Genomic DNA, 57,671 nt, shown 5'->3' with positions numbered 1-57,671 from the left:
GTAGCCCGCACTCGGCACCGTCTCGATGGGCGGCGGATCGCCGAGCTTGCGCCGCAACGTGCCGACGGTGATCCGGACCGCGTTGGTGAACGGGTCGGCGTGCTCGTCCCACACCTTGTCCAGCAACGTTTCCGCGCTCAGCACCGCGCCGCCGGCGGCGAGCAGGTGCTCGAGCACGCCAAACTCCTTGGGCGTCAGGTGCAGGAGCCGGCCCGCGCGCTCCGCGGTGCGCCGCGCGGGATCGAGCACGACGTCGCCGGCCCGCAGGACCGGCGGCATCGCGGGCGCGCTGCGGCGGGACAGGGCCCGCACCCGGGCGACGAGCTCGGAGAAGGCGAACGGCTTGCCGAGGTAGTCGTCGGCGCCCAGCGTGAGCCCTTCGACCCGGTCCTCGACCGTGCCGGACGCGGTGAGCATGAGGATCCGCGCCGCGCCGTGCCCGGCGAGCTCGCGGCACACCGTGTCCCCGTGCACCACGGGCAGGTCCCGGTCCAGGACGACGACGTCGTAGGGCGTGACCGCGCACTTGTCGAGCGCGGTGCGCCCGTCGAAGGCCACGTCGACGGCGAACCCCTGCTTGCGCAGGCCGGCCGCGACGTACTTGGCCAATGGTTGCTCGTCCTCGACCAGCAGCACCCGCACCCGGCCAGTGTCCCGCGCGCGGCATATGGCTCACGTATGGACCGGCCATCGGTCCCCGATCGGCCGGGCCCGGTAGACCTTCGGCCATGACCACGACACGACGATCCGTCCTGGGCGCGCTCGGCGCCTCCGGGGCGATGCTCGCCACCGGTGCTTTCGCCGGGGCAGCCTCCGGCACCGCCCTCGGCCCCACCTCCGTCGACGTGCGCGCGTTCGACCGGTTCGCCGGGGAACAGGCGGCCATGGACGCCTTCTCCGGCAGCCTGCTGCTGGTCCACCGGGGACGGCCCGTGCTGGCCAGGTCCTACGGCCGGGCCAACGACGCCGCGCCCAACGGCCCGGACACCCTGTTCGCCATGGCCTCGGTGACGAAGCTCTTCACGGCGGTGGCCATCGCCCAGCTCGTCCAGGCCGGCAAGATCGCGTACACCAGCACGCTGGGCACGTTCCTCAGCGGGTTCCCGGCCGAGATCGCCGACACGGTGCAAGTCCACCACCTCCTCACCCACACCTCCGGCTTCGGCGACACCTTCACGATGCCCGGGTACCTGGAGGAAGCGCTCACCTGGACCGACGCCGACCGGGTGATGAACGGAACCACGGAGTACATCCGGCGCACCGCGCTGGAGTTCGCGCCCGGAGCGGGGTCCCGCTACAGCAACGCGGCCTACCACCTGCTCGGCGCGATCGTGGCCCAGGTGTCCGGGAGTTCCTACTACGAGTACGTGCGTGCGCACGTGTTCCGCCCGGCCGGCATGACCACCACGGACTTCTACACCAGGCCGCAGTGGCACACGGACCCCCGCATCGCGCACCCCTATGCGAAACAACCGTCCGGCGGCCGCGCCGACACGATCGACCAGCGGCTGTACATCGGCACTCCCGCCGGCGACGCCTTCACGACGTGCGCCGACCTGGCGCGCTTCGCAGCCGCGTTGCAGGGTTCGAAGCTGCTCGACCGCGCCTTCACCGGCATCACGCTGAGCGGCAAGGTGCCGCCTCCGCCGCAGCCCGGCCCGCCGCCGCCCGGCGGGACGCCCGGGGCCCCGCACGTCGCCTTCCAGTGTTATGGCCCGGTGACGCTGCTGATCGGCGGCCAGTGGGTGACCGGCCACGGGGGCGGCGCCCCCGGCACGTCGACCGACTTCCAGATGTACCCGGACACCGACTGGGTGACGGTGATCCTCAGCAACTACGACTACGACGGCGGCCCCCCACCGGTCGTGAAGAAGGCGCGCGACCTCATCACCGCGTGACCCGGCGCCGTCAGGCGGTGAGGATCTTCAGCGCGGCGGCGTGCACCCCGGGCGCGGCGGCCAGGTACGCCCGGCTCGTCAGGTCCCACGGCCCGCCGTCGAGGTCGGTGACGACGCCACCGGCTTCCTGGACCAGCAGCACGCCGGCGGCGTGGGAGCGGACGTTGTCGAACTGCCAGTGCAGGTCCATCCGGCCGGCGGCGACCTGGGCGAGCTGGTGGGTCACCGGGACGGAGATCCGCACGTACAGGGCCGCTTCCGACATCGCGGTGAACGAGGCGCCCATCCGGGCGAGGAGCTCGGCGTCCTGGCCGGCCTGGGCCTGGCCGGTGCCCGTCAGCGCGCCGTCCAGCGACGTCTTGGCGGAGACCCGCAGCGGCTCGCCGTTGAGGTGTGCCCCGCCGCCTTCGCGGGCGGTGAACAGTTCGTCGAGCACCGGGAAGAAGAGCACGGCCAGCACGGGACGCCCGTCGCGGACGAGGCTCACGCCGATGTTCCAGTCGGGCATGCCCTGCACGGCGTTCATGTTGCCGCCCATGGGGTCGATGAGCCACCACTCGCCCGCGGGCATCGGCCCGGAGCCGTGTTCGTCGTCGAGCCACCGCGCCTCCGGCCGGATCGCGGTCAACGCCGGCCGCAGCACGTCGGTGACGGCGGTGTCGTTGGCGTGCAGGCTCGCCAGCAGCTCGGTCAGCCCGGACGGGCGGGACGTGGGGGAGTAGCGCTCCAGCATCCGGGCCCCCGCCTCGCGGACGGCGGCGGCGGTGGCGGTGGCGGTGAGCAGGTCCTGGCTCATGGTTCGTCCCATCTCCTGTGGTTGTCTTGGGTTCGTGCAACTCGACTTGAACTTGCTCACGGTGCTCGACGCGCTGCTCGAAGAGAGCAGCGTGATGGGCGCGGCCGAGCGGCTGCACCTGTCCTCGCCCGCGGTCAGCCGCACCCTCGGCCGGCTGCGGGCGGTGACCGGTGACGACATCCTGGTCCGCGCCGGCCACACGATGGTGCCCACGCCGTACGCGATGGCGATCCGCGAGGACGTGCACCAGCTGGTCCGGCGGGCCCGCGAGGTGCTCCTGCCGGCCCGCGAGCTGAACCTGTCCGAACTGGACCGCACGTTCACGATCCAGTGCCACGACGCGCTCGCGATGTCGGTGATCCCGGTGCTGGCCGGGCAACTCCAGGAGCAGGCGCCCGGCGTGCAGCTGCGGGTGCTGGCCGAGCACTCCGCGGACACGGACGACCTCCGGCACGGCCGCGTCGACCTGGAGATCGGCGGGGGCCGGCCGCACCTGCCCGAGTTCCGGTCCGAGGTGGTCGGCCACGACCACCTGGTCGTGGCGATGCGCCCGGGCCACCCGGCGGCCGGAGGTCTCGACCTGCGCGAGTTCGCGGCCCACCCGCACGTCCTGGTCTCCCGCCGCGGCCGGCTCACCGCCCCGATCGACGACGTGCTGGCCGCGGAAGGCCTCCGCCGCCGGGTGATCGCTTCGGTGGCCACCCTCGCCACGGCGTTGCAGCTGGCGGTGCACAGCGACGCACTGGTCAGCTGCACGGATCTGCTCGGCCGCTCGCTGATCGACGCGTTCGGGCTGATCACCCGCCCGTTGCCGGCCGAATCCCCGGCCGCGGAGATCTGCTGCACGTGGCACCAGCGCTACGACTCGGACCCGGCCCACCTCTGGCTCCGCACCGAGGTGCGGGCGGTCCTCGGACACCTCACCGGCGACGGCTGAGCCCCGCCGTCCCCGAGGTGTCCCTGCGTTCACCGCACCCGAAGCCGCCTCGGGGCGCTTGCTACTCGGGCAGCGGCAGCGCGATCGTGCCCGCGAAACGCGGGGTTTCGGCCTCGTCGAGCATCGCCGCGGCGACGGTCGCCCGGCTGATCACCGCGGCGAAGTCGAGGGGCGGCCCGGCGTCCAGCCCGACCGTCCGCCGCCCGGGGCTTTCCGGCCCGTCGGTGAGCAACCCGGCGTGGAACACCGTGCCGCCCGCGGCGAGGATCGTCCCGTCGGCGTCGACCTTGTCGCCGAGCCGGTCGCCCAGCATCGTCCCGAGCTGACCGGCGGCTTCGCCGGCCACCTCGGCCGACTTCCCCGTGCCGTACGCGCCGAGCCAGATGATCCGCTGCGGCCCGGCGGCGACCACCGCCTTCGCCCCCGCCAGCAGGACGCCCGCCCGGTCCGTGCCGAGTCCGGAAAGGACGGTCGAACCGGCGGCGACGGCGAGGCTCGCCGGGTCGTCGACGTCGCCCGCCACCTTGTGCAGGTGCGGCGAGTCGGGAACGGCGATCCGATCGGGATCCCGGGCGACGGCGGTGACGGTGTGGCCACGCCGGAGGGCTTCCCGGGTGAGCGCGAGGCCGGTCCGGCCGGACGCCGCGAGGACGGTGAGGTTCATGCCGACCACGCTAGGGACTCAGTGACTTAACATCAAATGCAAGTTAGGAAAGCAATCATTTACCGTAACGCAAGGGGCGGCCGCGAGGACGGCCGCCCCCTGCCTCAGCGGCGGTCGAAGCTGCCGGTGAGCGGCGCCGGCGTGTAGCGGAGGTAGCGGCCGGGGTCCCCGAGTGCGGCCGCGGCCGCGTTGAGGCGTTCCGGGCGGAGGTCGGGCCAGTGCCCGGTTCCGATGCGGGATTCCAGGGCGTGCAGGGCCGCCAGGGTCTCCGACGGCCGGAACGCGCAGTGCCCGGCCGCGCCGACGTAGGCCTGGCGCAGCAGCGGTTCCCGCCCGGCCGCGCGGACCCGGTGGGCGTACCAGTTCTCCTGCTCGACCGGGACCAGGTGGTCCGCGGTGGTGTGGATGGTGAGCTCCGGAACGCGCAGCCGCCCGGTCGCCGTGGACGTGCGGGCCAGGGTGCCGACGGCTTGCCGGTCGGGTGTGACGTCCGCGTGGCGGGTCAGCTCGGCCAGGTCGGCGTCGAGGTCGAGGCCCGCGGTGCGGTACAGCGCCCGGACCTGCCGCGCCAGCGGGCTGCCGGACAGCAGCGCGCGGTAGTCGACGCCGGCGTTGGACGCGCTGTTCCCGCCGGCCGCCAGTTCGATCTGGTACCGCCCGGGCACCACGAACCCGAGCACGAACTGCGCCAGGGCCTGCTGCTGTTGCTGCTCCTGACCCGCGTAGTCGGCGGGCCCGGGCGGCGCGTCACCGGTCAGCCACGGCGGCGTGTTCATCAGGGCGGCCCCGAGGGCGATCCGCGCCCGGCCGGCCGCGGTGCCCTGGCCGTCGGTGACGATCTTCGTCAGCGCCGCGCCCGCCGCGCTCGCTTCCTCGGCGCTCGCGTAGCGGACGAGCTTCACCGGCTGCGCCGGCGCGAGCAGGCGGGACAGCGCGTATTCGCCGTCGAGCTGGTAGTCGTTCAGGTTCAGCGCGCCGGCGACCAGGCCGCACGTGGTCAGCGCGCCGTCGAGCCGCCGGTCGCCGGACTCGGCTTCCAGCGCGCTGACCAGCCCGCCCATCGACGTGCCCCACGCGATGGTGCGCCGGGGTTCGCCGATCTTCCGCACGAGCGCGTCGAGCGAGGCGAACTGGTCGCGCGGCGCGGAGGCGAGCGCCCAGAGCGACGGCCCGCTGTAGGACGAGCCGACGAGCGCGTAGCCGGCGGCGAGCAGGGCCTGCCCGGTCGGCTCGTCCGGGGCGTCGCGCGCTTGCAGGGGGCCGAAGCCGTGGCTGTAGAGGATGACGGTCCCGTTCCAGGCACCCGGCACGTCCGCCACCCAGCTCGCGCCGTCCGGCAGCACGCCGGTGTAGTGCGCGGGCGTGGCGGCCTGCGCCGTGCTTCCCGTGGTGAGGCCGAACGCGGTCAGCGTCGTCACGGCGAGGGCGCCGATCCGGCGGAGCCAGTTGCTCATCGTCGGTTTCCTTCCCGCTGGACGGCCGCGGGGACGGCCGGCTCCGGCGTGAGGTCGCGGTGGCGGGTTTCCCGCAGCGCCAGCACGCAGCCGGCGGACAGGACGCAGAACGCGGCGATGGTCCACGACACCGGGCTGGTCGAACCGCCGCCGTTGGCGCGCTGGAGCTCGGCGAAGATCAGCGGGGCGAACCCGGCGCCGAGCCCGGCGAGCTGGTAGCCCAGCGACGCGCCGGTGTACCGGTTTTCGGTGGCGAAGAGCTCCGAGTAGAGCGCGGCCAGTGGGCCGTACATCATCGGGTGGATCACGCCTTGGCCGATCACCAGCGCCAGCACCAGCAGCAGGCCGCTGCCGCTGCGGACCATCGGGAACAGCAGGAACCCGAAGACCGCCATGGCGGCCACCCCCGCCAGCACGACCGGGCGGCGGCCGATCCGGTCGGACAGCGCCGACCACAGCAGGATCCCGGCCACCGCGCAGGCCGACGACAGGGTGAGCGCGTTGAGCACCTCTTGGCGCGGGTGCCCGTGCTGGACGCCGTAGGCGAGCACGAAGGTGGTGAGCGTGGCCTGGACGACGAACGCGGCGAGCCCGACGCCGACGCTCAGCAGCAGCACCCGCGGGTGGTCCCGCAGCACGGCGACGACCGGGAGCCGGCGGCGTTCTTCCTTGCGGGCGGCCAGGAACGCGGGCGTCTCGTCGACGCGGGAGCGCACGAACAGGCCGACGGCGAGCAGCACGATGCTGAGCAGGAACGGGATCCGCCAGCCCCAGGCGAGGAAGTCCGCTTCGGAGGTGAGCCCGGCGGTGGCGGACATGACGAGCGTCGAAACGACCATGCCGCTCGGCGCGCCGGCGTTGGTGAAGCCCGCCCACAGGCCGCGGCGGGACCGCGCGTGTTCGGCGGACATCAGCACGGCGCCGCCCCATTCGCCGCCGACCGCGATGCCCTGGACGACGCGGAGCAGGACCAGGCCGAGCGGGGCGATCGGGCCGATCTGGTCGTAGCCGGGCAGCAGGCCGATGAGGAAGCTCGCGACGCCCATCAGGGTCATGGTGAGCACGAGCATCCGCTTGCGGCCCAGGCGGTCGCCGAAGTGGCCGAAGATCAGGCCGCCGAGCGGGCGGGCGAGGTAGCCGGTGGTGAACGTCCCGAAGCTGGCGACCGTGGCCAGTGCCGGATCGAGGTCGGCGAAGAAGACCTTGCCGAAGACCACCGCGCTCGCCGTGGCGTAGAGGAGGAAGTCGTAGTACTCGATGAGACTGCCGAGGAAGCTGGACGCGACCGCTCTGCGGAGCTGAGTGCTCATGGGGAGGTGACCCTCGTCTTTGGGGGCTGGGCACGGCGGAGGGGCGGGTTCGTCCGGGTGCGGACGACGGGGGAGCGGGCCCCAACGTTAGTCAGAGGCATGACGGCCGTCAACAATCTGCCCAACATCAACTGGCCCGGTTACCGATCCGGCCAAAAGCAGGCCACCCCCAAGCGGCGATTAGCTGTTGCCACAGAGCTGGATGGCCGTGGCTGTGGCCGGATCGGTAACCAGAGACGCAGTAGGCTGACGTCCGTGACGCTTCCCGCCGAGACCGGCTCCGGGCCCCGCCCGAAGTCCGTCATGCTCACGTTCCTGGGCATCCACCTGCTCGGCCGGGCGAGCGCGATCTACTCGGGCAGCGTGATCGACGTGTTCGGCCGCGTCGGCGTCTCGGAGGAAGCGGTCCGCTCGACGCTGACCCGCATGGCGGGCAGCGGGTTGCTGACCCGCCACCGGCACGGGCGGAAGGTCTACTTCGGTCTCAGCGAGCGCCTCGCCGCCGTCCTCGAGGACGGCAGGCGGCGGATCTGGGAGACGGGCGCGGTCAACCGGGCCGAGGACGGCGGCTGGACCCTGGTCGGCTTCTCCCTGCCCGACACCCGCCGCGGCGACCGGCACGACCTGCGCCGGCAGCTGACCTGGGCCGGCTTCGGCCTGCTGCAGAACGGTTTGTGGGTCGCCCCCGGCGTCCGGGACGTCACGGCCATCGTCGAACAGCTCGGCCTCGACGGGCACGTCACCGTCTTCACGGCGCACCCGGCGAAGCCGACGGAAGCGGCCGAGCTCGTCCGCAAAGCCTTCGACACGGCGACGATCGCCGCGCGCTACCACGACTTCACGGAGAAGTGGGACGGCGGGAAGCCGGCGTTCCCGGACGACCTGACACGCCGGTTGATGCTGCACTCGGACTGGCTGCACGTCGTCCGCCGGGATCCGCACCTGCCGGCCGGGCACCTGCCCCGCGACTGGCCCGCCTTCCAGGCCGAGACGCTGTTCCGCAAGCTCGACGAAGACTTCCGCGAGGGCGCGGACCGGCTGGCGGACGAGACGCTCGAACTGATGCCGGCCGCGGCTCAGCCCGCCGGGTAGACGTGCAGGCCCCGCCCGGTCTCGCGGCCAGCCGACCCTCCAGGTACGCGAGCCGACCCTCCAGGTACGCGAGCCGACCTTCCGAGTACGCAAGCCGACCTTCCGGGTACGCGAGGCCCGGCAGCCGGATCGTGCACTGTTGGTGTTCGTCCCGCGTGATGGGAGGGACGACACGGTTCCTGCCGAGGCGGAGCGGGGCGATCTCGCGGGATCAGCCCGCCGGGTAGACGTGCAGGCCCCGCCCGGTTTTGCGGCCCAGCCGGCCCGTGCCGACGAGCTCGGTCAGCAGCGGGCACGGGCGGTACATCGGTTGTCCGGTGCACTCGAGCAGCACCACCAAGGTGTCCAGGATGACGTCGAGCCCGATGAGGTCGGCGGTGCGCAGCGGGCCCATGGCGTGGCCGAAGCACTTCTCGAAGACCTGGTCGACCGTGCCGGCGTCGGCGATGCCGTCCCCGACCGTCGCGATCGCCTCGTTGATCGTGGCCATCAGCACGCGGTTGGCGACGAACCCGGGGCCGTCGGCGACCACGATCGCGCGTTTGCCGAGGCCGGCCAGCAGATCCGTGGTGGCGCACAGGGTCTCCTCGCCGGTCGCCGCCGCGCGGACCACCTCGACGGTGTCCTTCAGCGGCGCCGGGTTCATGAAGTGGGTGCCGATGACGCGGTCCGCGCGGGCGGTGGCCGCGGCGAGGCGGCCGATCGGGACGGCGGACGTGCACGAGGCGAGGATCGTCGCGGCGGGACAGAGCCGGTCCAGTTCGGCGAACAGCGTTTCCTTCACGGCCAGCCGTTCCGCCGCGCATTCGACGACGAATTCGCTGCCGCTCAGCTCCGCGAGCCGGCCGGTCCAGCGGATTCGGTCCTGGACCGTGGCCGGCGGGCGGTCGCCGAGCAGCGCCGCCATCCGCAGGCCGGCTCGGATCCGCTCCGGGCCCCGGTCCAGCGCTCGCGGGTCGGCGTCGGCGACGACGACGTCGTGCCCGGCCGCGGCGAAGCACTGCGCGACCCCGGTACCCATCACCCCGGCCCCCACGATCCCGATCTTCACCGGTCCCTCCCGTCGAGGATGCGGACGTGCCCGGGCCGCGGCGGTGGCGGCCGCCGCGGGTCGAAGGCCAGCACTCCCGCGCCGGCCGGCTCGAACCCGGCGAACCGCAGCGTCACCAGCATGATCCGGTTGGCCGCCGTCGGGACGAAGCGGGCGACCGGACGCCGTCCGCGCGCTAGGACATCCCGCACGAGGTGGCCGAGCAGGACGGTGCCGATCCCGCGGTTGAGCACCCGGCACGACGTCAGGAGCAGCTCGAGGACGACGTCGGCGCCGTCGTGGCGGAGCACGGCGAGCCCGACGGTGCCGTGCGCGCCGAACCGGTCGGTCACGTCCGCGACGAGCACCTCGTGGTCGGCGGTCGCGCACAGGGCGCGCAGCTCGGCCGAGTCGAGGGTGCGGCCGGTGGTGTTGAGCTGGTGGGTCCGGAGGGTGAGCTCGTGCGCGCGGCCGAAGTCCGCTTCGGTGGCGGCGCGCACGGTCATCGTGAGGTCGAGCGAGGCGAGGAATTCGGGCGGGGACCCGGGGAACGCGCGCTCGGCCGCGGCCCGCGAGCGTTCGGCGAGGTACCGGTGGCGGCGCCGGCGCGACTCGCCGGTCACCAGCGCCGGCCGGAACTCCGTCAGGCCGGCGAGCTCGCCGACGCGCTCGGCGGGGTAGCAGCGCACCATCGGCAGCGCGGCGGCGACCTCGGCGCGTTCGGCCGGGTCGTTGTCGGCGAAGGCGATGGTGTCCAGGCCGATGTTCAGCTCCGCGGCGATGCGGCGGATCGCCGCCGACTTCTCGCCCCAGCCGACTTCGACGGCGCAGAACAGCTCCGCCAAGCCGTGTTCGGCCAGGTGCCCGGTGGCGCGGGCGAGCTCGCCGCGGCCCGCCACGGCGTGCAGGATGCCGCGCCGGTCCAGCGTGTGCAGCGCCTCGATCGCGGCGGGGAACGGCCGGGGCCGGTCGCCTTCGAGCACGACGCCGTCCCAGAGGGTGTCGTCGAGGTCCCAGACCAGGCACTTGACGGTGGTCACGGCCGCCACCGCAAGGCGTACTCGCCGAGCTGCTGTTCGGCGACTTCGTCGGAGCCTTCGATGATCCGCATGACCTTGGCGTCGCGGAAGAACCGGCCCACCAGGCTGTCTTCCGCGCAGCCGGCCGCCCCGAGCACCTGCCCGGCCCGGTCGGCGACCGCGGCGGCCGACCGGGCGGCGGCGTACTTGGCCAGCACGGTCCCGGCGACGGCTCCCGGATCGCCGTTCTCCCGCAGGGCCGCGGCGCGGGCGCACAGCTCACGCGCGGCACTCGTGTCGGCCAGGCTGCGGCCGAGCAGTGCGCGCACGGTCTGGTGCCCGGCCAGCGGGACGTCGCCCTGCACGCGGCCGGCGGCGTGTGCCGCGGCGGCGCGCAGGCAGGCTTCCGCCATGCCGACGCAGCCCCAGGCGACGGTGAACCGGCCGTGGTCCAACGCCGTCGCCGTGACGTGCGACAGGCCGAATCCCGGTGGGGCGAGCAGGTTTTCGGCGGGCACGAGCACGCCGTCGAACCCGAGGTGGGCGAGCTGCGCCGCGCGCATCCCCAGCTGGCCCCGCACCGGTTCGGCCGTGATCCCCGGCCGGTCGGCCTCGACGAGCACGGTGACGAGCCGGCCGGCACAGGTGGCGAGCACCAGGAAGACGTCGGCGAGCTGCCCGAAGGTGACCCACCGCTTGCGGCCCCGCAGGCGCACCTGCCCGCCCGCGCGCTCGGCGGACGTCGTCACCGCGGACAGCTCGGTGCCGGCGCCGGCTTCGGTGGCCGCGAACCCGGCGAGGACGTCGCCGCGCGCGAGGGCCGGCAGCCAGCGGGCGCGTTGTCCGGCGGTGCCCCAGCGCAGGACGGCCGCGGCGACCATGCCCTGCACCGTGAGCAGGGCGCGCAAGGCGCTGCACACCCCGCCGAAGTCGGCGCAGAGCGCGCCGAGCTGGGGCTGCGTGCACCCGGCGCCGCCGGCGGCGGCGGGCAGGTCGGCGGCCAGGAAACCGGCGTGCGCCACGGCTTTGACGACTTCGGCGGGCAGGGCGCCGCGGGCGTCCCACTCCGCGGCTTCCGGGCGCAGTCCGGCCGCGAACGCGGCGGAGTCCATTGTGGTCACGGAATTCCGGCCGATCTTTTCCGGAGCACGAAAGCGGTGACCCGGTTCATGGTCCGGAAATTGTCGAGGTCGAGGTCCGCCACCGCGACTTCGATGCCGAACCGGCGTTCGACGTGCGCCACGAGCTCGAGCGCCAGCAGGGAATTCACCAGCCCCAGCGCGAAGTAGTCCTCGTCGGGGCCGGGGGTGTTCCCGGCCGTCGCGGTCGCGAAGAAGCCGGTCAGATCGGCCAAGATCTCCTCGGCGGTGACGCCGGTGTGCACCGGCTGGTGGCCTGCCACGCGCCCTCCCTCGACGAATTCCCCCGTCCGAAGCTAACACGGTCCGCGGCGCACCGGCGGCGCCGAACGGCCTAATCGCCTGACCGGAATTTGGAGTGTCCATCTTGGACGATCAATTTCCCTTGTGGTCGGCCGCAATTATGGACAGTGACGGCCGATCCCTCGATCGGCGGCTTGCCGGGGGCGCGAAGCCGCTGGAAGTATCCGGAGTTCGGCACCGCCGGGATTCCGGCACCGTGCATGGGAATTCTGGGGATGACTACCACGACCGGACCATTGAACAGCGTGGGCGACCTGCTGGCCCACCGGGTGGCCCGCACCCCCGCGGACATCGCGGTGGTGTGCGGCCGCGCCCGGCTGAGCTACGCGGAACTTGCCGCCCGCAGCGACGAAGTGGCCGCGCGGCTGATCGCGCACGGGGCCGGCCCGGAGACCCGGGTCGGGCTCTTGACCGAGCGCGGCGCGGACATGGTGGTGGCGGTGTTCGGCGTGCTGAAGGCGGGGGCGGCGTACGTCCCGCTGGACCCGGCGCACCCGGCCCGGCACCGCGCCGCCCTGCTCGCCGACGCGGGGGCCGCGCTGGTGCTGACCCAGCCGGAGCTGGCCGGAAGCCTGCCACCCGGGTGCGTGCCGGTGTTCGTGGCGGGCGGCGGCCATCACCCGGGCCTCGCCGTCCCGCGGATCCGGCCCGACAACCTCGCCTACGTCCTCTACACCTCCGGCTCGACCGGGCGGCCCCGGGGCGTGCTCGGCACCCACCGCGGGCTCCTCGCCCTCTTCGCCGCCCACCACGCCGGGATCTTCGCCACCGCGGGCGGGCGGCTGCGGGTGGCCCACACCGCGGCCCTGTCCTTCGACGCCTCCTGGGTTCCGCTCCTGTGGATGCTCGCCGGGCACGAGCTGCACGTGCTGGACCGGGCCGACCCGCGGGCGACCGTCGCCGCGCTGGCCGCCGCGCGGGCCGACGTGCTCGACGTGACCCCCTCCCACCTCCGGATGCTCCTGCTCGCCGGCCTGCTGGACGGTCCGGCGCGGCCGCGCGTGGTCGTCACCGGGGGCGAGCCCGTCGGCCCGGACCTCGGTGCCGCACTGGCGGCCGCCGGGGTGGTGGTCGTGAACGCCTACGGCACCACCGAGACCACAGTGGACAGTCTGGTCTGCGACGCGGTCCCCGAAGGCCGCGCGGTGCTCGGCCGGCCCGTCGCGGGCACCCGCGCCCAGGTGCTGGACGCCGGGCTGCGGCCGGTCGCGGAGGGGGAGCTCCACCTGGCCGGGCCCGGCCTGACGCGCGGCTACCTCGGCCGGCCCGGCGCGACCGCCGCCGCCTTCGTCGCCGACCCGGCCGGGCCGCCCGGCTCGAGGATGTACCGCACCGGCGACCGCGTGCGCCGCCGGGACGACGGCCTGCTGGACTTCCTCGGCCGCGCCGACGGGCAGGTCAAGATCCGCGGCATCCGCGTCGATCCCGCCGACGCCGAAACGGCCCTGCTGGGCCACCCCGGACTGGCCGCCGCGGTCGTCGTGGCGAGGCGGGACGGCCGCGACGCCGACCACCTCGTCGCCTACGTCGTGCCGAAGACCGCGTCCGTGACCGGGCTGCGCCCCTACCTGCGCGGCCGCGTCCCGGAGCACCTGGTGCCCGCCCGGTTCGTCGAGCTGGCCGCCCTGCCGTTGACCGGCAGCGGCAAGGTCGACCGCCAAGCCCTGCCCGAGCCCGGCCGCCCCGGCGGCGACGGCGCCGCGCCCGGGAGCCCGGCGGAGGAGCTGGTCGCCGGCGTCTGGCGCGAGGCGCTCGGCCTGGACCGCGTCGGGGCGGACGACGACTTCGTCGAGCTGGGCGGGGACTCGATCCTCGCCATGCGGGTGGCCGGCACGCTCAACCGGCGCCTGGGCACCGCGCTGCCCGCCCAGGCCGTGTTCGAGCACCGGACGGTCGCCGGGCTCGCGGCCGCCCTGCCGGCCGCGCACGCCGGCCACGCGCCGGTGCCGGCGGCGCCGGGCACCGCACTGCCGCTGTCGTCGGGGCAGGAACGGCTCTGGTTCCTCGACCAGCTCGCCCCGGGCGGCGCCGAATACAACACCGCCGCGGGGTTCCGGCTGCGCGGGCCGCTCTCGGTCGACGCGCTGGCCAGGGCGCTGACCGCGCTGGCCGCACGCCACGAATCGCTGCGGACGACGTTCCCCACCGTGCGGGGGCGAGGCGTCCAGGTCGCCGGGCCGCCGCCGGAGATCCGGCCGGACGTCCGTGCCGCCGGAGACGTCGAACGGGAGCTGCTCGCCGAGGTGCAGCGGCCGTTCGACCTCGCCCGCGGCCCGCTGTTCCGGGCGATCGTGTTCGAGCTGGGCGAGGACGACCACCTGCTCCTGCTGGTGCTGCACCACATCGTCACCGACGGCTGGTCGATGGGCGTGCTCGCCGGCGAGCTCGGCCGGCTGTACTCGGACCCGGCGGCCGAGCTGCCCGCGCCGCCGTTGCGCTACGCCGACTTCGCCGCCTGGCAACGCGACCGGCTCGCCGGTCCCGAGCTGGACGACCGGATCGCCTACTGGGAACGGCAGCTGGCCGGGGTGCCGGCGCTCGAGCTGCCCACCGACCGGCCGCGGCCCGCCGTGCGGGGAACGGCGGGCGCGACGCACCGGTTCACCGTGCCCGCCGCCGTGACGGCCCGGCTGGCCGCGCTCGGCCGGGAGCGCGGCGCCACGCTCTTCATGACCCTGATCGCGGCGACGCAGGTCCTCTTCGCGCGCTACACCGGGCAGCGCGACATCGCGATCGGCACGGTGACCGCCGGCCGGTCCTGGGACGAGCTGGCCGGCCTCGTCGGCTTCTTCGTCAACACCGTCGTGCTCCGCTCCCGATGCGCCGGAGATCCGTCCTTCGCCGACTTCCTGACCGGCGTCCGCTCGACGGTGCTCGACGCGATGGGTCACGACGACGTCCCGTTCGGCCGCCTGGTCGAGCTGCTCGCCCCGGATCGCGACGCGAGCCGCTCACCGCTGATCAACACCATGGTGGTGCTGCAGAACGCGCCCTCGGCGGTCCCCGAGCTCGGCGGGCTGGCGGTCGAAGAGCTCGACCTGCCCCGGCGCTCGGCGCAGTTCGACCTCACGCTGGAGTTCGAGCCGCGGGACGGCGGCCTGCGGGCCACCGCCGAGTACAGCACCGAGCTGTTCGACGCCGGCACGATCCGGCGGCTGGCCGAAAACCTGCTCACCCTGCTCGCCGGCATCGCCGCCGATCCCGGCCGCCGGTTGTCCCGGTTGCCGTTCCCCGCGCCCGCGCAACGACGTGAGCTGCTGGCGGTGGGCCGTTCGACGGCGGACGGGCCCGGGCTGACCGTGCCCGACGTCTTCGCCGAGCGCGTCCGCGAGCGCCCGGACGCCCTCGCGGTGACCTGCGCCGGCACGGCGTCGACCTACCGGGAGCTGGACGCGCGGGCGAACCGGCTCGTGCCCGGCCTGATCGCGGCCGGCGCCGGGCCGGACGTCCGGATCGGGCTGTGCGTGCCGCGGGGGATCGACGCGGTCGTCGGCATGCTGGCCATCCTGAAGGCCGGCGGCGCCTACGTCCCGCTCGACCCGCGCTACCCGGACGAGCGGCTGGCGTTGCTGCTGGCGGATTCCGGGGCCACGACCGTCGTCACGACGCACGCGGTGCGCGACCGGGTCCCTCGCGGGGTCCGTGTGCTGATCGCGGACGCCGAGGGGACGCCCGGCGCCGCCCCGCCGCGCCGGGCCCGGCCGGAGAACCTGGCCTGCGTCCTCTACACCTCGGGTTCGTCGGGCCGGCCGAAGGGCGTGCTGATCGGGCACCGTTCGGTCACCCGGTTGTGCGCCGACCCGTACGCCCGGCTCACCCCGGACGACGTCGCGACGCAGTACGCGCCGCTCTCGTTCGACGCGTCGACGCTGGAAATCTGGGGCGCGCTGCTGTCCGGGGCGCGGCTGGCGATCGACCCCGACGACGTCCCGTCGGTCGACGCCCTCGGCGCCTTCGTCCGCACCGAGGGCGTCACCGCGCTGTGGCTGACCGCGGGGATGTTCCACGAGGTGGCGGCGGCCGACCCCGGGGTGTTCGCGGGGCTGCGGCGGCTGGTTTCCGGCGGCGACGTCCTTTCGCCGCGGCAGTGCGCGGCGGTCCTGCACCGGTGGCCGGACCTGGAGCTGGTCAACGGGTACGGGCCCACCGAGAACACCACGTTCACCGCCTGCCACCGGGTCCGGGCCGGCGACGGCGACCGGCCGGTGCCGATCGGGCGGCCGATCACCGGCACCCGCTGCCTGGTGCTCGACCGCCACCTCGACCCGGTGCCGGCCGGGGTGCCCGGCGAGCTGTACGTCGGCGGGAGCGGCCTGGCCCGCGGCTACCTGGACCGGCCCGGGCTGACCGCCGACCGGTTCGTCGCCGACCCCTTCGGCCACGGCACCCGGCTGTACCGCACCGGGGACGTCGTCCGCTGGCGCGCCGGCGCGGAGTGGGTGCTCGACTTCCTCGGCCGGTCCGACGACCAGGTCAAGATCCGCGGCTTCCGGATCGAGGTGGGCGAGATCGAGGCGGCGCTGCGGCGGCACCCGGACGTCGCCGAGGCCGCCGTGCTGGCGCGGGAGGACACCCCCGGCCACAAGCGGCTGGCCGGGTACGTCGTGCCACGCCGTCCGGTGGAGCCCGGTGCGCTGCGGGAGTTCCTGGGGAAGAGCCTGCCGGGCCACCTCGTCCCCGGCGCGCTGGTGCTGCTGGACCGGTTCCCGCTGACGCCGCAGGGCAAGCTCGACCGCCGGGCGCTGCCGGCGCCGCGGCCGCGGGCCGCGGGGACCCGCACCGCGCCCCGCGGCCCGGCCGAGGAGCTGCTGACCCGGGTGTGGGCCGAGGTGCTCGGCGTCGAGCGCGTCGGATCGCGGGACAACTTCTTCGAGCTGGGCGGGGACTCGATCCTCGGCATCCAGGTCGTGGCCCGGGCCCGGCAGCTCGGGCTGCGCCTCAGCGCCAAGGACGTCTTCCTCCGGCAGACCCCGGCCGAGCTGGCCGCGGCGGGGGTGTGGGAGGAACCGGCTGCCCGCGAGGCGCCCCGGCCGGCCGGCGCGGTACCGCTGTCGCCGATCCAGCACTGGTTCTTCGAGACGGTCACTGAGCACCGCGGGCACTTCACCCAGTGGGTGTCGGCCGAACTCGCCGCGGACGTCGACCACCCGGCGCTGCGCACCGCGATCGCGGCGCTGGCCGGCCACCACGACGCCCTCCGGCTGCGGTTCCGCCGGGTCGGTGACTCCTGGCGGCAGGAGTACGCGGAAACCGTTCCCGCCGACGTGTTCCGCGTCGGATCGGTGTCCACTATGGACTTCTTCGAGCTCGACGGCGGCGCGTTGTTCACGGCGGTGCTGGACGGCTCGCGGCTGCTGCTGGCGGCCCACCACCTGATCGTGGACGGCGTCTCGTGGCGGATCCTCCTCGCCGACCTGCGCACGGCCTACCGCGCGGCCCGCGCCGGACGGCCGCCGGAGCTGCCGCCCCGCACCACGTCGTTCGGCGACTGGTCGCGGCGGCTGGCTGCGCACGTGGCGGCGGGCGGCTTCGACGATCAGCTCCCGCACTGGCGGCGGCCGGCGCCGGGGGCATCGCCCGGCGGCGACCCGCGGCCGCCCCGCGCGGTGACGGCCCGGCTCGGCCCGGCGGAGACGGCGGCGTTGCTGCGCGACACCCCGGCCGCGTACCGCACCCGGATCGACGACGTGCTGGTGAGCGCGCTCGGCCGCGTCCTGGCCGGGTGGCTGGGGCAGGACGGGGTGCTGCTGGAACTGGAGGGCCACGGCCGCGAGGAGATCTTCGGCGACGTGGACCTCTCCCGGACCGTGGGGTGGTTCACGAGCTTGTACCCGTGCCCGGTGGAGATCCCGCGGGAGGGCGGCTGGGGCGCGGTGCTGAAGTCGGTGAAGGAGTGCCTGCGGGCAACCCCGGATCGCGGCGTGGGTTACGGGGCTCTGCGGTACCTGGGGAAGGCGGAGCTGCCGGACCCCCGGCCGGTGGCGGCGTTCAACTACCTCGGCCGCTTCGACCTGGCCGACGCCGAGCAGCCCGAAGGCGCCGGGTCGGGGCTCGGCGGGGAGGGGCGGGACGGTGCCGCCGGGACCGAGTTGTTCCGGGGCGCTCCCTCCGCCATCGGGCTGAGCCGCGCACCGCACGTCACCGGCACCGCCCGGCTCGACGTCACCGCGGCCGTCACCGCCGGCGGCGAACTCGAGTTCGAATGGACCTACTCCCCGGGCGCGCACGACCCCAACACCGTCACCCGGCTCGCCGCCGAGGTGCTCGCCGCCCTCCGCGAAATCGCCGCCCACTGCACCGAACCGGGGGCCGGGGGCCGCACCCCCTCCGACTTCCCGCTCGCCGCCGCCACTCAGCCGGAACTCGACCGGCTCCTCGGCGACGGCCGCCACGTCGAGGACGTCTACCCGCTCACGCCGATGCAGGCCGGGATGCTGTTCCACAGCCTGTCCGAACCCGGCACCTACCTCGAGCAGATCTGCTTCACCCTCGCCGGCGCCGGTGACCCGGCCGCCTTGGAACGCGCCTGGCGACGGGCCGTCGACGAGATCCCCGCGCTGCGGACCGCCATCCGCTGGACCGATGTCCGCGAGCCCGTCCAGGTGGTGCACCGGGCCGTGACCCTGCCGGTGACCGTGCACGACGGGAGCGCACCCGGCGAAGCCGAGCTGCTCGCCGCCGATCGCGAAGCCGGGCTCGACCCGGCCGTGCCGCCGCTGATGCGGGTCACCCTGATCCGGCTGGACGACACCCGGATCCGGACGCTCTGGACCTTCCACCACGTCCTCCTCGACGGCTGGAGCGTCTTCGAGGTGCTCACCGACGTCCTCGCCCACCTCTCGGGAGTGCCCGCCAAGCCGCGCCGCCCGTTCGCCGACCACCTCGCCTGGCTGGCCCGGCAGGACGCGGCAGCGGCCGAAACCCACTGGCGGAAGGTCCTTTCCGGACTCACGCCCACCCGGCTGCCCTACGACCGGCCACCCGGCCGGGCGCACCGCACCCGCTCGACATCCACAGTGGACCGTCAGCTGTCCGCTGTGGACTCCGCCCGGCTGGCCGCCTTCGCGCGGCGGCACCGGGTGACCGTCAACGCCGTCGTGCAGGGCTGCTGGGCACGGCTGCTCGCCCGGCACGGCGGCGAGCCGGACGTCTGCTTCGGCGCGGTCGTGTCCGGCCGCCCGCCCGAGCTGCCCGGCGTGGACACCATCGTCGGGATGTTCGTCAACACCGTGCCGGTCCGCGTCACCGTCGCGGAGGCGGAAGACCGGCCCGGCTGGTTCCGGCGCCTGCAGGCCGACCAGGCCGAGGCACGCCGGTTCGGGCACGTCTCCCTGGCCGCGCTGCGCCGCTGGAGCGGGCTGCCCGCCCAGACGGCCCTCTTCGACAGCATCGTCGTCTTCGAGAACTACCCGTTCGACCGGGAAGCCCTGGCCGAACGCGGGCTGCACGTGGCGGAGCTGACCGCCCTGGAGATCACCAACTACCCCCTGGTCCTCGTCGCCCACGGCAGCGCGCGCGACGACGAACCGCTGAGCCTGCGGCTCGGCTACGACCCCGCGTTGTTCGACACCGCCACGGCCGAAGCCCTCGCCGGCGAACTCGTGGACCTCCTGCGCGAACCGGCCGGGAAGACCGCACCGCCGCCCGATCGCCCGCCGGCGCGGCCGGTGCCGGAACGACCGGTCGGCCACGACCCGGCCTACCTCGCGCCCCGCACCGCCACCGAGCGGGCGCTGAGCCGGATCTGGGCCGACGTGCTCGCGGTCGAGCAGGTCGGCGTCGACGACGACTTCTTCGCCCTCGGCGGCGATTCCCTGCTGTGCCTGCGGGTCACCGCCCGCCTGCGCGCGGACTTCGGCACCGCGCTGCCGCCGCGGGCGCTGTTCGACAACCCCACGGTCGGGGCGCTGGCCCTGATGCTGGAGCACCCCACGCTCGCCGCACTGGGCCGGGCGGTGGACCGCGGCCTGAACCCGCCGAAGGACTACGAGCTCTAGGAGGTCGGAGCGGTGCGCAACGACGACGTGGCGATCATCGGGGTGGCCGCCCTGCTCCCGGGCGCCCACGGGCCGGACGCCGTGCACGACCTGCTCGCCGACGGCCGGGACGTGGTCGGCCAGCCCGCCGCGGAACGGTTGCGGGAGAACGGGTTCGCGGCCGGACCCGGCTACCTGCCGATGGGCTACCTCGACCGGATCGACCGCTTCGACCACCGCTTTTTCGGCGTGCCACCGGCCGAAGCCGCCTGGATGGACCCGCACCAGCGGCTCATCCTGCAGCTGGCCCACGAAGCCCTCGAGAACGCGTGTTACGCACCGCAGGCCCTGCGGGGATCGCGCACCGCGGTCGTCCTCGGGAGTTCGCGCAGTGACTACGAAGACCTCTTCGAAGAGGAGGATCCGCAGCAGATCCTCGGCATCATCGGGGCGGCACTCGCGGCGCGGATCAGCTACCGCCACGACTTCACCGGGCCCGCGCTCGTCCTCGACACCGCGTGCAGCGGCAGCCTGGTCGCGATCGCCCACGCCGTCGCCCTGCTGCGCAGCGGGGCCGCGGAGCTGGCCCTGGCGGGCGGCGTCAGCGTGCGGCCGGTACCGATCCGAATGGCGGGGCACGTCCCGGTCCGTGGCGTCGAGTCGCCCGAGGGCCGGTGCCGCCCGTTCGACGAGAAGGCCACCGGCGCGGTCGGCGGCGAAGGCGGCGGCATCGTCGTGCTCAAGCCGCTGCCCGCCGCGCTCGCCGACGGCGACCACGTGCACGCCGTGCTGAAGGGCATCGCGGTCAACCACAACGGCTACCGGATGGCCAGCATGAGCGCGCCGAGCCGGGCGGCCCAGACCGAGGTGATCACCGCGGCCTGGCGCGACGCCGGCGTCGACCCGGCCACCGTCGGGTACGTCGAGTGCCACGGCTCGGCGACCCCGCTCGGCGACGTCGTCGAGGTCGAGGCCCTGCGCCAGGCGTTCCTCGACGCGGGGGTGACGACTTCGTCCTGCGCGATCGGCTCGATCAAGGGCAACATCGGGCACCTGGACAACGCCGCCGGGGTCGCCGGGCTGGTCAAGGTGCTGCTCAGCGTGCGGCGCGGCGTCCGGTACCCGACCGCGCACTTCGAGACGCCCAACCCGCTCATCGACTTCGGCGGCCCGGTGCGGGTCAACCCGGCCTTCGGCCCGTGGGAGGAAGGCCGCCCGCGGCGCGCGGGCCTGAGCTCGTTCGGGCTCACCGGGACCAACGTGCACGCCATCGTCGAGGAGCCCCCGCCGCCCGCGGTGCCCGCCGAGCCGGCGGAGACGAGCCACCTGGTGACGGTGTCGGCGAAGTCGGCGTCCGCCCTCGCCACCTATCGCGACCGCCTCGCTGCCTTCGCCGGGGAGAGCGGGCACGGCGTGCTCCCCATCGGCCACGCGATGAACCGCGGCCGCGACGACCACCCGTTCCGGCTCGCCGTGGTCGCCGACGAACCCGCCGGCCTCGCTGCGGCGCTGCGGTCGGCCGCCGTCCCGGACGCACCGGCCGCGGACGATCCGCCGGTCGTGCTGCTCTTCTCCGGCGACGGCGGCGTCGAACCCGAGCTCTGGGCGGACCTGTGTGCGGCCTGGCCGGTCCTCGGCGACGACCCGCTGCCCGCCGAGCCGGGCCCCCGGCTGGTCGCCGTGCACCACGCGCTGCACCGGCTGGCCCGGTCGCTGGGCGTCCCCGACACCCACCTCGTCGGTTCGGGCGCCGGCAACCTGTCGGTGCGGATCGCGCGCGGCGAACTGTCCCTCGAGGACGGCCTGGCGGCCGCGGCGGACCGGGCCGTCGGGGCCGCGCTCGACTCGGACCGGCTGGCCGAGGCGGTCCGCGGGTTCGTCCGCGACGGCGCGGTGCTGGTCGAACTGGGCACCGGCGGTGTGCTGTCGCGGACGATGCGCCGCCTGGCCCCCGAGCTCGGCTGCGTCGAGCTGATCGCCGGTGCCGGCCGCCGGGCGGTGCTGCGGCAGCTGGTGTCGCTCTACCGGCTCGGTGTCCGGCTGGACTGGGACCGCCACTACGCCGGTGCCGTCGTGCCGCGGATCGAAGCCCCGGCCTACCCGCTCGAAAGCGTCCGCTGCTGGTGCCGCCGGCCGGGCGCCCCGGCCGTTCGCACCCGCGCTCCGGAACCTCCGCCGGCTCCGGTGTCCGATGTGGACACCGAGCGCCGGGTCGCCGGGATCTGGGCGCGGGCCCTGGGCGAGGACGAGCTCACCGGGACCTCGGACTACTTCGCCCTCGGCGGGACGTCGATCGCGGCGATCACCGCGTTGCGGACCATGGAACGCGACTTCGGTGTCGAGCTGACCTTCGCCGACCTGTACGGCCACCCGACCGTGCGGGCCTTCGCCGCCCGCATCGAAGCCGTGCGGGCCGAGCGCGGCCCGTCCGAAGACCTCCCCGCCATCACGGTCCTGCCGCGCGGCGGCCCGCTGCCGCTGTCGGCGGGCCAGGAACAGCTGTGGTACCTCGACCGGCTGAACCCCGGCAGCGCGCTCTACAACATCCCGCACGACCTCCGGCTGTCCGGCCCCCTCGACGAAGCCGCGCTCGCCGGCGCGGTGGACGACCTGCTCGCCCGGCACGAAGTGCTGCGCACCTGCATCCCCGACGACGACGGCGTGCCGTTCACCCGGCTCGCCGAACCCGGGCCCCGGCTCGTCGTGCACGACCTGAGCACCCGGCCCGAAGCCGAGCGGGAGGCCGCGGCGCACGAGCTGGCCGAGGCGGAAGCCGTCCGCCCGTTCGACCTGGCCACCGGCCCGCTGGTCCGGATCACCCTGGTGCGCCTGGCCGAAGACGACCACGTCCTGCTGTGGACCTACCACCACATCGTCTTCGACGGCTGGTCGCCGACGATCTTCTTCCGCGACTTCACCGAGCTGTACCAGGCACGGCTGGCCGGGCGGGCGCCGGACCTCCCCGGCTTGCCGTTCCAGTTCGCCGATTTCGCGGCCTGGCAGCGGACGCGGCTGACGGGGGAGACCCTCGACCGCGGCCTGCGGTTCTGGCGCACCGCACTGGCCGGGCCACCCACCGCGCAGCTGCCGCTGGACCGGCCGCGCCCGGCGGCCCAGACCTTCGACGGCGACCTCGTGGAGTTCACCGTGGCCGAACCGGCGGCCGAGGCCGCCCGCAAGTTCAGCCGCGAACACGGCGTGACGACGTTCGTCACGATGCTCGCGCTGGTCGACGCCCTGCTGCACCGCTGGGCGGGGTTCACCGACGTCGTCGTCGGCGTGGCCACCTCCGGCCGGACGCACCCGGCGACGCACGACCTCATGGGGTACTTCAACAACCTGCCGCCGTTCCGCACCCGGGTCGAGGGATCGCTGTCGTTCACCGATCTGGTCCGGCGCTGCGCGGACACCGTCGCGCAGGTCCTCGACCACGAGGAGATCCCCCTGGAGAAGATCGTCTCGGCGGTGTGCGGGCCCCGCGAACCCGGCCGCCAGCCGCTGTTCGACGTCGCCTACACCTACCAGAACGTCCCGCAGGACACCGCCGAGCTGGGCGGCCTCGGCTGCTCGCGCTTCTCCGACAGCGGCACGATCGCCGGGATCGCGCCGGGCACCGCGAAGTTCGACCTGACCGTCGGCGTCATCGACCAGCAGGACGGGCCGATGGACGGCTACTTCGAGTACGCGACCGCCCTGTTCGACCGGGAAACGGCCGCCGCGCTCGCCCGCCTGCTGCCCGGCCTGCTCGACGCCGTGCTGCGCGAACCCGGCTGCCCGCTCGACGCACTGCCGGCCGTCGACGGCGAGCCGGTCCCCGCCACCAGCCACCGGGAGCCCGCCATGGCCGCACCTTCCTTCGTGGACCACGACTCGGTCACCCACGCCGAACGGGTCCTCGCCGCGATCTGCGCGGACCTGCTGACCGCCGGTCCGGTCTCGCCGAAGGACAACTTCTTCGACCTGGGCGGCGATTCGGTCCTCGGCGTCCGGGTGGCCGCGCGGGCGGCGAAGGACGGCGTCCACTTCACCCCGCAGCAGCTGCTGCAGTGCCGCACGCTCGGCGAGCTGGCCCGCGCCGCCGTCGTCGACGGCCCGGACCCCGTGCCCTCCGCGGCGCCGGTCGCCGCCGCCACGCCCGAGCCGCTCCAGCTGATCCCGCCCACCCCGATCATGCTCAGTTTCCTGCACCGGATGCCGGACGACGTCGGGGACTTCGTCGACGTGCACACGGTGGAAACCACGCCCGGGATCGGCGCGGCCGCGGTCCGCACGGCGATCGGGCACCTCCTGACCCTGCACGAACCGCTGCGCTACCGGGTGCGGCGCAACGCACTGGGCGCCCGGCTCGAGGTCGCCGACGTCAGCGTGGCGGACGTGTTCGACACCATGGTGCTCCCGCCGCTGACCACCGACGAGGAGCTCGGGATCGTCGCCGACGACTGCCTGGCGATGAAGGCGGAGATGGACCCCGCGCGCGGGCCGCTGTTCCGCGTCCGCCACTACGACCGCGGCCGCGCCCGCGGCGGGCTGCTCGTGTTGCTGGTCAACCATTTCGTCTTCGACAACATGTCCACAGTGGTCGTTCTCGACGACCTGGACGTGCTGCTGGCCGACCTCGCGGCGGGCCGCGCCCCGGCTTCGGCGCCGCGGCCGCCGCGCTGGCGGGAGTGGGCCGAGCACCTGCGGGCGATGGCCGCTTCGGACGACCTCGCGGCGGAACTGACCTACTGGACGGCGACGCTGCGGGCCGGCGCCGCCGCCGGGACGATCGGCGGCTCGCCCGGCGACGGCATCACCGCCCGCACCCTGGACGACCCCGCCGTCGCGACGCTGCTGTCCGCCGGGGGCGCGCGGGGCCGGGAGGCGGCGCTGTGCGCGGTGTCCTGCGGCCTGGCCCGGTGGCAGGACGCGCCGAGCGCGTTCGTGATGACCGAAGGGGAGGCCACCCCCAACCCGTTCCGGCTCGCCGGGCGCGGCCCGTCGGTGGGCTGGTTCACCACGCTGCACCCGCTGGTGCTGCCGGTCGAGCCGGGCACCACGGCCCGGGACTGCCTGCCGGAGATCACCGACCGCGCACGGTCGGTGCCGAACGACGGCGTCGGCTATGGCATGCTGCGCCACCTCTCACCGGACTCGCCGGGCACCGCGCGGCTGCGCGCCCTGCCCGAACCGGAGGTCCTGGTGCTGCACGGGCCGAGCGACACTTCGGCGTTCGACTCCGGCGTCCGGCTCCTGCGGACCCGCTGGGACCTCTCGGTGAACCTCAAGCGCGCGGTCGCGTCCTGGTTCCCGCTGGTCGTCACCAGCGCGGTGCGCGACGGCGCGCTGCGGCTGGCCGTGGCCGGCGGCGCCGGCCAGGAGCGGCTGGACGCGCTCGCCGACGAAATCCTCGGCGCCTTCACCGAACTCAAGTGATCGCGCTCGCCGCGTCGGCCTGGTACCTGCCGGACACCGCGCTCGCCGTCGCCGAGCTGCCGGAGCTGGCCACGCTGTCCGACGTCGAGCGCGCGACCTGCGCCGCACTGGGCGTCGACCGGGTGCCCGCCGACGACACGCTCACCGCGGCCGAGCTGGCCGCCCGCGCGGGCCGGCGGGCGCTGGCCACCGCGGGCCTCGACGCGGATGACGTCGACGTCGTCCTGACGGTGGAGCCGCGGGCCCCGGAGACGCTGGTCAGCTCGGAAGCCACCCGGCTGCAGGCGATGCTCGGCGCCGGGCGGGCGATGGCGTTTTCGGTCGGCGGCCTCGGCTGCGCGTCGCTCACCCCGGCTCTGCTGGCCGCGGGCGGGCTGCTGCGCTCCGATCCGGACCTGGCGAACGTGCTCGTCCTGCACGGGAGCAAGCCCGCGACGCCCGGGCGCTACCGCCACCCCGTCACGGTCAACGGCGACAGCGGTGGCGCGCTTCTGCTGCGCCGTCAGGGAAATCTCCGGATCCGGGACATCCTGCTCGAGACGAACGGCGCCTACGCGGACCTGTTCCGCGTCGAATACCGCGACGAGGAGTTCGCGCGGTGGCGGGAAGAGTGCACCGACCCGGCGGCCTATTCCTTCCGGCTGGCCGTGGAGACCCGCAACCGGCTGCGGGCGCTGGTGACCCGCCTGCTCGGCCGCAACGGCCTGAGCCTCGACGACGTCCCGTGCTGGCTCACCCAGAACCTGTCCACGGCGGCGTTCCGGAACTGGTCGGAGGCCCTCGGCGTGCCGATCGCGAAGGCGTGCTTCGGCAACTTGGCCCGCTGCGGTCACCTCGGGCCCAACGACGTGTTCTTCAACCTGTCGAGCGCCCGGGAAACCGGAGAGTTCGACGGCCGCGCGGTGCTGCTCAACATCAGCCCGGCCGCGGCCTGGAGCGCGCTGCTGGTGACGACCGACGACACGACGGCCCACGAGCTGTGAGCCCCGGGGCGGGCGGCAGCCGCCCGCCCCGGGTGGTTCACCGGATCAGCGCGTGCAGGGATTGCCCGCCGGGTGCGCGGCGGTGCCGTGCACGTCGGCCTGGGACTCCGCCAGCACGATCTTGGCCAGCGGGGTTTCCAGTGCGACGGCCTGCTGCTTCACGACGCCGTTCGCGATGGTCTGGCCGTTCAGCTTCAGCGAGCCGATGACCAGCGCGATGGTCACCGGGGCCGTGCCCACCGTGACCGGGACGCCGTTGATCTTCAGCGACGCGACGCTCGAGCTGCCGGCCAGCGCCGGGGCGAGGCCGCCCGCAGCCGGCTGGCAGGTCGCCGCCGCCTGGGACTGGATCACGCCCAGCTCGATGGTCAGCCCGACCGTGCTGATCACCGTCTTGTCGATCTTGGCCGACGCCTGCGCGTGGTCACCGGCCGCCGGAGCCGCCGACTGGTTGTCGGGGGCCAGGTCGGTCGACGACGTCAGCGCGTGGGTCTGCACCTGGATCAGGCCCGCGTTGAGCGTCGCGTCGAGGACGGTCTTGATGTCGTCGGCGCAGGGCAGGTTCGCCGGGTTCGCCACGGCCGCGGTGATGCCGATGACGTTCGCGGCGGTGCCGGTGCAGGAGAAGACGCCGTCGCGGTCGTCGTCGAGGATCGTGCCGACGCCGGTCGGGTGGACCAGCCCGGCGCCGGAGGGCGCCGACAGGGTGACGGTGAACGTCTCGTCCGGCTCGTCGACGGTGTCCGGGTTGACCAGGACGGTCACCGGCTTGGTCGTCTCGCCGGGTGCGAAGGTCACGTCACCGCTCGCCGCCTGGTAGTCGGCGGGTGCGGTCGCCGTGCCGTTCCCGGTGGCGTAGTGCACCGACACCGGGTTCGGGCTCGCCCCGCCGAGCAGGGACACGGTGAAGGTGGCCGGCACCGGCGCGCCGCCGGAGCCCTCGGTCACCGTGACGTCGTTGATGCTCAAGCCGAGCACCCGCACGGTCGTCGTCTCGACGTACCCGCGTGACACGCCGTCGACCAGGTAGTCGACCGTGCAGTGGTAGGTGCCGGGTGCGGCGTCGGCCTTGGCGGTGACGGTCTCGGTGAACGTGGCGACGTCCCCGCTGGGCACCTTGACGCTCGCCGGGGCGTTGGCGAGCGTCAGCTGCGGATCGCAGGTGGTGACCTTCGGGGTCACCGTGACCTCGATGGACTTGATGCCGGCGAGGATGGCCTGCGACACCTGGTTCGACGGCACGTTGTTCAGCAGCACGCCGCCGGTGGCCGTGGCGATCGCGCTCGCCTGGCCGTCGGCGTCCAGCGCGCCGACGTTGACCGCGACCACCCGGATGTTCGCCGCCTTGAGCGCGTCGATGGTCTGGGCCAGGGTGTGCCCGCCGCTGGGGTCGTGCGACGGCGCGTCGCCGAACCAAGCGATGATGCGGGTGCCGTCCGGGCGGAAGGTGACCGCGCCGGAGGCCAGTTCGTAGAGCGCGTTGAGGTCGGCTTCCGGGAGGTCGCCGCCGCCGGACGCGGCCCACTGGTTGATCCCGGCCTGCACCGCGGCGGTGTTGCCGGTGATGCCCTGGTTGACCTTGAAGGGCACGGAATCGCTGAAGTCCTTGTACTCGGCGACGCCGAACTGGGCGGTCGGCTGCGCGGCGAGCACGTCCCCGGTGATGGCACCGGCGTTGGTGCGGACGTTGGTGATGGCGCCGGCCATGCTGCCGGTGGTGTCGGCGAGCAGGACGAGGTCGGGGTTCGGGGGGACGGCGGAGGTGGTGACGTGCTTGGTCACGCCTGCGCTCTGCCCGGCGGAGAGCGTGAGGTCGACGGTGGCCGGATCGACCCCGGGTGGCGCGGCGGCCGCCACGGCGGCCGGGGTGAGCAAGGCGCTGACCGTGGTCAACGCGACGAACAATGATCTCCGCGACATGGACTTCCTTCCGAAGGCCGGATTACTGCGGGTTGCCTCGGGAAGACGGAGAACGCCGGATTTCGTTAGCAGGACGGGAAGGCGTCACCCGGAGCGCCCTGTGTCAAGGGGCTCAACGGGGCACGGCACCGGATCCGGCCTACGTAAACCACGGGTGCGCTGGGCCGGAACACCGAAGATCGCCGGGTGGTTTTCACTCCATCCAGCGACGAGGACCGGCGAAACCACACGATCGGTGGCGGCCGATCGGCGGGATCCGGACGGTTTTCGCCGTGCGGGAAGCGAATTTCCGCCCGGATGCCGTAGTGCGGGAGGTGCTCAGCGCTCCGCTCGGCCCGGTCGGCCGAGGTCGGCGAGCACCGCCCGGGCCGCCCGGGTCCCCGACGCCAAGGCGCCCTGAAGGGAGCTCGTGTCCCGGTGGTCGCCGCACACGTACCGGCCCTCGCCCAAGCGGACGTCTCGCCGGAGTTCGTGCGGTGGGGGCATCGCCGGGAGCCCGTGGGCGATCTCGTACCGGGCGACCAGCGGCCAGCGCGTCGCGTCCGTGCGGTACACCCGGCCCAGCGCCCGGCGCACCTCGGGTTCGGGCAGCGTCGTCAACGCCGACGCGCTCACCAGCGCCGCCCCCGCCGGGGCGTAGGTGGGGCAGACCTCGCTGACCACGCTGGTGTTGGTGATCGGCCCGCCGCGCGCGTCGATCACGATGACCGGCTCGCGCAACGGCGAGCGCGGCGGCGCGAAGTACCACGTCGTCCCGCTGTTCCACCGCGGCTCCGCGACCCCGGTGAGCCGGGCGGCCGTGGAACCGTCGGCCGCGACGACGACCGCGCGGGCCGTCCACACCTCGCCGCCCGCCGTGCGGACGCGGCCCGGCCGGACCTCCTCGACGGGCGTGCCCAGGTGGACCGCCGACGTCGGCAGCACCCGGGCGAGCCGGCGCGGCAGCTCACCCATGCCCAGCGCCGGCAACGACGGCGCCGACCGCAGGAAACTGCGCCACACCAGCTGGAAGAACCGGGCCGACGTGGTCAGTTCGCGCTCCAGGAACACCCCGGACAGGAACGGCCGGAACACGGTGTCCACCGCCCGCGCCGACACGCCGGCGCGGCGCAGTTCGTCGAGGGTCGTGCGGTCGTCGCGGTCGATGATCGACCGGGCCGGACCGGCGGCGACGCGGGCGGACAGCGTGCCGAGCGCGGCCAGGTCCTTCGCCGACAGGTAACGCCGGGCCGCGATGTCCCGGATCGCCTTGGGCGTGTCGAGCGGGTGGCCGAGCAGCGAGACGCGGTCGTCGTCGGCCACCCGGACCGCGCGCCAGAACCGGCCGAGGCGCAGAGCGTCGACGTCGACCAGCCGCCGGATCGCCGGGTAGGCCGGGTTGATGATCTGGAACCCGCGGTCGAGGCGGAAGCCGTCGACGACGTCGGTGCGCACGCGGCCGCCGACGTCGTCCGAAGCCTCGAGCACCGCGCACGGAACCCCGGCCCGGTGCAGCGTGATGGCGGCGGCCAGCCCGGCGAGCCCGGCGCCGACGATGACGACTTCGTGGTCCGGCACCCCGCTCACCCGCCGAAGTACTTCGTCGCGGCGAGCCGGTTCAGCAGGCCGATGCGGCCGCGGTTGGGCACCGAGCGCAGCGGGTGCCCGGCGAGACCCCAGCCCGCCAGGAGCGTGGTGGCCGCGGCCCAGCCGGTGGTGGCCGCGCGTTCCATCAGCGCGACCGGGAGGTCGATCCGCACGCTGTCGCCGGCCAGCGCCAGTGCCGGGTCGGGGGTACCGACCGTCGGACGGCGGGCGAAGTCGCCCAGCCCGAACAGCGGGCAATCCTCGCGCCACAGGGAAATCGACGCCGTCACCCGCGCGCCGAGCGTCTCGGGGTAGATCGCGTGCAGCCGGTCGTCCACGGCCTTCGCCAGCGTCTCGCGGTCGTCGGTGGTGGCCGCGTACGCGTGCAGCTCCACGACCGAGCCGCCGGTGCGGGCCGCCCACCGCCGTGCCTCGCCCTCGTAGCGGTCGAGCAGGCTGATGTTGTCCAGCGGCGGCACGCTCCCGGTGCCCAGGAAGGGCGGCCGGGTGGCCTCGACGGGCCGGTCGAGCCACAGCCGGCGGACGAGGAACGGCGGTGCCGTGCGCAATCCGGCCACGGCCGCCCGCCACTCCGGCGTGGCGAGGCTCGGTGAAGCGGCGACGATCTCGCGCAGTCCTCGCACGTCGCAGGCGAGCACCACGGCGTCGAACCGCGTGGTGTCCTCCGCCGTGGTGACCGCGAACCCGTCGGACGTGCGATCGAGCGAAGCCACCGCGGTGCCGGTCCGGATGGTCACGCGGCGGTCGCCCAGGTAGCCGGCCAGGGGGTCCCACAGCGCCTGCGGGAACGGCTCGGTGGGCACGTCGAACACGAGACCTTCGCTGGAGCCCAGGAAGTACAGGTGGAACATGGTCGCCAGTTCCGCCGCGGACAGTTTGCGGGGATCGGCGAAGAAGCTGCGCGAGAAGACCTCGAACGCCAGGTGCTTGGCCGCCTCGGGGAAGTTGATCGCGTCGAGGAAGCTCGCGGCGTCGGTGCCGTCGAGCCGGTGGTAGGTCTCCGGGACGCTGACCGTCGCCAGCGGGAGGGCGCCGCGGCCGTTGATGCGCACCAGGTCCTTCCGCGTGAACGTCGGGCTGCGCCAGGCGAACGCCAGCGCGTTCCACGGCGGCGTCCGGGGGAGACCCGCGAAGGTGTCGGTGCGGCCCTGGGCGTCCAGCAGCGGGTAGTCGGCCAGCGGGGTCAGCCGGTCGAGCCGGGGATCGGTGCGCATGAGCAGCGACCGCAGGTTGTAGTACTGGCGGAAGAAGGCGTGGAAGCCCCGGCTCATCGTCACCGGGGTGCCGTCCGGCAGCCGGTCGGCCCAGCCGCCGACCCGCCCGCCGAGGTGGTCGTCGCGCTCGAAGAGCGTCACCGTGACGCCTCGTTCGGCCAGCCCGGTGGCCGCGGTGAGGCCCGCGATGCCGCCGCCGACGACCGCGGCCGTGGGGCGCCGGCCGAGCAGCCCGGCGTCGGCCAGGCCGGGCGGGGCCGGGCGCGTCTCGATCCGGCGGTCGGTGCCGAGGGGGCGGGTCACGGGTGCTCCTGCGGGTTGGTGCCGAGGACGGTGTGGACGATGCCGTCCTGCCAGCCGGGCATCGTGGCGGTGCGGACGTCGGTGAAGCCGGCGTCGGTGAGGCGGCCGGCGAGCGCGGCGATCCCGTCGAATTCCAGGACACTGCGGCGCAGGTGGCGGTAGAGGGTCGCGTCGCCGGTGGTGACCTTCCCGAGCGGGATGATCACGCCCGCGCAGACCGCGTTCCACACCCACCGGGCGCGCCGGGAGTCGCGGACGGAGTACTCGTGGACCGCGATGCGGCCGCCGGGACGCAGCAGCCCGCGCAGCCGCCGCAGCTGCCGCGTCGGTTCCTTGAGGTTGCGCAGCAGGTAGGCCGCGAGGATCGCGTCGAACGGGCCGGAGATGCCGTCGAGGTCTTCGACCGGCGTGTGGACGAAGGTGACGCCGTCGGGCCAGGCCTTCGCCCGGGCCCGCGCGAGCATCTCCCCGGAGGCGTCGAACGCGGTGACCTCGGCGCCGGGCGCGGCGGACACCAGCGCCGCCGTCGACGCGCCGGTGCCGCAGCCGGCGTCCAGCAGCCGCAGGCCCGTCCCGCCCGACGGCAGCTCCAGCCGCCGGGCCGAGAGCCGGAGGTGCTCGTGGTAGCCCGGATTGGCGCCGACCAGCTTGTCGTACCACCGCGCTTCGGTGTCGAAGGCCGACGGCACCGCGCCGCGGGGGAGACCGTCCTTCGCCATCGCGTTCATGCTCGCTCCCGTCGGGGGTCGGCTCGTTCCCACACCAGCAGCACGGCGGTCACGAGCGCGAAGCCGAAGAGGAAGTCTTCGACCGGGATGTCCCAGGGCACCCGCCAGTTCGTGATGTGCTGCGGGGCGTAGCGCACGATCGGGTCGGAAAGCTTGGTCAGCCAGCCGTCCACCGGGATCTGGAACGCGGTCACGATGACGATCGTGATCCAGTAGGCGGGCCGGCGGAACAACCCTGTGCGCAGCAGGAAGAGCTCGGCCAGCACGACCGCTGCCACGGCGGCGACCGCGGGCAGGGTGTAGCCCCACGGGATCACCGGCGGGCCTCCTGCCTGCCGAACCGCCGGAGCACCGCGAGGGTGAGCTGGACGATCTCGTAGGTCAGCACCCCGCAGATCGGGATCACCACGAAGAACAGGATTTCCTCCAGCGGCACGGCGAAGGGGGCGCGGAGGCCGGTGACGTGCTCGGGCGCGTAGTCCCAGACGCCGCCGGCGATGGCCAGCGCGTCCCAGACGAGGAACACCAGCGCGACCGGCAGCACCGCGCGCGCCAGCCGCCGGGGCTGCCGGTAGACCCGCGCACCCGCGATCTCCAGCGGCAGCGTGACCAGGACGCAGGCGGCCAGCACGACCAGGTATTCGGCCTTGCCCACTTCAGCCCACCGCCACCGGGAGCGCCGGCGCCGGGTGGCGCCGCCGGGCCCACTGCGTCCGCGCGACCGCCCCGCACGCCACCGCCAGCCGCTGCCCGCGGGAAACCGCCGCGCGCCCGGCGAAGACGTCGTGGCCGGCGTCCTCGATGCGGTCGAGGATGCCCCCGTACAGCCTCGCCGCCGTGGCCACGCACGGGCGGGAGACCGGATGCAGCATGGCGATGCCCGGCCGGGCTTCGGCGTAGATGTCGCGGGTGACGGCGATCTGGTTGCGGATCGCGGCCCGGACCGGCTGATCGGCCCGTCCCCGGGCGGCGCACCAGTGCAGCCGGGCGCGGTCGACGCCGTGCACGGCCAGCTCGTCGGCCGGCAGGTAGACGCGGCCGCGTTCCAGGTCCTCGGCGACGTCGCGCAGGAAGTTGGTGAGCTGGAAGGCTTTCCCGAGCGCGGCGGCCCTCGGCTCGGCCTCTTCGCGCGGGGCGACGGTGCCGAGCACCGGCAGCACCTGCAGGCCGATCACCTCGGCCGAGCCGTGCACGTACGTGTCGAGCTCCTCCCGGGTGGCGTAGCCGGTGACGGTGAGGTCCATCCGCATCGAGGTGAAGAACGCCTCGAAGTACGCCTTGGCGAGCGTGTACCGGGTCGCCGTGTCGATCACCGCGGTGAGCAGCGGGTCGTCGCTCGCGCCGGCGTCGAGGTCGGCGAGGAAGCGCTTCTCGACCTCCTGCAGCCGGGCGTCGAGGGTTTCGGGCGTGGCGTCGTCCTCCGGTTCGTCGACGATGTCGTCGAGCCAGCGGGCGAAGCCGTAGAGCGCGTGGATCGCCGGCCGCTGCGCCGGGGTCAGCAGCCGCGTCGCGAGGAAGTACGTGCGGCCGTGCCGGGCGTTGAGCCGGCGGCACCACGTGTAGGCCGCGCGCAGCCCGGGCTCGCGGATGCCGGCGGCGTCGAGTTCACGTCGGGTCATCGCGTCCCTCCGGTGATCCGGTCGGCAGCCAGTCTGCCGGAAATGAGCACGGTCGGCACGCCCACGCCGGGCACCGTGGCCCCGCCGGCCAGGACGACGTTGTCCGTCCCGCGGGGGAGGTTCCGCGGCCGGAACGGCCCGGTCTGGCCGAAGGAGTGGGCGTAGCTGAACGGCGTCCCGGCGACCAGGCCCCGGTCCGCCCACTCGGCCGGCCCGATGACGTGCGTGAAGTCCGGGGTGAAGCCGGGGAGCAGCCGGGCCCGGGCCACGTCGAGGACCTCTTCCGCGTAGGCGTCCGTTTCGGCCGCCCAGTCCGCGGGGCCGCGGTCGAGGTTGGGCACCGGGGCGAGCACGGAGTAGAGCTGGCGCCCGGCCGGGGCGAGCCCGGGATCGGTGGCGGTCGGCCGGGTGATCAGCAGCGAGGGATCGCTCATCCGCCGGCCCTGGGTGATGAGCTCGTCGAAGGTCGACCGCCACCCGTGCCCGAAGGAGATGGTGTGGTGCGCGACCGCGGGGTGCGTGGCGGGGCCGCCGGTGTGCACGACGAGCGCGGACGGCGCGGCCCGCAGCGGGACCGGCCGCCGCGGCTGCCGGCCGAGCAGCCGGTAGCTCTCGGGCAGCTCGGTGGTGAGGACGACGGCGTCGCACGGGTAGCGGGCTCCGGAAGCGGTCCGGACCGCGGTGACGCGGGACCCGGCGCGTTCGAGTTCGCCGACGGCGTCGCCGTAGCCGAACTTGACCCCGGCGTCGGCCGCGACGCGGGCGAGCGCCTGCGGCAGGGCCGCGACGCCGCCGGGCGGGAAGTACACCCCGCCGACGGTGTCCATGTACGAGATAACCGCGTACAGGGCCAGCGCCCGCATCGGGGATTCGCCCGCGTAGAGCGCCTGGAAGGTGAAGACCCGCTTCAGCCGCTCGTCGCTCAGGAACCGGCCGACCCGGCCATCGAGCCGCCGGAACCCGCCCAGGGCCACGAGCCGGGCCAGTTCCGGCCGGAGCATGCCGAGCGGGGAGTCGATGTTCGCGTCGATGAACCGGTCGAATTCGGCTTGGTAGAGCCGGGTCAGCCAGTCGCGCAGCCGGGTGTAGCCCGCGGCTTCGGCGGGGCCGGCGAAGTCGCGGACGGCGTCGGCCATCGCGGCCGCGTCGGTGTGCACGGGCAGCGTGCTGCCGTCGGCGAATCGGGCGACGTACGCCGGGTCGAGCCGCGTCAGCGGCAGTTCGGTCCCGAGCTCGGCCCCGACGGCGGCGAAGGTGTCGGAGAGGATCGACGGCATGGTCAGCACGGTGGGGCCGGTGTCGAGCAGGTAGCCGTGCCGTTCGACGCGCCCCGCACGGCCCCCGGGCCCGGGATCGCGCTCGAGGACGGTGACTTCCCGCCCCCGGCCGGCCAGGTGCAGGGCGGCGGCGAGGCCGGCCAGCCCGGCGCCCACGACGACGACCCGGTCGACCGGTCCGGGCACGGTTTTCATCGGTTCCGCTCCGTGGCTGGGAGGGCGGCGGGGATGGTCGCCGCGGGTGCTCGGCCTGTTCGGCTTCGGGTCGGTCGGCTTGTCGTCGGCCGCGCTCCGTGCGGTGGGCGGACAGTGGGCCGCCGGTGTGGTGCGGGGTTGGCGGTTGCGGGGTTCGGCGCGCCCATCATCGCTCCTGCTCCGTGCAGCGGGCCGCGAGTGCGGCGGGCGGGTCGCTGGTGTGGTGTGGGGTTGGCGGTTGCGGGGTTCGGCGCGCCCATCATCGCTCTCGCTCCGTGCAGCGGGCCGCGAGTGCGGCGAGCAGGTCACCGGCGTGCCGGGGGACCACCGCCGGGTCGATCGCCGCCAGTGCCTTGTCGGCGCGTTCGCGGATCAGCTCGCCCATGCGCTCGCGCGCGCCGGTGGCCTCGATGAGCTCCCGCCAGCGCGAAACCGCCTCGTCGTCCACGGTTTCCAGGTCCAGCAGCTCGGCGAACTCGGTCTGCCGGCGCCGGTCGGCCATCGCCGCGGCGAGCACCACCACGCTGGACGCCTTGCGCTCGCGCAGGTCCTGCCCGGCCGGCTTGCCCGTGACGGCCGGGTCGCCGAACACGCCCAGCAGGTCGTCGCGGAGCTGGAACGCCTCGCCCACCAGGCCGCCGAACTCGCCCAGCCCGGCCATCAGCTCCGGGCCGCAGCCGGCGAGCGCCGCCCCGAACTCCAGCGGCCGCCGGACCGTGTAGTTGCCGGACTTGCGGCGCAGGACGTCGAGCAGGGTGTCCCAGCTGGGCAGCGCCCGCGCGTCGTTCACCAGGTCCGCGAGCTGGCCGACGGCCAGCTCGGCCCGCATCGCGTCGTAGTGCGCCCAGCCCCGCGCCAGCTGCTCCGCCGTCAGCCCGCTCTCGCGCAGCATCTGCTCGGACCACACCAGGAACAGGTCGCCGAACAGGATCGCGGCGGACTCGCCGAACCGCGGCGCCGAGCCCGCCCAGCCCTGTTCCTCGTGCCAGCGGGCGAACCGGACGTGCAGCGCGGTGCGGCCGCGGCGCAGCGCCGAGCCGTCCATCACGTCGTCCTGGACGAGGGCGAAGCAGTGCAGCAGCTCCAGCGCGGCGGCCGCGCGGACGGCGGCGTCGGATTCCGGTTGCCCGCACCGCCACCCGACGTAGGCGAATAGCGGGCGGAGGCATTTCCCGCCCGCGACGAACTCCGGAACCGCGGTTTCCGCGAGTGCTCCCTCGCTGCGTCCGGCGAAATGTTCCGTCGCCCGCTCGGTCACGAATTCGTGCGCCGCGGTGAGGCAGCGGCGGCCCAATGCGTCCAGCCGCTCGGCGGGCGCGTCGCCCGCGCGAGCCGCCCCCGTCGTCATGGTCGCGGTCATCCGGCGCCCCTCCCGCTCTCGGCCTATTCGATTCGCAACCGTTTCACATGTGGTGTAGCTTGTCTACTTGAAGCCGGTGAACACCGGGCAACCCCGCCAAATACGCCCGGTGTGCCGAGCGGTCGCCGAGCGTTGCCCGGCGGTATGCATCGGTCCTGAATCGCAAGTGACTTCCCTGGGGCCGGGGCGGCGACGCCACACGCCGACCCGGCGGGCCCGCCGTCCCACCCTCGGTCGCGGGCCCCGCACCCGGCGGCGCCCCGCCCACACCAGGGCGTCGCCGGGTGCTCTTCGTACATTGTCATGCCCATGTTGCATGGATTCAAACGTCGATTGCCGAAGTGGCCGGAGAAATCGAGTCCACGAGGTTCAAGCCTTTCACCAACGGTTATTCTGCTTCCGTGATGGTTTCGCGGACCGCCGCATTCACCCGCCTCCACCCCACCCCGCCCGCACTGGCCGCCTGGCTCTGCGCCGCGGCGACCGTGCTCTGCCAGATCCTCTACTCGGTGACCGACCCCGGCGGCCGCACACCGCTCACCGTGCTCACGGTGCTGTGCTTCGCGGCCGCTTCCCTCGCCGACGCGTGGTCCCGCTGCGGCGCCCGGGCGGCGGTCACGCTGGCGGCCGTCGCGGGTGGCGGCGGATTGCTGGCCGAGGTGACAGGCCTGCACACGGGAGTTCCGTTCGGGCGCTACGCCTACACCGACCTGCTCGGCTGGCCCGTCGCCGGCGTGCCGGGCGTGGTCCCGCTCGCCTGGCTGATGATGGCGTGGCCGGCCCTGCTGGCCGGCCGGGCGCTGGCCGTGAAACCGGCCGGCGTGGTCGCGGTGGCCGCGTGCGCGCTGGCGGCGTGGGACGTCTTCCTCGACCCGCAGATGGTGGACGAGGGGTACTGGATCTGGGCGTCGCCCGAACCGTCGTTGCCGCTGGTGGCCGGCATCCCGGCCACCAACTTCGCCGGCTGGCTGCTGGTCGCCGTCCTCATCCAGGCCGCGCTGCACCGCTGGGTGCCCCGGCCACCGGACCCGATCCCGGGCCTCGCCGCCGGTCCGGCGCCCGCGTTGTACCTCTGGACGTGGTTTTCCTCGGTGTGGGCGCACTTCGCGTTCTTCGGCCGGCCGTGGGTGGCCGTCGCCGGCGGCGTGCTCATGGGCGCGGTCGCCGTGCCGTTCGCGATCCGGCTGGGGAGGGGATTCCGATGGGCTCGCGTGTCCGCGTGATCGTGCGCGCCGCCGCCTGCGCCGCGGTGGCCGGTGCCGCGCACGCGGCGTACAACGCGCGGATCGTCCGGGCGCCGCGCGAAGGGCCGGCCCGATGCCGCGAAGCCGTGTCGATCCTGCTGCCCCTGCGTGACGAAGCCGACCGCGTCACCCCGGCCCTGCGGTCCCTGCTGGCGCAGCGCGGCCTCGACGACGCCGAAATCCTGGTGCTCGACGACTGTTCCAGCGATGGGACGGCGGACGTCGTCCGCCGCGTCGCCGGGCCGCGGGTGACGCTGCTGACCGGCACCGAGCCACCGCCGGGGATGCTGGGCAAGCCGCACGCGTGCCACCAGCTGGCCCAGCGGGCGCGGGGGAGCGTGCTGGTCTGCGTCGACGCGGACGTCGTGCTGGCTCCCGACGCCGTCGCGGCCGCGGTTTCCCTGCTGCGCGAGGCGGATCTCGACGCGGTGTCGCCGTTTCCCCGCCAGCGCGCGGAGGGGCTCGGGGCCCGGTTGGTGCAGCCGTTGCTGCAGTGGTCGTGGCTGGTGCTGCTGCCGCTGCGGCTCGCCGAGACGTCGCCGCGGCCGTCGCTTTCCGCGGCCAACGGCCAGTTCTTCGTCATCGACGCCGCGATGCTGCGCAAGTGCGGCGGGTTCACCGCGGTCGCGGGCGAGGTGCTGGACGACATCGCGCTGATGCGCGCGGTGAAGCGCGCGGGCGGCCGCGGGGTGGTCGCGGACGGCAGCCGGGTCGCGGAGTGCCGGATGTACGCGACGTGGCCGCAGCTGCGGGAGGGCTACACGAAGTCCCTGTGGTCGGCGACGGGTTCGGCCCCGGCGGCGGTGGCGATCGCCGGGCTGCTGCTGACGGTGTGGGTGCTCCCCGCCGCGGCGGCCCTGGCCGGCTCGCGGGCGGGCCTGGTGGGCTACGCGGCGGGGGTCGCCGGGCGGGTCGTGGCGGCTCGGCGCACCGGGGGCCGCGTGTGGCCGGACAGCCTGGCCCACCCCGTGTCGGTGCTCGCGCTGGCCGGGCTGATCGGCCGGTCGTGGCGGGCGCGGATCACGGGCCGGCTCGTGTGGAAGGGGCGTCCGGTATGAGCGCCGTCGTCGTGGTGGGCGGCGGCATGGGCGGGCTCGCGGCCGCGGCCCGGCTCGCCGCGGCCGGGCACCGGGTCACCGTGCTGGAGCGCGCGGCGTCGTGCGGGGGCAAGCTCGCCACGTTCACCCGGGACGGCTTCACGTTCGACACCGGTCCCTCCCTGCTCACCCTGCCCTCGGTCTACCGCGAACTCTTCGCGGCCACCGGCGCCGACCTGGACGAGCTGGTCGACATCGTCCCGGTCGACCCCGCCTGCCGCTACCGGTTCGCCGACGGCACCGAACTGGCCGTCCCCCACGAGCGGGCGGCGGTCCCCGACGCACTCGAGGCGGCCTTCGGCGGCGGCGCCGGCGACGAGTGGCGCGGGCTGATGCGCGACGCGGAGCGGCTCTGGGGCCTGGTCGGGGAGCCGGTGCTGCGCCGCCCGCTGAACGGCACCCGGGACCTGCTCAAGCACGCCAGGAGCGTCCGGGACCTGATGGCGATCGCGCCGTGGCGCACCCTGCGCGGGATCGGCCGCCGCCTGAGCGATCCGCGCGCCCGGATGCTGCTGGACCGCTACGCGACCTACACGGGCTCGGACCCGCGGCGGCTGCCCGCCGTGCTGAGCGTCGTCCCGTTCGTGGAGCAGGAATTCGGCGCCTGGCACGTCCGCGGCGGCCTGCGCCGGCTGGGGGACGCCCTGCTGGGCCGGCTCGCTGCGCTGGGCGTCGAAGTCCGGACGGACGCCGAGGTCACGGCGATCGAGACCGGCCCGGCCGGCGTCCGCGGCGTCCGCCTGGCCGACGGCGAGCGGCTCGCGGCCTCGGTCGTGGTGGCCAACGCGGACGCGACGCACGTGTACGACGACCTGCTCGACGACGCCCGCACCCGCCGGCCGCGCCGAGCCCTGCGGCGGACGCAGCCGTCGTCGGCCGGATTCGTGCTGCTGCTCGCTTTGCGCGGCACGACACCGGATCCCAGCCACCACAGGGTGTTGTTCCCGGCCGCTTACGACGCCGAATTCGACGCGCTCTTCGGCCGCACGCCCCGGCCGGTCGACGACCCGGCGGTCTACCTCTGCGCGCCGGCGGACCCGCAGCTGCACCCCCCGGGCTGCGAAGCCTGGTTCGTGCTGGTGAACGCCCCCCGCCACGACCCGGCGGCCGGCGTCGACTGGACGGCGCCGGGGCGGGCGGAGCGGTACGCGGACCGGGTGCTCGAAGTCCTCGCCGCGCGAGGCCTGGACGTGCGCGACCGGTTGCTGTGGCGCGAGATCCGCACCCCGGCGGACCTGGAACGCACCACGGGAGCACCGGGCGGCGCGATCTACGGCTCATCGTCGAACGGCCCCCGCGCGGCCCTCCTCCGCCCGGCGAACGCGACGCCGGTACCGGGGCTGTACCTGGCCGGCGGGTCGGCGCATCCCGGGGGAGGGCTGCCGCTGGTGGCGATGTCGGCGGAGATCGTCGCGGGACTGATCGGACCGGCCGGCCGACCCGCGAGCAGCGGCGGCCGGGGCCGATGAGGGCGAGCGGCGGACGCGAACCCGGCGCCGGCCCCGCATCGACGGGCGCCACCCCAAGCGTCGCCCTCAGCCGCGGTCGTGGCCTCACTCCGCACGCCGCCCGAACGCCCGCGCGACACCCACCCACAGATGGGCCAACCCGATGAGTGACAGCCCGGTCCCCAGCACCGCGCAGGTGGTGCCCCACGGCCAGCCCGTCCACGGCGTCCCGGCCGGAACCACCGCCGCCCCGGTGACCGCGACCGCCGGCACGATCAGCCGCGTCGGGCGCTCGGCCACCGTGATCGCCCCCGCTCCGCGCAGGCCCGCCGCCTGGGCGCGGGCCCGGATGTACTCGTGCAGCAGGAGGAGCGCCGCCATCGCCGCGCACCAGGCCGCCGGGGCGCCGAGCACCAGCAACACCGCCACGAACGCCAGTTCCGTCAGGCGGTCCGCGGCCGCGTCGAGGACCGCGCCGAGCGGGCGGGCGCGGCCGGTGCGCAGCGCCACCGCGCCGTCCAGGCCGTCGAACACCCCCGTGGCCACGATCGCCGCCAGGGCGAACCACAGCGCCTCACCCCCGAGCGAGGCCAGCCAGACCGCCGCCAGCGCGCTCAGCACCCCGCAGCCGGTGAGCACGTCCGGCGGCACGCCCAGCACCGGCCGGGCCAGCAGGTGGATCGCCCGCAGCCAGCCGACGGCGAGCGCGCTGCCCGACACGTCGTGCTCGTGCACCCGGGACCAGCCGGCGACCCCGTCGTCCTCCTCGCGCGCCGGGGCATCGACGTGAACGCCCGCGAAGTGGCCCGCCGTGCGGGCGTCGTCCTGCGCCACGCCGGCCGGGAACTCCGCGGCCGGGACCTGTCCCTGTGGGCGGCGGGTGTCACGTTCTTCGCCGTGCTGGCCGTCGTCCCGCTGGCGCTCGTCGCCCTGCGGGGTGCCGCGTTCCTCGGGTCGCCGGCGTTCGTCCGGTACGGCGTTTCGCGCTGGGTCGACGCGCTGCCGCCGGGCCACGGGCCGGGTCCCGCGCTCGAAGCCCTGGCCACGGCCGCCCTCGGCACGTCGTGGACCGCGCTGCTCGTGACCCTGCTGCCGGCCACCTTCTACGGCGAAGGCCTGCTGCGCGGCCTGGTTCAGGTCGCCGGGCAGCCCGCCGGCGCCCTCGTGGGCTGGCGCGGGCGCCTGATGTTCGTGCCCGTCCTCGTCCTCAGCCCGACCCTGGCGATCGCGCCGCTGGCCACCGCCGACACGGTGGCCGGCTTCTACACCCGCGGCGGCTGGGCGACGTTCTGGGGCATCACGCTGTCGTTCCACATCGACTGGCTGATCATCGCCGCGGTGACCGCGATCGTGTTCGCCGGCGGTGCCCCGCGCGGTGTGCGCCGCGGGCCCCTGGTGGTGGGCGCCTTCGCCGTGGCGGCCGTGCTCGCCGGGTTCTTCCACGGGTTCCTCCTGTTCCTGGCCATCCCGCTGGACTGGAGCGTGCCGTTCGGCGGCCTCGGGGCCGTCGGCGCGGTGTCGGCGTTGATCCTGTGGCTCTACCTGCTCCACGTGCTGCTCCTGCTCGGGTACCGGGTGACCCTCAGCGCCGAGTGCACCCGCCTCGGAGCCGCACCCGAAATCGATGCAAAAGCACGCGAGACGCCGGGATGCTCCCGTAAGCCCGGCCAAGCCGCTTGATTTGACCGCGCCTGTCACCCCAAAGCGTTGCACAAGCGATTCGATTGGGCCATCATCGGTGGTACCGCTGCCTGACCCGGGGCCGGTGCGTGGGTGACCAGGGGTGGGGCGAGTGACGACCAGGCCGGAACCGGAGGTCACCGACCGGACCTCGTGGTGGACGACGGGACAGATCGCCACCGCGCTCGGGGTGTCGCCTGTCCTCCTGCGCGCGTGGGACAGCCGGTACGGTCTCGGGCCCGCCCGTCGCGGGCCGGGCGGCCAGCGGTTCTACGGGCCGCGGGAGCTGCACCGGCTGCGGCGCATGAGCGTCCTGGTGAACCAGGGCATCCGGGCCGGGACCGCGGCCGGGCTGGTGCTCTCCGAAGCCGTCACCCCCGCGCGGTCCCGCCTCCGGGCCGGCGAGATCGACCAGGCCGCGGCGGCCGTCGACCTCCACGCGCTGGCCGGCTTGCTCGACGAACTGCTGGCCGGGCACGGCACGATCGCGGCCTGGACCGACGTGCTGACCCCGGTGCTCCGCCGGCAGGGCGAGCGGTGGCAGGCCGGGGAAAGTGCCTTCGCGGCCGAATGGGCCCTGACCGGGGCGGTCTCGGCGGCGCTCGAACGCCAGGCGGCCCGGGCCTCGCCACCACCGCGTGACCGGCCGGTGCTGCTGGCCTGCTGTGCGGCCGAGCGGCACTCCCTCCCGATGCGGGTGCTGGCCACGGTGCTGCGGGAAGCCGGCGTCCCGGTGGTGTTCCTCGGCGAGATGGTGGTACCCGGCGTGGTCGTGCGGACCGCGGCCCGGCTCGACCCGGTGCTGGTGCTGCTCTGGTCGATGACGCCCTACACCGCCGACGCCTCGTTGCTGGCCGAACTCGCCCGCCGGGACGTGCCGGTGCGCGCGGCCGGGCCGGGCTGGCTCCCGGTCGGCGGGCGCGTCGGCCCGGTGGTCAACGGGTTGCCGGTCGCGCTGCGGGCGGTTTCCGCGCACACCGGGCGAGAGGTCACCGGATAAACTGTGACTTGAGTCACAAAGAGTCCTTCAGGAGGTGCTTCCGGGGTGCCGGGAGTGTCGGCCGGGCGCCGGATGCCGTATCCGTTGAAGCGGACACAGCCGGTCGCAGGCTGTTCCGCCGGGGCGGCACCGCGTGGTGGCCGCACCGGCGGACGTCCCTGGCGTGTGGGAACGTGGTGTTGATGGACGTCGACGCGGTGAGTGGCCGGGACGGGCCCCGGGCCGGGGGTTCGTGGACGCCCGGCAAGGTCGCCGAGCTGCTCGGCGTCTCGCCGGTGACGCTGCGCACCTGGGCCGCGCGGTACGGCGTCGGCCCGACGCTGCGTGACGACGGGCGCCACCGGCGGTACTCCGACGCCGACGTCCGCCGGCTGCAGTACATGCAGCGGCTCATCGACCGCGGCATGCGGGCCAGGGAAGCCGCCGCGGCGGCGTTCTCCGGTGCCGGCGAAGCGGTGCCCGAGATGTCCGTCGACCGGCACATCGAAGAGCTCGAGCGCGCCGCGGAGGACCTCGAATTCGCCTCGCTGGCCGCGCTGCTCGACGAAACGCTGGACGCGCTCGGCCCGGCGTCGGCGTGGACCGAGGTGCTCGTCCCCGTGCTGCGCCACCTCGGCGGCCGCTGGCTGAGCGGCGACGTCTGCTTCGAGTCCGAATGGGCGCTGACCGGCGAGATTTCGCTGGCGCTGCAGCGCTACAGCGCCGGGTTCGCGAACACCCCGCCCGGGCGGGTGGTGCTGCTGGCCTGCTGCCCGGAGGAGCGGCACAGCCTGCCGATGGAGGTGCTGCGGGCCGCCATGGTCGAGGTCGGCATCCCGGCGGTCCACCTGGGCCAGATGGTGCCCGCCGAGACGACGATCGCGATCGCCGCCAAGCTCGACCCGGTCGTGGTGTTCCTGTGGTCGATGTCCGCCAACACCGTCGACGACCTGCTCGTCCAGCGGCTGCGGCGGCGCGGTTTCGACATCGCCACGGCGGGCCCGGGCTGGGCGAACTTCACCGAGCAGGACGTCCCCTGGGTCAACGACCTGGCCGCCGCCCTCGAGCTGGCCACCGAACGCCTGAAGGCGTGAACCCCCGCCCGGGGACCCGGCGAAAGCGTTGCGTAATCGCTCCAGATGGCCGAGGATGACTCGCGTGCCGGTCGCTTCGGCCGGCCGTGGCGGGCGGGAGCGTGTCCGGTGGACCTCAAGCGGCAGGTGATCGAGCGCTGGCCGGCGCGGTGGCCGGTGCAGCCGTTCCGGGAGCCGGCCTGGGCCCGGCAGGAGCCCACCTACGCCGGCTGCAGCCCCGCGCTGATCGAGGCCGCGGTCAAGCGGGCGGGTGCCCGGCCGTCGGGCAACTGGTTCGTCTTCGCCGCCGGCCGCGAAATCCGCGCCGACCGGCCGTTCGGCGTGCGCGTGGGCGGCCGCGAGCTGGTCGCGTGGCGCGGACCGGACGGCGCGCTGCTCGTCGGCCCGGGCGCGTGCCCCCACCTCGGCGCGCCGCTGGAGCAGGCGCGCGTGCACGGCGGCGAGCTGGTCTGCCGGTGGCACGGGCTGCGCGTGGGCGCGGACCGTCCCGGGTGGACGGCCCTGCCGGCCTACGACGACGGCGTGCTGGCGTGGGTCCGCCTCGACCGCATCGGTGGCGAGCAGCCCACGGAACGGCCGATCGTGCCGGTCCGCCCGCCCGGAACCACGGTCGACGCCGTGGCGACGCTGGCCGGGGTCTGCGAGCCCGAAGACGTCGTCGCCAACCGCCTCGACCCCTGGCACGGCGCGTGGTTCCACCCGTACTCGTTCGCGAAGCTGCGGGTGTTGTCGGCGCCGGAGGGCGTCGACGTCGCCGAGGCCGAAGACCGGTTCGTCGTCGAGGTGACGTTCCGGCTCGCGGGGAAGATCGGCGTCCCGGTGGTCGCCGAGTTCACCTGCCCGGGCCCCCGGACCGTGCTGATGACCATTGTGGACGGTGAGGGCACGGGCAGCGTGGTGGAAACCCACGCAACTCCGCTCGGCCCCGGCCCCGGCGGCCGCCCGCGCACAGCGGTGATCGAGGCGACGATCGCCGCCTCCGACCGGCCGGGTTTCGCCAGGGCGGCCCGGATGGCGCCGGTGCTGCGGCCGCTCATGCGCCGTGCTGCCGCCCGGTTGTGGCGGGACGACCTCGCGTACGCGGAGCGGCGTTACGCGTTGCGCGAGGATCACCGCTGATCCGCTGGCGACGCCGGGATCACCCGCCGCTCAGCGATCGTGCGCGGGGCGTTCTCACCACAGGGCCGTCGCCACCGGGCCGATGGCCCCGATCGCGGCCACTGACACGAAGCCGGGAAGACCCAGCGGATCGGCGATCTCGGCGAGGTCGCCGCGACCGGCACCGGCCGCCAGCGCGAAGGGCGTTGTGAGCGCGACGGTTCGCCGGTGAGGGTGAGGCCGCCGGTGCCGTCCTCCTCGCAGATGTGCCCGTCGGCGCGCGACGCGATCGCGGACCGCGATGGTGAAGCGGGGGCGGGCCTGCGCCAGCAGGCCGGCGGCGGTGTCGTCCCAGACGAGCCGTCCGGTGGACGAGCGCTTTCGCCAGCCCGAGCCGCTGCGCGTTGCCGAGGAAAAGCGTGCGGGCGCGGTGGCCGGCGTGCTTTTCCGGGATCCGCGGGACGCTGCCTCAGTCCTTGACCGCTCCCGCGGCGAGCCCGGTCCGCCAGAAGCGCTGCAGCGCCAGGAAAGCCAGGATCAACGGGATGATGGACAGCAGCGAGCCGGTGACCACGACGGCCTTCAGGTCGGGGTCGCGGGTGATCTGGGTGTTCAGGGTGTACAGCCCGAGGGTCACCGGGTACAGCCGGTCGCTGGTCAGCATCACCAGCGGAAGCAGGAAGTTGTTCCAGATCGCCACGAACTGGAACAGGAAGATCGTGATCAGCGCCGGGGCCATCAATCGTAGGCTGACCGTGTAGAACATGCGCACGTCGCCGGCTCCGTCGATCCGGCCGGCCTCGAGCAGTTCGTCCGGGACCGACGCCGCCGCGTAGACGCGGGCCAGGTAGACGCCGAACGGGCTGATCGTGCTCGGCAGCAGCACCGACCACACCGTGTTCGTCATCCCGGCGCCGGCGAGCATGAGGAACAGCGGGACGGCGAGCGCGGTCGGCGGCACGAGCACCCCGGCGAGGATGGCGGAGAACGTGGCGGCCCGCCCGCGGAAGGTGAACTTGGCGAGGGCGTAGCCGGCCATCGCCGACAGCAGCGTGGCCGCCGCCGCACCCACCACCGAATACAGCGCGCTGTTCGCCAGCCATCGCAGGTAGAGGCCGTCGCCGAAGGTCACCGTGTCGTGCAGGTTGCGGCCGAGGTGGTTGCCGGAGAACCACAGGCCGAACGTCGTCGAGAGGTCGGAGGCGGACTTCGTGGCGGAGATCGCCAGCCAGACCACCGGCAGCAGGAAGTAGACCGCGGCGACGAACATCGCCGTGGTCACCACGACCGACGAACTCCGGGTGCTCGGTGGGGTGGTCACAGGGCGGCCCTCGCGCGGGTGATCCGGAAGAACAGCCACGACAGGACCGCGATGAGCAGCGTGACGAGCACGCTCATCGCGGCGCCGAGGCCGTAGTTCTGGGCGGAAATCTGGGCGTAGGCGGCCATCGACGGGGTGTAGGACGACGAGACCGCGCTCGAAACGCCGGCCATCACCTGGGGTTCGGTGAACAGCTGGAACGTGCCGATGATGGAGAAGACCCCGGTCAGCACCAGCGACGGCGCGATGATCGGCACCTTGATCCGCCACGCGATCGCCCAGCCGGACGCGCCGTCGAGCCGGGCCGCTTCGTAGAGCTGGGGCGGGATCGCCTGCAGCGACGAATAGAGGATCAGCATGTTGTAGCCGGTGAACGTCCAGGTGACGATGTTCGCGATCGAGTAGAGGATCACGGTGCCGGACAACAGGTCCGGGTGGATCCCGATCGGGTCGAGCAGCTGGTTGACCGGCGACAGGTTGGGGGCGTAGAAGAAGCCCCACATCACCGCGGCGATCACGCCGGGCACCGCGTACGGCAGGAAGAACGCCAGCCGGAAGAACCGCCGCAGCCGCACGACCGCCGAGTCCAGCGCCAGTGCCAGGAGCAGCGCGAGGCCGAGCATGACCGGGATCTGGACGACGCCGAACAGCAGGACCCGCCCGACCGAGCCGACGAACCCGGCGTCGCCCAGGGCCGCGGTGTAGTTGCCCAGGCCGGCGAACACCTCGACGGGACGGCCGTAGGTGGAGGTCCGGGTGACGGCGGTGAAGCTCTTCACCAGGGCCACGACGATCGGGGCCACGTAGAACACCGCGAACCCGAGCAGGAACGGGGCGAGCAGCAGCCAGGCGGCGCGGGCGCTGCTGCTCGCCCGCCGCCGGCGCGCCACCCGGGGGCGGCGTGGCGCGCCGGCGACGGTCCGGGACGTTGCGACAACCATCGCCTGCCCTACTTCGCCACGGGGATGGACTGGCGTTGCAGGTCGGTGATCGTCGCCGCACCGGCATCCGAGAGCGCCTTGCCGAGCGTCCCGGAACCGGACAGCGCGGCGCCGAAGCCGTCACGGACGTGCGCGTAGGTCTGCTCCATCGACGGTCCCCAGGTGAAGTCCTGGCTGACGCCCTTGCCGGCGTCGCGGAACACCGCGTCGACGTCCTGGCCGCCGAAGAACTGCGTGTTCTCCGGCGACGCCTTCGCCGACTCCTGGGCGGCGACGGTGGCGGGGTAGATGCCGCCCTGGGCGGTCAGGATGGCCAGGGCCTGCGGGTCGCTGTTGAGCCACAGCGCGAACTGCGCCGCCTCGGCCGGGTGCTTGGTCCCGGCGAACACCGCGGTGGTCGAGCCACCCCAGTTGCCGGAGCGCCGCTCACCCTTGGCCCACTGCGGCAGCGGCGCCACGGCCCACTTCCCGGCGGTCGAGGGTGCGGCCTTCGCGATCGTCCCGACGCCCCAGACGGCCCCGGTCCAGGTGGCGATCTGCCCGGAGTCGAGCGCCTTGTTCCACGACTCGGAGAAGCCTTGGTAGTTCGAGACCAGGCCCTGCGAAAGCAGGTTCTGCCAGTAGCCGGCGACCTTGGTGGACGCGGGGTCGGTCAGGTTCACCTTCCACTGCTGCCCGTCCTGGGTGAACCAGTGGCCGCCCGCCTGCCAGACGAGACCGGCGAACCAGTTGACGTCCTTCTGCGGGAAGTGCGTGATCGTGAGGCCGGGGTCCGCGGCGTGCAGGGTCTTCGCGGCCTCGGCGTACTCGTCCCAGGTCGTCGGCACCGGCACGTGGTACTTCTCGAACAGGTCCTTGCGGTAGAACAAGCCCATCGGGCCGGTGTCCTGCGGGATGGCGAAGACGCCGTCGCCGCCCACCGAGGCCTGCGCCCAGGTCCAGTCCACGAACTTCGGCTTGGCGTCCGAGACGCCGGGGCAGGCCGAGATGTCCCGCAGGCCCTGCTGCACGCGGAAACCGGGCAGCGAGTCGAACTCCACCTGGCCGAGGTCCGGCGCCTGGTTCGCCTTCAGCGCGGTGAACATCTTGTTGTAGGTGCCCTGGTTGCCTTGCGGCGTCTGTTCGACGGTGACGTGGATGTCGGGGTGGCCCTGGTTCCAGAGGGCGACGGCCTGGTCGATGCCGGGCAGCCAGGACCAGAACGACAGCTCGACCTTGCCGCCCGCAGGCGCACAGGCCGCGGCGGCCGGGGCGGCGGAATCGGCGGAGCCGCAGCCGGAGGTCACCAGGGCGAGCACGGCCACGGCCGCGCCCAGCCGGCGGAGCCGTGTCGTCGGGGGAGAGGTACGCACCATTGCGTTCGGTCCTTTCGAGGGGGCGGCGGCTTCAGCCGAGACCCGGCGCGGTCAGCCGGGCGAAGAGGAGGGGGAGCGCGGGCGCGACGCGTGGCGGGAGGTGCGGCGCAGGCGTCCTCAGCGTGCCGGTGCCCATGCCGGTCTCTCCTCTCCGCCGAGTGTCGGGAACGTTCCCGGGAATGTTCCCGGCCCCTGCTCCCGGGGAGTATGCGCACCTCGGCGGGACCCCGTCAAGGGGCTTTGCTCGACGGATTCGACTCAGGCGGTCGCGCGGGTGATCAACGAAACCGGCAGCGAAATCCGGTCGGCGGTGTCCGCCAGCAGGGCCCGGACCAGGGCCTGGCCGTGGTCGTACTTGTGGATCCGGACTGTGCTCAGCGGCGGGTTCAGGTACGCCGACATCTCCAGGTCGTCGAAGCCGACCACCGCGCAGTCCCGGGGCACCGCGCCCCCGCGGGCGAGGACCGCCTGGACCGCCCCGATGCCCATCAGGTCGTTGAACGCGAAGATGCCGTTGACCTCCGGCCACGCCGAAAGCAGCCGGCGGGTCGCTTCGGTGCCGCCCGGGATGGTCGGCGAGCCCTGGATGATCCGGGCCGAGACGTCGCCGAAGCCCAGCGCCGCGCAGGCCGTGACGAACGCCAGCCGCCGCTCGTCGACCGCGACGCCGACCGAGCTGTCCAGCATGCCGAGGCACGCGTGCGGCCGGCGGGCGAGCAGCTCGACGGCGGCCGCGGTGCCGGTCGCGAAGTCGTTGCTCACCGAGGCCGCCACCTCGGTCGGCAGCTCCCGGTCGGCGACCACCAGCGGGACCGAACGCGCGTAGTCGGCCAGGACGTCGTCGGGCGTGCCGTAGAAGAAGCCGAGGACGCCGCGTGCGGAGCGGGCCAGCGCGTCCTCGATGGCGTCGCGTTCGCGGCCCGGGTCGGCGTCGGTGTTGTACAGCACGACGCTGCAGCCGGCCGCCTCCGCCGCGTCGTACACCCCGCGCGCCACCGCCGGGTAGAAGGGGTTCGCGATGTCGGAGACGATCAGGGCGATGACGTCCGATCGCTGGGTGCGCATGCCCTTCGCCAGCGCGCTCGGCCGGTAGCCCAGCCGGGTCGCCGCCGCCAGCACGCGCTCGCGGGTGTCCGGGGCGATCTCCGGCAGATCGCGCAGGGCACGCGAAACCGTCTGCCGCCCCACGCCGGCTTCCCGGGCCACGTCCTCGATCGTCACGCGCTTGACGCGCGGCAGCCGCCCGCGTTCCGTCACGCCGTCACCTCCCTCCGCGGTCAGACGCCGAGCCTAAGGGGTCAGGGCGCGGCGCCACTGGGCGGTGACGCTCCGGCGCAGCGCTTCGGTGTCGGCACTGCCCGGGTCGAGCAGCCGCTGCAGCGCGATCCCGCGCAGCTGCCCGACCACGGCCGTCGCGACCTCGCCCGCCCCGGCGCCGGGGTCGATGCTGCCGTCCGCGATACCGGCTTCGACGTCTTCCCGCAGGTCGGCGCGGAAGGCGGCGTCCCGCTCGCGGAAGATCGGGGCCAGCTCCGGCTGGGTGGCGGCTTCCGCCCACAGCAGCAGGAAAGCCTGGTTGAACACGCCGATCCGGCCGAGCTCGCCGAGGTAGCCGTCGATCAGCCGCAGCAGGCGGTCGAGACCGGGCGGGAGGTCTTCGAGGCCCGGGACGAACCCGGCCTGCGTGGCCCGCGCCAGCCGTTCGACCAGCGCCTGCTTCCCGCCGAAGTGGTGGGTGACGATGCCGCGGCTGTACCCGGCGCGTTCGCCGACGCGGGCGAGGGTCAGCGAGCGCACGCCCTGCTCGACGACGAGCTCGGCGGCGGCGGTCAGGAGCGCGGCTTCGGCCTGGTCGCGGCGTTCCTGCTGGGTGCGGCGTGCGGAGGGCATGAACGCAGCCTAGCAAACTAACTTGCGTGTCGGCCGACAAGTATGTGTAGGGTGGTGGCGAAGACCCCAGGAGGTTCTGATGATCGAAATCGAAGACCGCGCCCTCGACGCCCTGCTCGCCGACGACCCCGGCGGCCCGGTCGTGATGCTCAACCTGCTGCGGTTCCGCCCGGACGGCGGCCGCGAAAGCTACCAGCGCTACGCCGAAGCCGTCGGTGCCGAACTCAATCCCCGCTACGGCCTGCAGGTGCTCTACCTCGGCAACGGCGATCCGGCACTGGTCGCCGAGGACGGGCAGGCGTGGGACATGGTGGTCCTGGTGCGCTACCCGGACAGGCGGGCGTTCGCGGCCATGATCCGCGACCCCGAATACCAGGCCATCACCCACCTGCGCACCGAGGCGCTGGTGGAATCGGTGCTGCAGCCGACGACGCCGGTGGCGGGCTGATGCCCGCGGTGTTCGTCCACGGCAACCCGGAGACGGCGGCGGTCTGGGACCTGCTGCTGGCCGAGTTGTCGCCGTCGCGGTCCGATCTGGTCTGCCTGTCGCCGCCCGGTTTCGGCGCGCCCCTGCCCGACGGGTTCCAGGCCACCCCGGCCGGCTACCGGGACTGGCTGGCCGCGGAACTGGCGGCCTTCGGCGAGCCGGTCGACCTGGTGGGCCACGACTTCGGCGGCACGCACGTCGTCAACGTCGTGCTGAGCCACCCGCACCTGGTCCGCAGCTGGGTCAGCGACACGCTCGGCGGCTTCGACCCGGACTACGAGTGGCACGAACTCGCCCGCCGCTGGCAGACCCCGGGCGTCGGCGAGGCCGACGTCGCGGCGCGGTTCGGTGCCGCGGCCGAAGAGCGGACGGCGGCGCTGGTGGAACGCGGGATGGCGCAGGCGGTCGCGGCCCGCGTCGCGGCGGGGCAGAACGAGGCGATGGGCCGGGCGGTGCTCACCCTGTACCGGGCCGCCGCCGCGACGGGTGCGCACGGTCTCGGGCTGCCGCTGGAGAACGCGGCGGCCCGGCCGGGTCTGGCCATCCTGGCCACGGCCGACCACGTCGTCGGCACCGAGGCGCAACGTCGCCGGGCGGCCGCCCGGGCCGGGGCCCGGGTCGCCGTCCTCGACGGCCTGGGCCACTGGTGGATGACCCACGACCCGGCCGGCGCCGCCGCGGCGCTGACCGGGTTCTGGGCGACCGTCCGCTGAGGATCAGCGGGCGGTGCAGGTCAGCCCGGCCAGCGGCTGGGACGTGCCGGTGACGACGGCGCCCCAGGTCGTCGTCGCGCCGGCGGCGAGCGTCCCGTTGTAGGTGGCGTTGGCCGCCCGCACCTGCTGGCCGGTCTGGGTGGGCACGGCGTTCCACGAGTTGGTCATCTGCTGGGTGCCCGCGAACGAGAACGCCGTCGTCCAGCCCGACAGCGCGGTGGAGCCGGTGTTCTTGACGGTGAACTCGAGCTGGTGGCCGCCGTTCCACGAAGACGTGACCGCGGCGGTCGCCGTGCACGACGCCCCGGCCGGAGTGGTCGGCGTGGTGGGGGTCGTCGGGGTGGTCGGCGTCGTCGGAGTCGTGGTCGGGGTGCTGGTCCCGGTCGTGTAGCTGATGCCGGTGTAGGCGGCCCCGCAGCCGGAAAGGCATTGGTCCGGCAACGTGAATCGGTAGACGCGGCCGTCGTTGACGAGCGCGTCACTCGCGTCCCGGACGCGGATCGCGTACGCGGTGCCCGCCGTGGCGGTCGGGCCGATGATGAAGGCCTGCCCCAGGTCGCTGTCCGGCTGCGCCTGCTGCCAGCTGCCGTCCGCGCCGAGGAACTCCACGCCGTGGACGCCGTTGGGCAGGTGCGACACGGCGATGGCCGTCCAATACCGTTGCGCGCCTTGGAGGAAGCCGAGTTTCAGGTCGCCGGTGTAGCTCGGCGCGGGCACGTAGGACCACGAAACCCGCCGGTTGTTCCAGTGCGCGGGGTTCATGTCGCCGACCGGGACGCCGTTCTTCACGAACCGGTTGAGCGACGCGGTCGACAGGTCGAGGTGCCCGGGATCGTCGCGGCACCAGGCGTTCGAGTCGCCGCAGCTGTCGGCCACGACCATGGTCAGCTGGGCGCCGGCGTAGCCGTCGGTCACCCAGGACCCGTTGCGGCAGAACGGTTGTCCCGGGGCGCCGTCGTTGACGCCGGTGCAGTAGTCGCCGATGGTGACCTGGACGAACCGCCCGCAGTTGCGGCCGTTGTCCCACAGGCCGATCTTCGCGGCCTGCGACGGCGGGATCGGCCGCGGGTAGAAACTGTAGTCGCCGGGGGTGTTGTAGACGTTGAGGGCGACGAAATCGGGCGAATCGAGCACGTCCTGCGGCAGGCCGCAGCCGCCGTAGGGGGCGCCGAGCGCGTCGAAGTGGGTGGCGTTGCCGGTGATGGGGGCGGCCGGCGCGGCGCCCGACTTCCACGGCCACAGCAGGGAAACGGTCACGACGAGGACGGCGATCACGGCGAGCACACCCGGGCGCGCGGCCATCCGGCGGGAGGCGGATCCCATGGACTCTCCTTCCGCCTTCGGTCACCGCGACCGGCGGACGAGCAGCCCCGGGCGGCGATGTCTGGAAGCGCTCCCAGAGTCCCCGCGCACCAGCCGTTTGTCAATCGCCTCCTCGCCGTCACGCGCGCTGTTATGCGGGCCCGCGGGCCACGACGGTCAGCCGGTCGAGAGTCAGCCGGCCGGTCGTCAGCCGCAGCCCGATCGCCGGCGACCAGCCGGCGGCGACCGCCGAGCCGGTCGGGATCGTGCGCAGCAGCTGCCACCGGCCCTGGTGGCCCAGCCAGCTCGTCAGGCCGCCCCGGTGGTCGGCCACGACGGCGAACCGGTCGCCCGGCGCCCAGGTGACCGCGGTGCAGCACCCGCCGGTCACGTCGTCGCCGTAGTCGCGCCCGCCCGCGCGCACGTCCGCGCCGGACGTGCCGAAGTGGTTGTTGTACCAGGCCAGGGCGAGATCGTCGGGCCCGTCGGCGCGGCCGAGGAGCACGCTGTCCTCCGGCGCCCCGCCGGCGAAGGCGCGGGGTTCGAGGAGCACCGCGAAGTCGCCGGCCGGGGCGGCCACCGGCGCCACGAGCACAGCGGACGACTGCCGGCTCGCGGACGCGACCAGAGCGCCGTCGGCCTGGCTCAGTTCGGGCGCCGGTTCCCCGAACCGCGCGCCGATCCGGTACGGCTTCAGCTGGTTACCGCTGAAGTCGTCGTCCCAGACCGGGGTGCCGAAATCGGCCGGATCGAAGACGACCTCCGCCCGCACGAGGTCCGCGGTGCTGCGCACCGGGGTGCCGTGGTCGAGCGTGCTGACCAGCAGCCGCACCGGGGCCTGGGTGCCGACCGGCGTGCCGGCGGGGGCCGTCACGCGCCACCGCAGCGGCACGGGCCGGCCCGGCGTGAGCCGGACGTCACCGGCCGGGCCGATCGGCTGGGCCGTCCAGCCCCGCGGCAGGGTGAGTGCGGGCCGGACCGTCGTGGCCTGCGAACTGCCGACCGTGCCGCTGATTTCGACCGGCTGCCCGGGCCGCACGCTCACCGGGCCGTCGGGGAGCCGGACGTCGAGCCGCTCGTCCTCGGCGCGCCACGCCTGCACCGCCGTGATCCCGACCGCGCCACCGTCCACTCTGGACGGCAGGACGCGGAGCCCGTCGGTGCGGACCGGCGGCTGGACGAGGACGCGGTTCGGCTTGCCCCGCACCGGTGTCGCCGGTTCTCGTTGCCGGCCGGGGAGATCGGCCCACGTCCCGTCGGCGGCGCGGTACTGCAGGGCGTAGGAATCCGGCGTGCGGACGCCGCCACCGTCGTCGTAGAAGGAGATCCGCACGTCGGAGACGTCGGTGGCCGCACCGAGGTCGACGGCCAGCCAGTCACCGCGGTTCGGGCTGCCGTAGTTCGTCCAGCGCGTCGACGGGACGTCGAGGTCGAAGTCCTGGCCGTCGATCGCGTTCGCCGGGCTGTCCGCGTGCCAGGTGTAGGACGCGGACGCCGCCGGGTAGCCGGTGCGGGCGGGGTTCGCCAGGTCGTCGACGACGCGGGCGGTGCCGGTCGCCTTGCCCGGGCGCACCGGCACGTCGACCGCCGTCAGGCCGCTCTGGCGGAGCACGAGCTTGCCATCCAGCCAGACGCTCAGGCCGGCGCCCTGCCGGTAGACGTGGCCGTCACGGTCCCAGGCGACGGTCAGGTTCCGGCCGTGGTAGGGCACGTTCTCGACGGCGAAGTGGTCCCAAGTGGACGGAACGAGCGGCGCGAGCCGCACGTGGTCGCCCTGCTGGGGCCGGATGCCGAGCAGCCCGGACAGCACGAGGTCGTCGAACGTCGAGTGGTTGTAGTCGTTGCTGTGCCCGGGGGAGTCGTAGAGCCAGCGGTCTTCGTCGGGGTAGTGCGCTTCGGCGACGTAGGGCACGCCGTTCTTGCGCTGGGTGAGGGCGTACCCGCGCAGAAGGGCGTAGTAGTCCTGCGTCGAGACGTAGGGCTGCGGGGGATAGTCGGTGAGCAGGTTCGCCAGCGCGGTGAGGGTCTGGCTCGTCGCGTAGGGCCAGCTCGGACCCGACCAGCGGCAGCACCCCTGCTGCACGTCGTGCATGAACCACGGGCTCCGCCGTTCGACGGTGGTGGGCCCGAAGGGGGCCGCGAAGCCCGCCGGGTCGGTCACCTGCGCCCACGCGGCGGAGGCACCGGCCGGGGCCATGTGGAAGTACCAGGGCGCATAGCCCATTTCTTCCCGGTCCGCGATCTTGGTGCGCGCGGGGTTGCCGTCCCGCATGACGTGCTTGTAGAACCGGTCGCCGCCGTCCCACAGGACGCGGTCCTGATTCGCCTGCAGGGAGCGGGCATCCCGCTCGTACCGGTCGGCGAGCTGCCGGTCGCCGGGGGCGCCGCGCCGGCGCAGCAGGCTCGCGATGGCCTGCGCGTCACCGTACTGGTAGGCGTTGAGCGTCGGCCGGAAGCCGGCGCCGCCGTGGTAGGGATCCGGGCTCTGGTAGGAACTCGCGGTGTACTCCATGGCGTCCCAGACCGGAACCTGCCAGTAGAGGCCGAGCTGCGCGTCGAACTGGGGTGCCCAGGCGGCCCACTGCCGTTGCAGCTCGGGGAGCCGGTCGACGGCGAAGTCCCACCGGCCGTCGACGGCGGCCCGGGCGAGCACGGCGTCGGCGGCCCAGAACGAGTATTCGTGGGCCCAGTCGGTGGTGTTCTCGTTGAGGCCGTCGGTCGCCGGCTTGGCGCCCGCGCCGCTGCCGCGCAGCCAGTAGTCGACGTAGTCGTCGAGGTACCGGTGGTCGCGCAGCCACCGCCCTTCGTAGAGGTGGTGCCCGGCGGCGGCGTCGATCCCGCCGCCGGGAGCGGAGTACCCGACCGGGCCGAGGAATTCGGAGACGAGCCAGCCGTCGTCCGGGCCCGTGTACTTGAGCGCTTCCTTGTAGGTGCGCCACCGGTAGTAGTAGGTGTCTTCGATCGCCTTGTCCGGCAGGTCGACGAACGGGATGTTGGCCTCGTACCACCCGGGATCGCCGAAGCCGGCGAGCTTCGCGGTGTGGTCGAGCAGGTGCGTCCCGGGTCCGGGATCGGGGTACATCGGCGGTGGGGCGGCTTGGCCGGCCGCGGCGGGGACCGCCGCCGCGGACAAGGCGAGGACCGTGGTGGTCAGGACCGTGCACAGACGTCGAAGCGAGCGCATGCTGACGCTCCTCATGCTCCTGGGGACCGGGCAGGGAGACGGTAGCCGGTCGGATACAACGTTGTAAATACCGCTTTACAACGTTGTATCCGGGCCGCGCCGGGTAGTCTCGGGTCGTGCACCGCAGCCGGTTGTTCGGGATCTTCGTCGACACGCCCACCGCCGAGGCCGGGCCGGCCGCGACGTTCTGGTCCGCCGCGCTCGGGGCGCGGGCCCGGCCGGTGGTGGGCGAAGAACAGTTCACCGCGCTCGACGGCGCCCTGCCCGGCTTGATCCTGGACGTCCAGGCGATCGACGGCGAACCCCGCTACCACGTCGACATCGAGACCGACGACGTGGCGGCGGAGGTCGCCCGCCTGATCGCCCTGGGCGCGGAACCGGTCTCCCGCTGGCTGGAGTGCCACACCCTGCGCGCGCCCGGTGGGCACCTGCTGTGCGTGGTCCCCGTGCACAGCGACCCGGAGACGTTCGAAAAGCTCGCCCGCGCTTGGCCGTGACGAACTTCAGGGGCGCCAGGCCGGGTCGCGGCCGAGGAAACCGATCAGCTGGTCCTGCGCCGAAGCGTCGTCGGCGACCGGTACCGCCGGCCCGAACTGCCCGCTCTCGCGCAGCAAGGACTCCATCGGCTGCATCCCGGCCAGCGTGGCGGCGCAGCGCTCCTCGCCGAGGTCCGGCTCGCGGCCCAGCGCCTTGGCGAGATCCCAGGAGTGCATCCAGACGTCGTTGGTGTAGAACTGGTCGATCGCCTCGTCCACCGGGCGGTCGCCGGTGTGCGGGTTGCTGAGCACCCGCCCGGCCGGGTCGTCGAGGATGGCCTGGATGTCGGCGACGTGCTGCTTCCAGGCGCCGGCCGGGTCGGCGTCGACGGTGAGCGCCGGGAGTTCGATCCCGGCGCCCCGCAGGAATCCGCGCGGCCATTCGACCAGGTGCCGCACCACGTCGAGGGCGGTCCAGTCCGCGACCGGGCTGGGGCGCGTCCAATCGCCGGCCGAGGCCGACTCCGTCAGCTCCGTGAAGCGGGCGGCTTCCTGCGCGTGCCGCTGGGCGGGTCCCGTGGCCGTCATTTCACGCCTCCTTGGCGAGCAGTGCGTCGAGCTTGGCGTAGCCCTCGTTGATCCCGACGTCCATGCCGCTGGCCAGCATGCCGTCCCGGGTCGCGAAGTCCGGCACCACGCTCAGCACCCGCAGCCGGGTGCGGCCGCCCTCGATTTCTTCCAGGGTCAGCGTTTCCAGGGCGACGCCGTCGGGCTCGCCGTCGTAGGTGAACGTCCACACGATCCGCTCGTTCGGCCGCACGTCGTGGAAGCTGCCGTGGAAAGCGGCGATCTCCTCGCCGCCGCGGTCGTTGGCGAAGGCCCACTCGCCGCCCGTGCGCGCGTCCCACCGCGTGATCCTCGTGGTGACCGAGTGCGGTCCGACCCACTGCGCGTACAGCTCGGGGTCGATGTGCGCGCGGAACACCTGCTCGGGGGCGGCGTCGAACTCCCGGACGAGCCGGATCGTCGGGACCTTGTCGTCGGCCAGGATCTCGGTTTCGTGCGTTGTCACGGTCACTAGTGCACCCTCTTTCCTGCGAGTCCTTGGATGGGGCTTGTGGTAGGAACTAGGCGGAAGCCGGG

At 74.1% G+C, this 57,671-nt stretch carries 44 protein-coding genes (1 of these 44 running past the window's edge); 16 read left to right on the top strand and 28 right to left on the bottom strand.

What is annotated here, in order from left to right; translation table 11 throughout:
* Positions 1 to 642, bottom strand: partial view of a response regulator transcription factor gene (locus tag C2L58_RS36765; protein ID WP_103342254.1) — the 5' portion only. Its footprint begins 15 nt before the window's first position; only the first 642 of its 657 coding nucleotides appear in the window; the start codon lies at positions 640 to 642; the stop codon falls past the left edge of the window.
* A gap of 86 nt (positions 643 to 728) precedes the next feature.
* On the opposite strand from C2L58_RS36765, the gene C2L58_RS36760 reads away from it, so the two are divergent.
* Positions 729 to 1,898 (top strand): serine hydrolase domain-containing protein, encoded by a 1,170-nt coding sequence (locus C2L58_RS36760; protein ID WP_103342253.1) that lies wholly within the window; start codon positions 729 to 731, stop codon positions 1,896 to 1,898.
* Between the two features lie 10 nt (positions 1,899 to 1,908).
* Here the strand turns inward: C2L58_RS36760 and C2L58_RS36755 are convergent, their stop codons facing one another.
* Positions 1,909 to 2,694, bottom strand: a complete 786-nt coding sequence (locus C2L58_RS36755) for an inositol monophosphatase family protein (RefSeq protein ID WP_103342252.1) — start codon at positions 2,692 to 2,694, stop codon at positions 1,909 to 1,911.
* A gap of 34 nt (positions 2,695 to 2,728) precedes the next feature.
* Here C2L58_RS36755 and C2L58_RS36750 point away from each other — a divergent pair, with 34 nt between their 5' ends.
* Positions 2,729 to 3,631, top strand: a complete 903-nt coding sequence (locus tag C2L58_RS36750) for a LysR family transcriptional regulator (RefSeq protein WP_103342251.1) — start codon at positions 2,729 to 2,731, stop codon at positions 3,629 to 3,631.
* Between the two features lie 61 nt (positions 3,632 to 3,692).
* Here C2L58_RS36750 and C2L58_RS36745 read toward each other — a convergent pair whose 3' ends face one another.
* The 3 genes from C2L58_RS36745 to C2L58_RS36735 all read right to left on the bottom strand — a co-directional run bounded on the left by C2L58_RS36745 (position 3,693) and on the right by C2L58_RS36735 (position 7,059).
* Positions 3,693 to 4,295: an NAD(P)-dependent oxidoreductase gene (locus C2L58_RS36745; protein ID WP_199191630.1), complete on the bottom strand. Its 603-nt coding sequence runs from the start codon at positions 4,293 to 4,295 to the stop codon at positions 3,693 to 3,695.
* Between the two features lie 104 nt (positions 4,296 to 4,399).
* The gene (locus tag C2L58_RS36740; protein ID WP_103342249.1) at positions 4,400 to 5,749 is read right to left on the bottom strand and encodes an alpha/beta hydrolase family protein; all 1,350 of its coding nucleotides are present in this window, start codon (positions 5,747 to 5,749) and stop codon (positions 4,400 to 4,402) included.
* Positions 5,746 to 7,059: an MFS transporter gene (locus tag C2L58_RS36735; protein WP_103342248.1), complete on the bottom strand. Its 1,314-nt coding sequence runs from the start codon at positions 7,057 to 7,059 to the stop codon at positions 5,746 to 5,748. The genes C2L58_RS36740 and C2L58_RS36735 overlap by 4 nt, the downstream gene beginning before the upstream one ends.
* A gap of 255 nt (positions 7,060 to 7,314) precedes the next feature.
* On the opposite strand from C2L58_RS36735, the gene C2L58_RS36730 reads away from it, so the two are divergent.
* Complete coding sequence (locus C2L58_RS36730) at positions 7,315 to 8,151, top strand: PaaX family transcriptional regulator (protein ID WP_103342247.1); 837 nt, start codon at positions 7,315 to 7,317, stop codon at positions 8,149 to 8,151.
* 211 nt (positions 8,152 to 8,362) lie between these two features.
* Here the strand turns inward: C2L58_RS36730 and C2L58_RS36725 are convergent, their stop codons facing one another.
* Genes C2L58_RS36725 through C2L58_RS36710 form a run of 4 tightly spaced genes read right to left on the bottom strand, consistent with a single transcriptional unit; the run spans position 8,363 to position 11,602 of the window.
* Entirely contained in the window at positions 8,363 to 9,202 is an 840-nt protein-coding gene (locus tag C2L58_RS36725) for a 3-hydroxyacyl-CoA dehydrogenase family protein (RefSeq protein ID WP_103342246.1), read from the bottom strand.
* Positions 9,199 to 10,221 (bottom strand): HAD-IIIC family phosphatase, encoded by a 1,023-nt coding sequence (locus tag C2L58_RS36720; RefSeq protein ID WP_233226147.1) that lies wholly within the window; start codon positions 10,219 to 10,221, stop codon positions 9,199 to 9,201. Before C2L58_RS36720 ends, C2L58_RS36725 begins: the two co-directional genes overlap by 4 nt.
* A complete protein-coding gene (locus tag C2L58_RS36715) occupies positions 10,218 to 11,312 on the bottom strand; it encodes an acyl-CoA dehydrogenase family protein (protein ID WP_103342244.1) in 1,095 nt (364 codons plus the stop codon). The genes C2L58_RS36720 and C2L58_RS36715 overlap by 4 nt, the downstream gene beginning before the upstream one ends.
* Before the next feature lie 5 nt (positions 11,313 to 11,317).
* On the bottom strand, positions 11,318 to 11,602 hold the full coding sequence (locus tag C2L58_RS36710) for an acyl carrier protein (protein WP_103342243.1): 285 nt from the start codon (positions 11,600 to 11,602) through the stop codon (positions 11,318 to 11,320).
* 255 nt (positions 11,603 to 11,857) lie between these two features.
* Between C2L58_RS36710 and C2L58_RS36705 the strand changes: the two genes are divergently transcribed.
* The 3 genes from C2L58_RS36705 to C2L58_RS36695 are packed head-to-tail and all read left to right on the top strand — an operon-like array spanning position 11,858 to position 26,016.
* Positions 11,858 to 19,639 carry a non-ribosomal peptide synthetase gene (locus C2L58_RS36705; protein WP_233226146.1) on the top strand — a complete coding sequence of 2,594 codons (7,782 nt, stop codon included), beginning with the start codon at positions 11,858 to 11,860 and terminating at the stop codon, positions 19,637 to 19,639.
* 12 nt (positions 19,640 to 19,651) lie between these two features.
* On the top strand, positions 19,652 to 25,033 hold the full coding sequence (locus tag C2L58_RS36700) for a condensation domain-containing protein (protein ID WP_103342241.1): 5,382 nt from the start codon (positions 19,652 to 19,654) through the stop codon (positions 25,031 to 25,033).
* Complete coding sequence (locus C2L58_RS36695) at positions 25,030 to 26,016, top strand: 3-oxoacyl-ACP synthase (RefSeq protein ID WP_103342240.1); 987 nt, start codon at positions 25,030 to 25,032, stop codon at positions 26,014 to 26,016. Before C2L58_RS36700 ends, C2L58_RS36695 begins: the two co-directional genes overlap by 4 nt.
* A 45-nt stretch (positions 26,017 to 26,061) precedes the next feature.
* Here C2L58_RS36695 and C2L58_RS36690 read toward each other — a convergent pair whose 3' ends face one another.
* The 9 genes from C2L58_RS36690 to C2L58_RS36650 form a co-directional block, all read right to left on the bottom strand.
* A complete protein-coding gene (locus C2L58_RS36690) occupies positions 26,062 to 27,936 on the bottom strand; it encodes a Calx-beta domain-containing protein (RefSeq protein ID WP_199191629.1) in 1,875 nt (624 codons plus the stop codon).
* A 318-nt stretch (positions 27,937 to 28,254) separates the two neighbouring features.
* Positions 28,255 to 29,502 (bottom strand): NAD(P)/FAD-dependent oxidoreductase, encoded by a 1,248-nt coding sequence (locus C2L58_RS36685; RefSeq protein ID WP_103342238.1) that lies wholly within the window; start codon positions 29,500 to 29,502, stop codon positions 28,255 to 28,257.
* A complete protein-coding gene (locus tag C2L58_RS36680) occupies positions 29,499 to 31,040 on the bottom strand; it encodes an NAD(P)/FAD-dependent oxidoreductase (RefSeq protein ID WP_103342237.1) in 1,542 nt (513 codons plus the stop codon). The genes C2L58_RS36685 and C2L58_RS36680 overlap by 4 nt, the downstream gene beginning before the upstream one ends.
* Entirely contained in the window at positions 31,037 to 31,768 is a 732-nt protein-coding gene (locus tag C2L58_RS36675; protein ID WP_103342236.1) for a class I SAM-dependent methyltransferase, read from the bottom strand. Before C2L58_RS36675 ends, C2L58_RS36680 begins: the two co-directional genes overlap by 4 nt.
* On the bottom strand, positions 31,765 to 32,085 hold the full coding sequence (locus C2L58_RS36670) for a lycopene cyclase domain-containing protein (RefSeq protein WP_103342235.1): 321 nt from the start codon (positions 32,083 to 32,085) through the stop codon (positions 31,765 to 31,767). The genes C2L58_RS36675 and C2L58_RS36670 overlap by 4 nt, the downstream gene beginning before the upstream one ends.
* A complete protein-coding gene (locus tag C2L58_RS36665) occupies positions 32,082 to 32,423 on the bottom strand; it encodes a lycopene cyclase domain-containing protein (RefSeq protein ID WP_103342234.1) in 342 nt (113 codons plus the stop codon). The genes C2L58_RS36670 and C2L58_RS36665 overlap by 4 nt, the downstream gene beginning before the upstream one ends.
* Before the next feature lies 1 nt (position 32,424).
* Complete coding sequence (locus C2L58_RS36660; RefSeq protein WP_103342233.1) at positions 32,425 to 33,387, bottom strand: phytoene/squalene synthase family protein; 963 nt, start codon at positions 33,385 to 33,387, stop codon at positions 32,425 to 32,427.
* Entirely contained in the window at positions 33,384 to 34,859 is a 1,476-nt protein-coding gene (gene crtI, locus C2L58_RS36655) for a phytoene desaturase family protein (RefSeq protein WP_103342232.1), read from the bottom strand. The genes C2L58_RS36660 and crtI overlap by 4 nt, the downstream gene beginning before the upstream one ends.
* Before the next feature lie 259 nt (positions 34,860 to 35,118).
* Positions 35,119 to 36,219, bottom strand: a complete 1,101-nt coding sequence (locus C2L58_RS36650; protein ID WP_103342231.1) for a polyprenyl synthetase family protein — start codon at positions 36,217 to 36,219, stop codon at positions 35,119 to 35,121.
* 404 nt (positions 36,220 to 36,623) lie between these two features.
* Here C2L58_RS36650 and C2L58_RS36645 point away from each other — a divergent pair, with 404 nt between their 5' ends.
* Genes C2L58_RS36645 through C2L58_RS36635 form a run of 3 tightly spaced genes read left to right on the top strand, consistent with a single transcriptional unit; the run spans position 36,624 to position 40,029 of the window.
* Entirely contained in the window at positions 36,624 to 37,442 is an 819-nt protein-coding gene (locus C2L58_RS36645) for a carotenoid biosynthesis protein (protein WP_103342311.1), read from the top strand.
* Positions 37,421 to 38,521 (top strand): glycosyltransferase, encoded by a 1,101-nt coding sequence (locus C2L58_RS36640; RefSeq protein WP_103342230.1) that lies wholly within the window; start codon positions 37,421 to 37,423, stop codon positions 38,519 to 38,521. Before C2L58_RS36645 ends, C2L58_RS36640 begins: the two co-directional genes overlap by 22 nt.
* Positions 38,518 to 40,029, top strand: a complete 1,512-nt coding sequence (locus tag C2L58_RS36635) for a phytoene desaturase family protein (protein WP_103342229.1) — start codon at positions 38,518 to 38,520, stop codon at positions 40,027 to 40,029. The genes C2L58_RS36640 and C2L58_RS36635 overlap by 4 nt, the downstream gene beginning before the upstream one ends.
* 84 nt (positions 40,030 to 40,113) lie before the next feature.
* Here C2L58_RS36635 and C2L58_RS36630 read toward each other — a convergent pair whose 3' ends face one another.
* Positions 40,114 to 40,842, bottom strand: coding sequence for a CDP-alcohol phosphatidyltransferase family protein (locus tag C2L58_RS36630; protein ID WP_233226145.1), 729 nt, complete (start codon positions 40,840 to 40,842; stop codon positions 40,114 to 40,116).
* On the opposite strand from C2L58_RS36630, the gene C2L58_RS36625 reads away from it, so the two are divergent.
* The 4 genes from C2L58_RS36625 to C2L58_RS36610 all read left to right on the top strand — a co-directional run bounded on the left by C2L58_RS36625 (position 40,810) and on the right by C2L58_RS36610 (position 44,880).
* Positions 40,810 to 41,688, top strand: a complete 879-nt coding sequence (locus tag C2L58_RS36625) for a YhjD/YihY/BrkB family envelope integrity protein (RefSeq protein ID WP_233226144.1) — start codon at positions 40,810 to 40,812, stop codon at positions 41,686 to 41,688. The genes C2L58_RS36630 and C2L58_RS36625 overlap by 33 nt on opposite strands.
* Positions 41,689 to 41,800: 112 nt before the next feature.
* Positions 41,801 to 42,688: a MerR family transcriptional regulator gene (locus tag C2L58_RS36620; protein WP_103342226.1), complete on the top strand. Its 888-nt coding sequence runs from the start codon at positions 41,801 to 41,803 to the stop codon at positions 42,686 to 42,688.
* Between the two features lie 182 nt (positions 42,689 to 42,870).
* Entirely contained in the window at positions 42,871 to 43,761 is an 891-nt protein-coding gene (locus C2L58_RS36615) for a MerR family transcriptional regulator (protein ID WP_103342225.1), read from the top strand.
* Between the two features lie 108 nt (positions 43,762 to 43,869).
* A complete protein-coding gene (locus C2L58_RS36610; RefSeq protein ID WP_199191628.1) occupies positions 43,870 to 44,880 on the top strand; it encodes a DUF5914 domain-containing protein in 1,011 nt (336 codons plus the stop codon).
* Between the two features lie 448 nt (positions 44,881 to 45,328).
* Here C2L58_RS36610 and C2L58_RS36605 read toward each other — a convergent pair whose 3' ends face one another.
* The 5 genes from C2L58_RS36605 to C2L58_RS36585 form a co-directional block, all read right to left on the bottom strand.
* A complete protein-coding gene (locus C2L58_RS36605) occupies positions 45,329 to 46,144 on the bottom strand; it encodes a carbohydrate ABC transporter permease (protein ID WP_103342310.1) in 816 nt (271 codons plus the stop codon).
* Positions 46,145 to 46,176: 32 nt separating this feature from the next.
* Positions 46,177 to 47,121 carry a carbohydrate ABC transporter permease gene (locus C2L58_RS36600; protein ID WP_103342223.1) on the bottom strand — a complete coding sequence of 315 codons (945 nt, stop codon included), beginning with the start codon at positions 47,119 to 47,121 and terminating at the stop codon, positions 46,177 to 46,179.
* Between the two features lie 8 nt (positions 47,122 to 47,129).
* Positions 47,130 to 48,476: an ABC transporter substrate-binding protein gene (locus tag C2L58_RS36595; RefSeq protein ID WP_103342222.1), complete on the bottom strand. Its 1,347-nt coding sequence runs from the start codon at positions 48,474 to 48,476 to the stop codon at positions 47,130 to 47,132.
* Between the two features lie 258 nt (positions 48,477 to 48,734).
* Complete coding sequence (locus C2L58_RS36590; RefSeq protein WP_103342221.1) at positions 48,735 to 49,733, bottom strand: LacI family DNA-binding transcriptional regulator; 999 nt, start codon at positions 49,731 to 49,733, stop codon at positions 48,735 to 48,737.
* A gap of 33 nt (positions 49,734 to 49,766) precedes the next feature.
* A complete protein-coding gene (locus C2L58_RS36585) occupies positions 49,767 to 50,366 on the bottom strand; it encodes a TetR/AcrR family transcriptional regulator (protein WP_103342220.1) in 600 nt (199 codons plus the stop codon).
* A gap of 79 nt (positions 50,367 to 50,445) precedes the next feature.
* On the opposite strand from C2L58_RS36585, the gene C2L58_RS36580 reads away from it, so the two are divergent.
* Together C2L58_RS36580 and C2L58_RS36575 are read left to right on the top strand one after the other, a co-directional pair.
* A complete protein-coding gene (locus tag C2L58_RS36580) occupies positions 50,446 to 50,814 on the top strand; it encodes a DUF1330 domain-containing protein (RefSeq protein WP_103342219.1) in 369 nt (122 codons plus the stop codon).
* A complete protein-coding gene (locus C2L58_RS36575; RefSeq protein WP_103342218.1) occupies positions 50,814 to 51,566 on the top strand; it encodes an alpha/beta fold hydrolase in 753 nt (250 codons plus the stop codon). Before C2L58_RS36580 ends, C2L58_RS36575 begins: the two co-directional genes overlap by 1 nt.
* Positions 51,567 to 51,569: 3 nt before the next feature.
* Here C2L58_RS36575 and C2L58_RS36570 read toward each other — a convergent pair whose 3' ends face one another.
* Positions 51,570 to 52,889: a cellulose binding domain-containing protein gene (locus C2L58_RS36570; protein ID WP_103342217.1), complete on the bottom strand. Its 1,320-nt coding sequence runs from the start codon at positions 52,887 to 52,889 to the stop codon at positions 51,570 to 51,572.
* Between the two features lie 130 nt (positions 52,890 to 53,019).
* Positions 53,020 to 56,052, bottom strand: coding sequence for an MGH1-like glycoside hydrolase domain-containing protein (locus C2L58_RS36565; RefSeq protein ID WP_103342216.1), 3,033 nt, complete (start codon positions 56,050 to 56,052; stop codon positions 53,020 to 53,022).
* Positions 56,053 to 56,168: 116 nt separating this feature from the next.
* On the opposite strand from C2L58_RS36565, the gene C2L58_RS36560 reads away from it, so the two are divergent.
* On the top strand, positions 56,169 to 56,549 hold the full coding sequence (locus C2L58_RS36560) for a VOC family protein (protein ID WP_199191627.1): 381 nt from the start codon (positions 56,169 to 56,171) through the stop codon (positions 56,547 to 56,549).
* Positions 56,550 to 56,555: 6 nt separating this feature from the next.
* Here the strand turns inward: C2L58_RS36560 and C2L58_RS36555 are convergent, their stop codons facing one another.
* Positions 56,556 to 57,116, bottom strand: coding sequence for a maleylpyruvate isomerase family mycothiol-dependent enzyme (locus tag C2L58_RS36555; RefSeq protein WP_103342215.1), 561 nt, complete (start codon positions 57,114 to 57,116; stop codon positions 56,556 to 56,558).
* A 1-nt stretch (position 57,117) separates the two neighbouring features.
* Entirely contained in the window at positions 57,118 to 57,606 is a 489-nt protein-coding gene (locus tag C2L58_RS36550; protein WP_103342214.1) for an SRPBCC family protein, read from the bottom strand.
* Positions 57,607 to 57,671: the final 65 nt, after the last annotated feature.

This window comes from Amycolatopsis sp. CA-126428 (genome assembly GCF_002904335.1).
Classification (GTDB): Bacteria; Actinomycetota; Actinomycetes; order Mycobacteriales; family Pseudonocardiaceae; genus Amycolatopsis.
This window is presented reverse-complemented; position numbering and strand designations above follow the sequence as displayed.

What these genes read in the sequence shown, in the direction of transcription:
- C2L58_RS36740 (WP_103342249.1), bottom strand. Translation starts at nt 5,749, where the DNA reads ATGAGCAACTGGCTCCGCCGGATCGGCGCCCTCGCCGTGACGACGCTG.
- C2L58_RS36650 (WP_103342231.1), bottom strand. Translation starts at nt 36,219, where the DNA reads ATGACCGCGACCATGACGACGGGGGCGGCTCGCGCGGGCGACGCGCCC.
- C2L58_RS36675 (WP_103342236.1), bottom strand. Translation starts at nt 31,768, where the DNA reads ATGAACGCGATGGCGAAGGACGGTCTCCCCCGCGGCGCGGTGCCGTCG.
- C2L58_RS36575 (WP_103342218.1), top strand. Translation starts at nt 50,814, where the DNA reads ATGCCCGCGGTGTTCGTCCACGGCAACCCGGAGACGGCGGCGGTCTGG.
- C2L58_RS36615 (WP_103342225.1), top strand. Translation starts at nt 42,871, where the DNA reads ATGGACGTCGACGCGGTGAGTGGCCGGGACGGGCCCCGGGCCGGGGGT.
- C2L58_RS36600 (WP_103342223.1), bottom strand. Translation starts at nt 47,121, where the DNA reads ATGGTTGTCGCAACGTCCCGGACCGTCGCCGGCGCGCCACGCCGCCCC.
- C2L58_RS36580 (WP_103342219.1), top strand. Translation starts at nt 50,446, where the DNA reads ATGATCGAAATCGAAGACCGCGCCCTCGACGCCCTGCTCGCCGACGAC.
- C2L58_RS36595 (WP_103342222.1), bottom strand. Translation starts at nt 48,476, where the DNA reads ATGGTGCGTACCTCTCCCCCGACGACACGGCTCCGCCGGCTGGGCGCG.
- C2L58_RS36760 (WP_103342253.1), top strand. Translation starts at nt 729, where the DNA reads ATGACCACGACACGACGATCCGTCCTGGGCGCGCTCGGCGCCTCCGGG.
- C2L58_RS36660 (WP_103342233.1), bottom strand. Translation starts at nt 33,387, where the DNA reads ATGACCCGACGTGAACTCGACGCCGCCGGCATCCGCGAGCCCGGGCTG.
- C2L58_RS36715 (WP_103342244.1), bottom strand. Translation starts at nt 11,312, where the DNA reads ATGGACTCCGCCGCGTTCGCGGCCGGACTGCGCCCGGAAGCCGCGGAG.
- crtI (WP_103342232.1), bottom strand. Translation starts at nt 34,859, where the DNA reads ATGAAAACCGTGCCCGGACCGGTCGACCGGGTCGTCGTCGTGGGCGCC.
- C2L58_RS36745 (WP_199191630.1), bottom strand. Translation starts at nt 4,295, where the DNA reads ATGAACCTCACCGTCCTCGCGGCGTCCGGCCGGACCGGCCTCGCGCTC.
- C2L58_RS36565 (WP_103342216.1), bottom strand. Translation starts at nt 56,052, where the DNA reads ATGCGCTCGCTTCGACGTCTGTGCACGGTCCTGACCACCACGGTCCTC.
- C2L58_RS36755 (WP_103342252.1), bottom strand. Translation starts at nt 2,694, where the DNA reads ATGAGCCAGGACCTGCTCACCGCCACCGCCACCGCCGCCGCCGTCCGC.
- C2L58_RS36555 (WP_103342215.1), bottom strand. Translation starts at nt 57,116, where the DNA reads ATGACGGCCACGGGACCCGCCCAGCGGCACGCGCAGGAAGCCGCCCGC.
- C2L58_RS36585 (WP_103342220.1), bottom strand. Translation starts at nt 50,366, where the DNA reads ATGCCCTCCGCACGCCGCACCCAGCAGGAACGCCGCGACCAGGCCGAA.
- C2L58_RS36705 (WP_233226146.1), top strand. Translation starts at nt 11,858, where the DNA reads ATGACTACCACGACCGGACCATTGAACAGCGTGGGCGACCTGCTGGCC.
- C2L58_RS36635 (WP_103342229.1), top strand. Translation starts at nt 38,518, where the DNA reads ATGAGCGCCGTCGTCGTGGTGGGCGGCGGCATGGGCGGGCTCGCGGCC.
- C2L58_RS36690 (WP_199191629.1), bottom strand. Translation starts at nt 27,936, where the DNA reads ATGTCGCGGAGATCATTGTTCGTCGCGTTGACCACGGTCAGCGCCTTG.
- C2L58_RS36640 (WP_103342230.1), top strand. Translation starts at nt 37,421, where the DNA reads ATGGGCTCGCGTGTCCGCGTGATCGTGCGCGCCGCCGCCTGCGCCGCG.
- C2L58_RS36735 (WP_103342248.1), bottom strand. Translation starts at nt 7,059, where the DNA reads ATGAGCACTCAGCTCCGCAGAGCGGTCGCGTCCAGCTTCCTCGGCAGT.
- C2L58_RS36570 (WP_103342217.1), bottom strand. Translation starts at nt 52,889, where the DNA reads ATGGGATCCGCCTCCCGCCGGATGGCCGCGCGCCCGGGTGTGCTCGCC.
- C2L58_RS36645 (WP_103342311.1), top strand. Translation starts at nt 36,624, where the DNA reads ATGGTTTCGCGGACCGCCGCATTCACCCGCCTCCACCCCACCCCGCCC.